The 56,603-nt window shown below is 54.4% G+C and carries 57 protein-coding genes and 2 tRNA genes (1 of these 59 running past the window's edge); 35 read left to right on the forward strand and 24 right to left on the reverse strand.

Features of this window, described 5'->3' with window-relative positions; genetic code table 11:
• Window positions 1–55 precede the first annotated feature (55 nt).
• Both ABOC97_RS13515 and ABOC97_RS13520 read right to left on the reverse strand, forming a co-directional pair.
• A tRNA-Ser gene (locus ABOC97_RS13515) sits at window positions 56–143 on the reverse strand.
• A 176-nt stretch (window positions 144–319) separates the two neighbouring features.
• The gene (locus ABOC97_RS13520) at window positions 320–1,180 is read right to left on the reverse strand and encodes a pirin family protein (protein ID WP_349598454.1); all 861 of its coding nucleotides are present in this window, start codon (window positions 1,178–1,180) and stop codon (window positions 320–322) included.
• Between the two features lie 113 nt (window positions 1,181–1,293).
• Here ABOC97_RS13520 and ABOC97_RS13525 point away from each other — a divergent pair, with 113 nt between their 5' ends.
• On the forward strand, window positions 1,294–2,199 hold the full coding sequence (locus ABOC97_RS13525; protein ID WP_349598457.1) for a LysR family transcriptional regulator: 906 nt from the start codon (window positions 1,294–1,296) through the stop codon (window positions 2,197–2,199).
• A 277-nt stretch (window positions 2,200–2,476) separates the two neighbouring features.
• On the opposite strand, the gene ABOC97_RS13530 is transcribed toward ABOC97_RS13525, so the two are convergent.
• Window positions 2,477–2,564, reverse strand: a tRNA-Ser gene (locus ABOC97_RS13530).
• 260 nt (window positions 2,565–2,824) lie between these two features.
• On the opposite strand from ABOC97_RS13530, the gene ghrA reads away from it, so the two are divergent.
• From ghrA to ABOC97_RS13550, 4 genes are all read left to right on the forward strand, one after another.
• A complete protein-coding gene (gene ghrA / locus ABOC97_RS13535) occupies window positions 2,825–3,763 on the forward strand; it encodes a glyoxylate/hydroxypyruvate reductase GhrA (RefSeq protein ID WP_349598460.1) in 939 nt (312 codons plus the stop codon).
• Between the two features lie 66 nt (window positions 3,764–3,829).
• Window positions 3,830–4,567, forward strand: a complete 738-nt coding sequence (locus ABOC97_RS13540) for a phosphatase (protein WP_349598463.1) — start codon at window positions 3,830–3,832, stop codon at window positions 4,565–4,567.
• A 20-nt stretch (window positions 4,568–4,587) separates the two neighbouring features.
• Entirely contained in the window at window positions 4,588–5,142 is a 555-nt protein-coding gene (locus tag ABOC97_RS13545) for a TorD/DmsD family molecular chaperone (RefSeq protein WP_349598466.1), read from the forward strand.
• Window positions 5,143–5,238: 96 nt separating this feature from the next.
• The gene (locus tag ABOC97_RS13550) at window positions 5,239–5,721 is read left to right on the forward strand and encodes a DUF1097 domain-containing protein (RefSeq protein ID WP_349598469.1); all 483 of its coding nucleotides are present in this window, start codon (window positions 5,239–5,241) and stop codon (window positions 5,719–5,721) included.
• Between the two features lie 64 nt (window positions 5,722–5,785).
• On the opposite strand, the gene csgD is transcribed toward ABOC97_RS13550, so the two are convergent.
• From csgD to ABOC97_RS13565, 3 genes are all read right to left on the reverse strand, one after another.
• A complete protein-coding gene (gene csgD / locus ABOC97_RS13555; protein ID WP_349598471.1) occupies window positions 5,786–6,433 on the reverse strand; it encodes a biofilm master transcriptional regulator CsgD in 648 nt (215 codons plus the stop codon).
• A gap of 1,098 nt (window positions 6,434–7,531) precedes the next feature.
• Window positions 7,532–8,491, reverse strand: coding sequence for a hypothetical protein (locus ABOC97_RS13560; RefSeq protein WP_349598474.1), 960 nt, complete (start codon window positions 8,489–8,491; stop codon window positions 7,532–7,534).
• Between the two features lie 9 nt (window positions 8,492–8,500).
• The gene (locus ABOC97_RS13565) at window positions 8,501–9,289 is read right to left on the reverse strand and encodes a hypothetical protein (protein WP_349598477.1); all 789 of its coding nucleotides are present in this window, start codon (window positions 9,287–9,289) and stop codon (window positions 8,501–8,503) included.
• A gap of 308 nt (window positions 9,290–9,597) precedes the next feature.
• Here ABOC97_RS13565 and ABOC97_RS13570 point away from each other — a divergent pair, with 308 nt between their 5' ends.
• Complete coding sequence (locus ABOC97_RS13570) at window positions 9,598–9,909, forward strand: hypothetical protein (RefSeq protein WP_349598480.1); 312 nt, start codon at window positions 9,598–9,600, stop codon at window positions 9,907–9,909.
• 71 nt (window positions 9,910–9,980) lie between these two features.
• On the forward strand, window positions 9,981–10,538 hold the full coding sequence (gene ymdB, locus ABOC97_RS13575) for an O-acetyl-ADP-ribose deacetylase (protein ID WP_234503906.1): 558 nt from the start codon (window positions 9,981–9,983) through the stop codon (window positions 10,536–10,538).
• On the opposite strand, the gene mdoC is transcribed toward ymdB, so the two are convergent.
• Entirely contained in the window at window positions 10,528–11,694 is a 1,167-nt protein-coding gene (gene mdoC / locus ABOC97_RS13580) for a glucans biosynthesis protein MdoC (RefSeq protein ID WP_234503910.1), read from the reverse strand. The two genes, ymdB and mdoC, sit on opposite strands and share 11 nt — an antisense overlap.
• Before the next feature lie 254 nt (window positions 11,695–11,948).
• On the opposite strand from mdoC, the gene mdoG reads away from it, so the two are divergent.
• The 3 genes from mdoG to ABOC97_RS13595 all read left to right on the forward strand — a co-directional run bounded on the left by mdoG (window position 11,949) and on the right by ABOC97_RS13595 (window position 16,372).
• The gene (gene mdoG, locus ABOC97_RS13585; RefSeq protein ID WP_349598483.1) at window positions 11,949–13,502 is read left to right on the forward strand and encodes a glucans biosynthesis protein MdoG; all 1,554 of its coding nucleotides are present in this window, start codon (window positions 11,949–11,951) and stop codon (window positions 13,500–13,502) included.
• Window positions 13,495–16,023, forward strand: coding sequence for a glucans biosynthesis glucosyltransferase MdoH (gene mdoH / locus ABOC97_RS13590; RefSeq protein ID WP_349598486.1), 2,529 nt, complete (start codon window positions 13,495–13,497; stop codon window positions 16,021–16,023). The genes mdoG and mdoH overlap by 8 nt, the downstream gene beginning before the upstream one ends.
• A 121-nt stretch (window positions 16,024–16,144) precedes the next feature.
• Entirely contained in the window at window positions 16,145–16,372 is a 228-nt protein-coding gene (locus tag ABOC97_RS13595) for a YceK/YidQ family lipoprotein (RefSeq protein ID WP_349598776.1), read from the forward strand.
• Here the strand turns inward: ABOC97_RS13595 and ABOC97_RS13600 are convergent, their stop codons facing one another.
• From ABOC97_RS13600 to ABOC97_RS13610, 3 genes are all read right to left on the reverse strand, one after another.
• Window positions 16,373–16,747 carry a MysB family protein gene (locus ABOC97_RS13600; RefSeq protein WP_234503913.1) on the reverse strand — a complete coding sequence of 125 codons (375 nt, stop codon included), beginning with the start codon at window positions 16,745–16,747 and terminating at the stop codon, window positions 16,373–16,375.
• A 104-nt stretch (window positions 16,748–16,851) separates the two neighbouring features.
• Entirely contained in the window at window positions 16,852–18,069 is a 1,218-nt protein-coding gene (gene mdtG, locus ABOC97_RS13605) for a multidrug efflux MFS transporter MdtG (protein WP_349598490.1), read from the reverse strand.
• Window positions 18,070–18,208: 139 nt separating this feature from the next.
• The gene (locus ABOC97_RS13610; protein ID WP_349598493.1) at window positions 18,209–19,129 is read right to left on the reverse strand and encodes a Kdo(2)-lipid IV(A) acyltransferase; all 921 of its coding nucleotides are present in this window, start codon (window positions 19,127–19,129) and stop codon (window positions 18,209–18,211) included.
• Between the two features lie 233 nt (window positions 19,130–19,362).
• On the opposite strand from ABOC97_RS13610, the gene trhO reads away from it, so the two are divergent.
• Window positions 19,363–20,424: an oxygen-dependent tRNA uridine(34) hydroxylase TrhO gene (trhO, locus tag ABOC97_RS13615; RefSeq protein ID WP_349598496.1), complete on the forward strand. Its 1,062-nt coding sequence runs from the start codon at window positions 19,363–19,365 to the stop codon at window positions 20,422–20,424.
• Here the strand turns inward: trhO and ABOC97_RS13620 are convergent.
• The 6 genes from ABOC97_RS13620 to ABOC97_RS13645 all read right to left on the reverse strand — a co-directional run bounded on the left by ABOC97_RS13620 (window position 20,421) and on the right by ABOC97_RS13645 (window position 24,423).
• Window positions 20,421–20,534, reverse strand: coding sequence for a DUF2770 family protein (locus ABOC97_RS13620; RefSeq protein ID WP_072277087.1), 114 nt, complete (start codon window positions 20,532–20,534; stop codon window positions 20,421–20,423). The two genes, trhO and ABOC97_RS13620, sit on opposite strands and share 4 nt — an antisense overlap.
• A 45-nt stretch (window positions 20,535–20,579) precedes the next feature.
• The gene (gene solA / locus ABOC97_RS13625; protein ID WP_349598500.1) at window positions 20,580–21,698 is read right to left on the reverse strand and encodes an N-methyl-L-tryptophan oxidase; all 1,119 of its coding nucleotides are present in this window, start codon (window positions 21,696–21,698) and stop codon (window positions 20,580–20,582) included.
• Window positions 21,699–21,834: 136 nt separating this feature from the next.
• Window positions 21,835–22,089, reverse strand: a complete 255-nt coding sequence (gene bssS, locus ABOC97_RS13630; protein WP_349598779.1) for a biofilm formation regulator BssS — start codon at window positions 22,087–22,089, stop codon at window positions 21,835–21,837.
• Window positions 22,090–22,370: 281 nt separating this feature from the next.
• Window positions 22,371–22,616, reverse strand: a complete 246-nt coding sequence (gene dinI, locus ABOC97_RS13635) for a DNA damage-inducible protein I (protein ID WP_061280109.1) — start codon at window positions 22,614–22,616, stop codon at window positions 22,371–22,373.
• Between the two features lie 71 nt (window positions 22,617–22,687).
• A complete protein-coding gene (gene pyrC / locus ABOC97_RS13640; RefSeq protein ID WP_349598503.1) occupies window positions 22,688–23,734 on the reverse strand; it encodes a dihydroorotase in 1,047 nt (348 codons plus the stop codon).
• Window positions 23,735–23,862: 128 nt separating this feature from the next.
• Window positions 23,863–24,423: a lipoprotein gene (locus tag ABOC97_RS13645; protein WP_234503931.1), complete on the reverse strand. Its 561-nt coding sequence runs from the start codon at window positions 24,421–24,423 to the stop codon at window positions 23,863–23,865.
• Window positions 24,424–24,551: 128 nt separating this feature from the next.
• On the opposite strand from ABOC97_RS13645, the gene ABOC97_RS13650 reads away from it, so the two are divergent.
• From ABOC97_RS13650 to murJ, 5 genes are all read left to right on the forward strand, one after another.
• Window positions 24,552–24,740, forward strand: a complete 189-nt coding sequence (locus ABOC97_RS13650; RefSeq protein WP_349598507.1) for a hypothetical protein — start codon at window positions 24,552–24,554, stop codon at window positions 24,738–24,740.
• Window positions 24,741–25,055: 315 nt separating this feature from the next.
• A complete protein-coding gene (rimJ, locus tag ABOC97_RS13655; RefSeq protein WP_349598510.1) occupies window positions 25,056–25,640 on the forward strand; it encodes a ribosomal protein S5-alanine N-acetyltransferase in 585 nt (194 codons plus the stop codon).
• Window positions 25,641–25,650: 10 nt separating this feature from the next.
• Entirely contained in the window at window positions 25,651–26,304 is a 654-nt protein-coding gene (locus tag ABOC97_RS13660; RefSeq protein WP_349598513.1) for a YceH family protein, read from the forward strand.
• A gap of 14 nt (window positions 26,305–26,318) precedes the next feature.
• A complete protein-coding gene (locus tag ABOC97_RS13665; protein WP_349598782.1) occupies window positions 26,319–27,233 on the forward strand; it encodes a Gfo/Idh/MocA family protein in 915 nt (304 codons plus the stop codon).
• An 824-nt stretch (window positions 27,234–28,057) separates the two neighbouring features.
• On the forward strand, window positions 28,058–29,593 hold the full coding sequence (gene murJ, locus ABOC97_RS13670) for a murein biosynthesis integral membrane protein MurJ (RefSeq protein WP_349598515.1): 1,536 nt from the start codon (window positions 28,058–28,060) through the stop codon (window positions 29,591–29,593).
• A 43-nt stretch (window positions 29,594–29,636) separates the two neighbouring features.
• On the opposite strand, the gene flgN is transcribed toward murJ, so the two are convergent.
• The 3 genes from flgN to flgA form a co-directional block, all read right to left on the reverse strand.
• Window positions 29,637–30,065 (reverse strand): flagella biosynthesis chaperone FlgN, encoded by a 429-nt coding sequence (gene flgN, locus ABOC97_RS13675; RefSeq protein ID WP_234503944.1) that lies wholly within the window; start codon window positions 30,063–30,065, stop codon window positions 29,637–29,639.
• A gap of 5 nt (window positions 30,066–30,070) precedes the next feature.
• Window positions 30,071–30,364 carry a flagellar biosynthesis anti-sigma factor FlgM gene (flgM, locus tag ABOC97_RS13680; protein ID WP_234503946.1) on the reverse strand — a complete coding sequence of 98 codons (294 nt, stop codon included), beginning with the start codon at window positions 30,362–30,364 and terminating at the stop codon, window positions 30,071–30,073.
• Window positions 30,365–30,460: 96 nt separating this feature from the next.
• A complete protein-coding gene (gene flgA, locus ABOC97_RS13685; protein ID WP_349598519.1) occupies window positions 30,461–31,120 on the reverse strand; it encodes a flagellar basal body P-ring formation chaperone FlgA in 660 nt (219 codons plus the stop codon).
• 156 nt (window positions 31,121–31,276) lie between these two features.
• Between flgA and flgB the strand changes: the two genes are divergently transcribed.
• The 11 genes from flgB (at window position 31,277) to flgL (ending at window position 41,481) form a co-directional block, all read left to right on the forward strand.
• Entirely contained in the window at window positions 31,277–31,693 is a 417-nt protein-coding gene (gene flgB, locus ABOC97_RS13690) for a flagellar basal body rod protein FlgB (protein ID WP_234503951.1), read from the forward strand.
• Between the two features lie 3 nt (window positions 31,694–31,696).
• Entirely contained in the window at window positions 31,697–32,101 is a 405-nt protein-coding gene (flgC, locus tag ABOC97_RS13695; RefSeq protein WP_035894207.1) for a flagellar basal body rod protein FlgC, read from the forward strand.
• Between the two features lie 11 nt (window positions 32,102–32,112).
• On the forward strand, window positions 32,113–32,811 hold the full coding sequence (gene flgD / locus ABOC97_RS13700) for a flagellar hook assembly protein FlgD (RefSeq protein WP_349598523.1): 699 nt from the start codon (window positions 32,113–32,115) through the stop codon (window positions 32,809–32,811).
• Between the two features lie 111 nt (window positions 32,812–32,922).
• Entirely contained in the window at window positions 32,923–34,200 is a 1,278-nt protein-coding gene (gene flgE / locus ABOC97_RS13705) for a flagellar hook protein FlgE (RefSeq protein ID WP_349598526.1), read from the forward strand.
• A 20-nt stretch (window positions 34,201–34,220) separates the two neighbouring features.
• Window positions 34,221–34,976 (forward strand): flagellar basal body rod protein FlgF, encoded by a 756-nt coding sequence (locus tag ABOC97_RS13710; protein ID WP_234503955.1) that lies wholly within the window; start codon window positions 34,221–34,223, stop codon window positions 34,974–34,976.
• An 8-nt stretch (window positions 34,977–34,984) separates the two neighbouring features.
• Complete coding sequence (gene flgG, locus ABOC97_RS13715; RefSeq protein ID WP_052285574.1) at window positions 34,985–35,767, forward strand: flagellar basal-body rod protein FlgG; 783 nt, start codon at window positions 34,985–34,987, stop codon at window positions 35,765–35,767.
• Between the two features lie 260 nt (window positions 35,768–36,027).
• Window positions 36,028–36,726, forward strand: coding sequence for a flagellar basal body L-ring protein FlgH (locus ABOC97_RS13720; protein WP_349598530.1), 699 nt, complete (start codon window positions 36,028–36,030; stop codon window positions 36,724–36,726).
• A gap of 11 nt (window positions 36,727–36,737) precedes the next feature.
• Window positions 36,738–37,835 carry a flagellar basal body P-ring protein FlgI gene (locus ABOC97_RS13725; RefSeq protein WP_234503957.1) on the forward strand — a complete coding sequence of 366 codons (1,098 nt, stop codon included), beginning with the start codon at window positions 36,738–36,740 and terminating at the stop codon, window positions 37,833–37,835.
• On the forward strand, window positions 37,835–38,785 hold the full coding sequence (flgJ, locus tag ABOC97_RS13730; protein WP_349598533.1) for a flagellar assembly peptidoglycan hydrolase FlgJ: 951 nt from the start codon (window positions 37,835–37,837) through the stop codon (window positions 38,783–38,785). The genes ABOC97_RS13725 and flgJ overlap by 1 nt, the downstream gene beginning before the upstream one ends.
• A gap of 63 nt (window positions 38,786–38,848) precedes the next feature.
• Entirely contained in the window at window positions 38,849–40,528 is a 1,680-nt protein-coding gene (gene flgK, locus ABOC97_RS13735; protein ID WP_349598536.1) for a flagellar hook-associated protein FlgK, read from the forward strand.
• A 14-nt stretch (window positions 40,529–40,542) separates the two neighbouring features.
• A complete protein-coding gene (flgL, locus tag ABOC97_RS13740; protein WP_349598539.1) occupies window positions 40,543–41,481 on the forward strand; it encodes a flagellar hook-associated protein FlgL in 939 nt (312 codons plus the stop codon).
• 84 nt (window positions 41,482–41,565) lie between these two features.
• On the opposite strand, the gene ABOC97_RS13745 is transcribed toward flgL, so the two are convergent.
• Window positions 41,566–43,008 carry an MFS transporter gene (locus ABOC97_RS13745; protein WP_416016885.1) on the reverse strand — a complete coding sequence of 481 codons (1,443 nt, stop codon included), beginning with the start codon at window positions 43,006–43,008 and terminating at the stop codon, window positions 41,566–41,568.
• On the opposite strand from ABOC97_RS13745, the gene ABOC97_RS13750 reads away from it, so the two are divergent.
• Window positions 42,890–43,825, forward strand: a complete 936-nt coding sequence (locus ABOC97_RS13750; protein ID WP_349598545.1) for a LysR family transcriptional regulator — start codon at window positions 42,890–42,892, stop codon at window positions 43,823–43,825. The two genes, ABOC97_RS13745 and ABOC97_RS13750, sit on opposite strands and share 119 nt — an antisense overlap.
• Window positions 43,826–43,905: 80 nt before the next feature.
• Here ABOC97_RS13750 and rne read toward each other — a convergent pair whose 3' ends face one another.
• On the reverse strand, window positions 43,906–47,148 hold the full coding sequence (gene rne / locus ABOC97_RS13755) for a ribonuclease E (protein WP_349598548.1): 3,243 nt from the start codon (window positions 47,146–47,148) through the stop codon (window positions 43,906–43,908).
• Window positions 47,149–47,824: 676 nt separating this feature from the next.
• Here rne and rluC point away from each other — a divergent pair.
• The gene (rluC, locus tag ABOC97_RS13760; protein ID WP_349598550.1) at window positions 47,825–48,778 is read left to right on the forward strand and encodes a 23S rRNA pseudouridine(955/2504/2580) synthase RluC; all 954 of its coding nucleotides are present in this window, start codon (window positions 47,825–47,827) and stop codon (window positions 48,776–48,778) included.
• A gap of 40 nt (window positions 48,779–48,818) precedes the next feature.
• Here rluC and ABOC97_RS13765 read toward each other — a convergent pair whose 3' ends face one another.
• The 3 genes from ABOC97_RS13765 to ABOC97_RS13775 all read right to left on the reverse strand — a co-directional run bounded on the left by ABOC97_RS13765 (window position 48,819) and on the right by ABOC97_RS13775 (window position 52,048).
• The gene (locus ABOC97_RS13765) at window positions 48,819–50,051 is read right to left on the reverse strand and encodes an MFS transporter (protein WP_349598553.1); all 1,233 of its coding nucleotides are present in this window, start codon (window positions 50,049–50,051) and stop codon (window positions 48,819–48,821) included.
• 105 nt (window positions 50,052–50,156) lie between these two features.
• Window positions 50,157–51,272, reverse strand: a complete 1,116-nt coding sequence (locus ABOC97_RS13770) for a dienelactone hydrolase family protein (RefSeq protein ID WP_459253825.1) — start codon at window positions 51,270–51,272, stop codon at window positions 50,157–50,159.
• Window positions 51,273–51,463: 191 nt separating this feature from the next.
• Window positions 51,464–52,048, reverse strand: coding sequence for a Maf family protein (locus ABOC97_RS13775; protein WP_349598559.1), 585 nt, complete (start codon window positions 52,046–52,048; stop codon window positions 51,464–51,466).
• Between the two features lie 142 nt (window positions 52,049–52,190).
• On the opposite strand from ABOC97_RS13775, the gene yceD reads away from it, so the two are divergent.
• The 6 genes from yceD to fabG form a co-directional block, all read left to right on the forward strand.
• Complete coding sequence (gene yceD, locus ABOC97_RS13780; RefSeq protein ID WP_234503984.1) at window positions 52,191–52,712, forward strand: 23S rRNA accumulation protein YceD; 522 nt, start codon at window positions 52,191–52,193, stop codon at window positions 52,710–52,712.
• 16 nt (window positions 52,713–52,728) lie between these two features.
• The gene (gene rpmF / locus ABOC97_RS13785) at window positions 52,729–52,899 is read left to right on the forward strand and encodes a 50S ribosomal protein L32 (protein WP_052284447.1); all 171 of its coding nucleotides are present in this window, start codon (window positions 52,729–52,731) and stop codon (window positions 52,897–52,899) included.
• A gap of 121 nt (window positions 52,900–53,020) precedes the next feature.
• Window positions 53,021–54,079: a phosphate acyltransferase PlsX gene (gene plsX, locus ABOC97_RS13790; protein WP_234503985.1), complete on the forward strand. Its 1,059-nt coding sequence runs from the start codon at window positions 53,021–53,023 to the stop codon at window positions 54,077–54,079.
• A 59-nt stretch (window positions 54,080–54,138) separates the two neighbouring features.
• Window positions 54,139–55,092 carry a beta-ketoacyl-ACP synthase III gene (locus ABOC97_RS13795; RefSeq protein WP_349598564.1) on the forward strand — a complete coding sequence of 318 codons (954 nt, stop codon included), beginning with the start codon at window positions 54,139–54,141 and terminating at the stop codon, window positions 55,090–55,092.
• 16 nt (window positions 55,093–55,108) lie between these two features.
• Entirely contained in the window at window positions 55,109–56,038 is a 930-nt protein-coding gene (fabD, locus tag ABOC97_RS13800) for an ACP S-malonyltransferase (RefSeq protein WP_349598567.1), read from the forward strand.
• 11 nt (window positions 56,039–56,049) lie between these two features.
• On the forward strand, window positions 56,050–56,603 hold the 5' portion of the coding sequence (gene fabG / locus ABOC97_RS13805; RefSeq protein ID WP_052284451.1) for a 3-oxoacyl-ACP reductase FabG. 181 nt of this gene lie beyond the right edge of the window; 554 of the gene's 735 nt are visible here — the first part of the coding sequence; it begins with the start codon at window positions 56,050–56,052; its stop codon lies beyond the right edge, outside the window.

Below are 56,603 nucleotides of genomic sequence, written 5' to 3' on the forward strand. Positions count from 1 at the left end.
GCGTGCAATATGCGAAAAAAAAGCCCGTACTTGCGTACGAGCTCTTCTTAAAATATGGCGGTGAGGCGGGGATTCGAACCCCGGATACGTTGCCGTATACACACTTTCCAGGCGTGCTCCTTCAGCCACTCGGACACCTCACCATATTGTTTTGCTGCTCACCTTAGGTGGGCAACGGGGCGCTACTATAGGGAGTTGGACTAAAACGGTCAAGCATAATTTATGCATTATGTATTGTTCGGTTAATCAATGAACACTGCCCCGTCGGTCGATAACAGGGCAGGTGGATTAACGCTGGGAATGATGGCGTTGATGACGGTTAAATCTGACCAAAATGGCCGGAGTTAAAATCACGAACGGCTTCGGCAATTTCGGCTTTACTGTTCATCACGAAGGGGCCATAGCCCACAATCGGTTCATCTATCGGCTCACCGGCCAGGACCAGTACTTTCGCGTCGCTGCTGGCGTGAAGATGCACGCGTTTGCCCTGCTGACTTAGCACCACTAGCTGCGCCTCCTCGGCGACGGTGTCACTGTTCACCGTCACGCTGCCTTCCAGCACAATAATCGCAGTGCTCCAGTCTTCAGGTTGCTCAAATGAGACCTCTTTATCCCGCGGGATCTGCATGTCCCACACGTTCATCGGCGAGAAGGTGCTGGCAGGGCCGGTCACATTCCCGTAGCGGCCTGCAATCACCCGCAGCGAACCCCTCTCGTCAGATAGCGTGACTGTCGGGATCGTGGCGGCTTCAATGCCCTGGTAGCCCGGTGCGGTCATTTTGTCTTTCGCTGGCAGGTTGACCCACAGCTGAATCATCTTCAGCTCGCCGCCCTGGCGGGCAAACTCAGCCGAATGAAACTCCTGATGAAGAATGCCTGCACCCGCCGTCATCCACTGCACGTCTCCTGGACCAATCACGCCCCCTTTGCCGGTGGAATCGCGGTGTTCTACTTCACCGGCGTAGACGATAGTCACCGTCTCGAACCCGCGATGGGGATGTTCACCTACGCCGCGTTTGGCACCGTCAGCGGGAAAGTGGTGTGGCCCGGCATAGTCAAGCAACAGAAATGGGCTCAGGCTTTCGCCATGCGACTGATAAGAAAATAACGAACGAACCGGGAAGCCATCGCCCACCCAGTGTGGACGTGGTGCGGTATAGACACCCGTAATCTGTTTCATTTGTTTCTCCTGCGTAGTGAGCGTTGATGGTTATTAGCTTATATTCGAGGTTAATTTCTCGGTAGATAGTAAAATTGACCTACACTGTTGCGAAAATGGAACGATGAGGTGCGATGCAGGATCTCAATGCATTAGCGTGGTTTGTGCACGTGGTGGATAACGGTGGCTTTGCCGCTGCGGGACGGGCGCTGGATGTCCCAAAATCGAAACTCAGCCGACGGATTGCCCAACTGGAAGAACAGCTTGGCGTAAGTTTGATCTATCGGACGACCCGGCAGTTTACGGTGACTGAGGTGGGGCAAACGGTCTATCAGCACTGCAAAGCGATGCTAATAGAAGCGGAAGCAGCGCAAGAGGCTATTGCGGTATTACAGGCTGAACCGCGCGGATGCGTGAAGTTGGCTTGCCCGGTAACGTTATTACATGTGCATGTGGGGCCGATGCTGGCGCGTTTTATGGCGCGTTATCCTGGCGTACAGATCCAACTGGAGGCCACTAACCGGAGGGTTGATCTGGTGGCGGAGGGCGTTGATGTAGCGATTCGTGTCAGACCGCGCCCATTTGAAGATAGCGATCTGGTAATGCGCGTGTTGGCTGACCGTGGGCATTGTCTGGTGGCAAGCCCGTCGCTGGTGGCTTTGTTGGGTAAACCGAACTCGCCGGACGATCTCAGCCGCTGGCCGGGGTTGAGTATGTCGGCCGGAAAACACATTCATAGGTGGTTGCTGGATGGGCCAAAGGGCGCCAGAGCTGAAGTTCATTTCACACCACGTTTAATAACCGGCGATATGCTGACGCTGCGTGATGCCGCTATTGCAGGCATTGGCGTAGTTCAACTGCCGCTCTTAATGGCGAGAGAACAGTTGGCCGAGGGATCTTTGGTCCGGATCCTCGATGGGTGGGAACCGAAACGTGAAGTGATCCACGCCGTATTCCCATCGCGCCGTGGATTGCTACCGGCAGTGAGAGCGCTGGTGGATTTCCTGAGCGAGGAATATGCGCAGATGAGCGAAGATTGATTTTACATTTTCCCGGGCCCGGGCTTCTCACCCCTTTGGTGCGTGCAACATGCGAAAAAAAAAGCCCGTACTTGCGTACGAGCTCTTCTTAAAATATGGCGGTGAGGCGGGGATTGACTCGCTTTGCTCGCCCTGACGGGCAGCCAGCTCACTGCGTTCGCCGTCTGTCCAACTGGCTGCGCCAGTTGTCGACCCCGGGTCCGGGCTTCTCACCCCGCCGGAGCGTGCAATATGCGAAAAAAAAGCCCGTACTTGCGTACGAGCTCTTCTTAAAATATGGCGGTGAGGCGGGGATTCGAACCCCGGATACGTTGCCGTATACACACTTTCCAGGCGTGCTCCTTCAGCCACTCGGACACCTCACCATATTGTTGTCCCGTGTTGCTGGGACGAGCGCTAATGTAGGGAAAAGGCCTGCCAGCGTCAATAAACTTTTTAAAAAAATCGTGCGTTTAGACAAACTTCGCTCAACTTGTTCCTTAAATACGCATAAATCGTCTTTTTTGCGATCAGCCCCGCATTTCGCGGGACAGGTAAACGAAATTTGTTATGCTGTGAAATCACAAAAATAATCAAAAATGCGCCGGGCGAGCTCTCGTCGAGGTGCTTTAAAACAGGAGTCGCAATGGAGATCATCTTTTACCATCCCACGTTTGATACCCCTTACTGGATTGCCGAGCTGAGCAAGAAATTGCCGGGCGCTAATGTCCGCGCGTGGCAGCGCGGTGACAACCAACCGGCAGATTACGCTCTGGTGTGGCATCCGCCGGTGGAAATGTTGCAGGGGCGCGAGCTGAAAGCGGTGTTTGCACTAGGCGCCGGCGTCGATTCTATCCTCAGCAAACTCAAGGCTCACCCTGAAATGTTGCCGGAATCGACCCCGCTGTACCGCCTGGAAGATACCGGGATGGGAAGCCAGATGCAGGAGTATGCCGTAAGTCAGGTGCTGCATTGGTTCCGCCGTTTTGATGACTATCAGGCGTTACAACGTGAAGGCACCTGGCAGCCGCTGCCCGATTATCACCATGAGGAATTCACCATTGGCATTATGGGGGCGGGCGTGCTGGGTTCGAAAGTGGCGCAAAGTCTTTTGGCGTGGGGATTCCCGGTACGTTGCTGGAGCCGCAGCCGTAAAGATTGGCCGCAGGTGACAAGTTTTGCCGGTGAGGCTGAATTTGGGGAATTCCTGCGTGAAACCCGGGTGCTAATCAATCTTCTGCCCAACACCGCCGAAACCATTGGCATCATCAATCAGTCGCTGCTGGCCCAACTGCCTGATAATAGCTACGTTCTCAATCTGGCGCGCGGTGTTCATGTGGTGGAAGACGAACTGCTGGTAGCTCTCGATAGCGGCAAGCTGAAAGCCGCGATGCTGGATGTTTTTAGTCGTGAACCATTACCCAAAGAAAGCCCTTTATGGCGCCACCCGCGGGTGACGATGACTCCGCACGTAGCTGCCGTTACCCGTCCTCAGGAAGCCATTAGCTACATTGCGCACACAATTAGCCAGCTGGAGCGCGGTGAGCAGGTCGATGGACAGGTCGATCGTCAACGCGGCTACTGATATGCCAGGCTAATAAACGTGGGGCTTTCCTGCTATCCTTGAGTAATCACAAAAGAGGAGAATGTGATGTATCCTGTTGACTTACATATGCACACTGTCGCCAGTACACATGCCTACAGTACGCTGCATGACTATATCGCCGAAGCGAAACGCAAAGGGATCAAGCTATTCGCGATTACCGATCACGGCCCCGATATGGCCGACGCTCCGCATTACTGGCACTTTGTGAATATGCGTATCTGGCCACGTATTGTCGATGGCGTTGGGATCCTGCGCGGTATTGAAGCGAATATCAAAAATATCGACGGTGAGATTGACTGCACCGGACCAATGCTGACCTCGCTGGACTTTATTATTGCTGGCTTCCATGAGCCAGTTTTCGCCCCCAAGGATAAAGAGACGCACACCGAGGCGATGATTGCCGCCATGGCGAGTGGTAACGTTCATATGATTAGCCATCCGGGAAATCCGAAATTTCCTGTAGATATTCCGGCAATTGCCGCCGCAGCGGCGAAGTATCATGTGGCGTTGGAGATTAATAACTCTTCTTTTGTCAGTTCACGCGTAGGTAGCGAGCAAAACTGCCAGGCTATTGCCGCCGCAGTACGTGACGCAGGGGGCTGGTTGGCGCTGGGGTCGGACTCGCATACCGCATTCACGCTGGGTGAGTTTACCGAGTGCCAGAAGATCCTTGATGCTGTGGATTTTCCTCAGGAGAGGATCCTCAACGTGACTCCACGCCGTTTCCTGAATTATCTTGAATCGCGCGGCATGCCGTCGATTCCCGAATTTGCTGAATTTTAATGACTAACTGGATTAACTGAATGAACGAGTTTTCAATCATCTGTCGTGCGCTTGGCTCACTGTATTACCGTCAACCGCAAGATCCTCTGCTGGTTCCGCTGTTTACCCTGATTCGCGAAGGCAAGCTGGCAGCAAACTGGCCGCTGGAGCAGGATGAACTACTAGCTCGTCTGCAAAAGAGCTGCGATATCCAGCAGATTGCTGCTGATTATAATGCACTGTTTGTTGGCGAAGAGTGTAGCGTGCCGCCGGTACGTAGCGCTTGGGTGGAAGGGGCGACGGAAGCTGAAGTCCGTGCCTTTTTAACCATGCATGGTATGCCATTGGGTGATAACCCTGCGGATCAACTGGGTACGCTGTTGCTGGCCGCTTCGTGGCTGGAAGATAACGTTACCGAAGATGATAACGAGGCGCTGGAAACCCTGTTTGACGATTATATTCTGCCTTGGGTGGGGACTTTCCTTGGGAAAGTTGAAGCCCATGCGACGACGACGTTCTGGCGTGCGATGGCAACGCTGACTCGCGAAGCGATTTCGGCGATGTTTGACGATCTGCAGGAAGAACAAGAAGAGTGATTTTAATCACAAAATTAATGTAATTGAAATGAGCACCATTAGAATTGTGTGCTCATGATCTCATCAAATGGGAGAGTATCTGCTAAGATGCTCGCCATGAACGTTATCTTAGCTATTGCAATCACAACAGGCATTCTCTCCGGTATCTGGGGATGGGTTGCCGTATCCCTCGGGTTACTCAGCTGGGCCGGATTCTTAGGCTGTACGGCCTATTTTGCCTGTCCGACGGGTGGGTTAAAGGGCCTGGCGATTTCCGCCTGCACAACCATGAGTGGCGTTATTTGGGCGCTGGTGATCATCTACGGCAGCGCATTGGCTCCCCATCTGGAGATCGTCGGCTATGTTATGACCGGCATTGTGGCGTTCCTGATGTGTATTCAGGCGAAACAGCTGCTGCTCTCATTTGTGCCCGGTACTTTTATCGGTGCCTGTGCGACTTTCGCTGGGCAGGGCAATTGGAAGCTGGTGGTCCCCTCTTTAGTGGTGGGATTAGCGTTTGGTTATGCGATGAAAAATAGCGGTCTGTGGCTCGCTAATCGGAAAGCCAGAACGCAATCTGCGAAAGAACCAGTGCTCTGATAGCAGCACATAAATCAAAACGGCGGCAGATGATGAATCTGCCGCCGTTTTTTTATCTCTTGATTTAATGCTTAAAATTGTCGTTTGCCCACGATACGGCCTGAGTGCGATTCTTAACGGCAATTTTCTTGAACAGATGGTAAAGGTGGGTTTTAACCGTACTTTCACTAATAAACAGTGAGCGGGCGATTTCAATGTTTGACGCGCCGATACGCAGCTTGTTCAGGATCTCTTTTTCTCTGTAAGTCAGGATCGTGCTTTCTAAATTATCGTAACGATAGTTACCTGAATGCATGATCAGATAACTGGCTAACTTACGGGAAAAATAGCATTCTCCCTCCATTACTTTCTGTAACCCTTTGATCAGAAAATGTTCTTCATCATGAGAGTAAAATATGCCGCAGATATGTGGCCAGGTTTCGATATCAGAATAGGCATAATCTTCAGGTGCATTAAAGAGGAGTAGCTTGACGCCACTTTTAATTTTACACAGTTCTTCTTGCCATCCTTTTATTAACCGCTTGTCAGTCTCTATCAAATCAAAAAGAATGATGCCATTAGCAATGCTATCTATGTTAACTATGTGAATATTAATGATTTTCACATCCATCTTGAGTAACTTTTTCAGATTTTGTGCAAGGGCGCACGACTGAAGTGACGGCCTTGTAATCAAGAAAAGAGTCTGGTTAGAAAAGGTGAGCTCTTTTGTCATGATGAGTCCCCAATTTTATATTAACAACAGTCACATATTATAGAATCATCTATTTAAGCACTGCTGAAAAGTGGTTGCTGTGTGGTTTAAGTATTACGAATATAGAAATAATAGCCAATGCTTCTTAATTTAAAATTTAGTCGTTGCATACCTTAAAGCAAGAAATAATCATGAAACATAATGTAAAAATAAATTACAAAATGTAAATTAATTATATTGATTAAGTTTTTAACGCAATATCTTAATGATCATACATATACATTAATTTAGTTTAAATATTATTATAATCAATGTAATGTGTAATCATCGTGTTGCCATAATATGATTGCATCATACTATTTGTATGATGATTTTATGTGCTGTTTATCGTTCTTCAAACTTTAGTAGAAGCATCATGCTTATAACGTGTTGTTTTCATTTTGCGTTGGCTAATTGTATTAACAAGGTGATTGGTAATACTAAAGTTTGACTTTTTTAAAATAAATCATTCTTTGTAATGAGAACATCATACCTTGCCAATATGCATACTCATCCGTATAGCATCGAGTCACTGAGTATTTCGGTGTGGTAAAACTTACATATCTTTCTTTCGATATCTCTGGCACGGTAAGGTGGTAAATTTTTAAAGATTAATATGATTTTAGATACCAATTAACATCGAGCAATAAGCACTATGATTTTTATTTTAAAATCTGTAGTGGAAGCGTCTCGGTCATTATTTTAAACACAATACTTTTTCTGATTGTGTGGGATCTCTATCATCAAATCTTTAGTCGCTGTGCCTTCTCATTATTAATTGGCTTCATAACTTATTGAAATTTATATTTTTGTCTCTCCTTATTAATTACGTACTTATCGTTAGGGTGTTATGTAATTTCCGGAAGGGTGTCGTGATTATCTCTGGTTATATTTGTTTTTATTACAAAATGATCGGTTTTTACGGCAATAGCACACAGCAACTAATAACGTGTGAAAGGGTTCATCATGAAAATGAAGCAACTCGCCATCATAGTGGCGCTCACCGTTTTATACCCTGCGGCGACTATATATGCCGTAGCTGCAGGTGGTAACGGTAATAATGGCAACAGCGGCCAGAATTCAAATAACGGTAACGGTAGTGGAGGCGGTGGTAACGGTAACGGCAATAATGGCAACGGCAATGGAAATGGCGGCGGTAGCGACCACGGCGGCAATGGAGGCGGTGGCGGTAATGGAGGCGGTGGCGGTAATGGAGGCGGTGGCGGTAATGGAGGCGGTGGTGGTAACGGAGGCGGTGGTGGTAACGGAGGCGGTGGTGGTAACGGAGGCGGTGGTGGTAACGGAGGCGGTGGCGGTAACGGAGGCGGTGGTGGTAATGGAGGCGGTGGTGGTAACGGAGGCGGTGGTGGTAACGGAGGCGGTGGCGGTAACGGAGGCGGTGGTGGCAATGGAGGCGGTGGTGATCACGGTGGTGGTCAGGGTGGCGGCAACGGCGGCGGTCAGGGCGGCGGTAATGGCGGCGGCAACGGTGGCGGTCAGGGAGGTGGTAATGGCGGCGGCAACGGTGGCGGTCAGGGCGGCGGCAACGGCGGCGGTCAGGGCGGTGGCAACGGCGGCGGCAACGATGGCGGTCAGGGCGGCGGCAACGGCGGCGGTCAGGGCGGAGGCAACGGCGGTGGTCAGGGCGGCGGCAACGATGGCGGTCAGGGCGGCGGTAATGGCGGCGGTAATGGCGGCGGTCAGGGTGGCGGCAACGGCGGTGGTCAGGGCGGCGGCAACGGCGGTGGTCAGGGCGGCGGCAACGATGGCGGCATTGGTGGTGGCATCGGCGGCGGTATCGGCGGCGGCCATGGTGGTGGCATCGGCGGCGGCATCGACGGTGGTATCGGCGGAGGCCATGGCGGTGGTATCGGTGGCGGCCATGGTGGTGGTATTGGTGGCGGTATCGGCGGAGGCCATGATGGTGGCATCGGCGGAGGCCATGGCGGTGGTATCGGCGGAGGCCATGGCGGTGGTATCGGCGGAGGCCATGGTGGCGGCATCGGCGGAGGCCATGGTGGCGGCATCGGCGGAGGCCATGGTGGTGGTTTAGGCGGCGGCTGGGGCAACGGCAACGGTTGGGGTAACGGCGGCGGCTGGGGTAATGGCGGCGGTTGGGGTAACGGTGGCGGTCACAACGGTGGCGGTCACAACGGTGGCGGCGACAACGGTGGCGGTCACAACGGTGGCGGTCACAACGGTGGCGGTCACAACGGTGGCGGCGACAACGGTGGCGGCAACAACGGCGGCGGCAACAACGGTGGCGGCAACAACGGCGGCGGTCACAACGGCGGCGGCAACAACGGCGGCGGTCACAACGGCGGCGGTCATAACGGCGGCGGTCATAACGGCGGCGGTCATAACGGCGGCGGTCATAACGGCGGCGGCGACAACGGCGGCGGTCACAACGGTGGCGGTCATAACGGCGGCGGCGACAACGGTGGCGGTCACAACGGCGGCGGTCACAACGGCGGCGGTCACAACGGCGGCGGTCACAACGGCGGCGGTCACAACGGCGGCGGTCACAACGGCGGCGGTCACAACGGCGGTGGTCACAACGGCGGCGGCAACAACGGCGGCGGTCACAACGGCGGCGGTCACAACGGCGGTGGTCACAACGGCGGCGGCAACAACGGCGGCGGTAACAACGGCGGCGGCAATAACGGTGGCGGTAACAATGGTGGCGGTAACAATGGTGGCGGCAATAACGGTGGCGGAGATGGTGGTGGCGTCGATCCGGTCGGCGGTACCCCAAGCGTGACTGCAACCACAGTTCGTGGTGGCTTCTTCACCAGTAGCCCGGTTTCTGGCACGGCTGATGGGGCAAAATGTAATCAACCGGGTGCTGCTGGCTGTAACTTCCGTTAATGGTTCAGATGTATAGGTAATGTAGTCACAATGAGTTTAAAAAGATGAGAAGGCCGTGATCTGAGCATTACGGCCTTTTTCTTTTACGAAATGAATCAAGAGATCGCTAAGGCTGCCGAGAATAGAAAGTAGATGGCTTATCGATAGGCTCCGTATGCAGGAAACATAAAAGCCGTCTAACGTCATTAATGTAAATGCAATGTTTACAGAATGTGAGCCAGAGATGCACTACGGAACCGTGCGCTATTCCAGACACTTAAAATTCACTGGGAGTTGCCATGCAAACAATCATCCGCAGTTTGATTTCTATCGTTTCTTTCCTTGCGTTGAGTTCGACATCTGCCCTTGCAGCAAGCGGTGGCGTTATCCACTTTGTTGGGCAGATTGTTGAAACTCCTTGCGCATATCAAGCCTCTCCAAAACAAGTTCATGTTAAATGCTATAACGATAAAATCGGCACTACTGAGCAGGCTATCCCCATCAGTGCGTTGGTTCAGGGTAATGTTATTTCTAATGACATGAGCACAGCCCGTCTACAGTGGGTGGACCGGGCGAAAAAACTGGCAATACTGAAAGTCGAATACAAATAGTCCGAAACGAAATTGCGGTCAGCGTTGTCTATGGTAGACAATATGTTCTTCTTAGACAGAGGATAGTAAGCATGACCGAACGAATTCAGCTGCTGCAAGGCGATATCACACGCCTTGACGTGGATGTTATTGTCAATGCCGCCAACCCTTCACTGATGGGTGGTGGCGGTGTTGATGGCGCCATCCACCGTGCAGCAGGCCCCTCGCTACAGGAGGCTTGCGCGGTTGTACGTCAGCAGCAGGGTACCTGCCCACCGGGACATGCTGTGATTACTCATGCAGGGGATTTGAAAGCGAAGGCGGTTATTCATACCGTCGGGCCGGTCTGGCAGGGCGGGGATGCACATGAAGCTTCTCTATTAGAGCAAGCGTACCGCAACAGCCTGCAGCTGGCGTTAGACAATGGTTATCGCACGCTTGCGTTTCCAGCCATTTCAACCGGGGCATACGGCTACCCGCATGCCCCAGCAGCAGAGATTGCGGTCAGCACCGTGGCCGCCTTTCTTACTCGGCGTAGTTTGCCAGAGATCGTCTACTTTGTTTGCTTCGACGAGGAGACGTTGGCGCTGTATCAGCAGCAGCTCAGCCAGACCAGGATGCCTTTTCTGGCGAATGATGCTAACACTTAGTACCGCTGGTCGGAGCCTTGGCTATTTTTTGCTGGGGCTTACCGGAGAAAAGAAAACGCAGCAACGGAATGCGCAGATGAATCTCATAGAGCAATATTGCGCAGCCGACGACAAACAGCAGGCCAGTCAGGAAACCCAGCGCATTTGAACTAATACCTGGCATTATCCATGCGCCAAAAAACAGCGTTAATGGATGATGCACCAGGTAGATAAATAAAGACGCGTTCACGAAATAGGTCACTCGTGCTGACTGGAAGTTCAGCAGGCGGTGACCAAACGAAAAGACCACGTTGACCATCCACAGACCTAGCACCATCGTAACGACGTACTCAGTCTCATACATCCACGCATCGCCAGAACCATAATGCTGGTTTGCGAGATAAGCGATGAACCCGAGCAGTGCGGCAAAAATGCACCAGGGCGACGGCGTGATAAACAGCGTCTTCAGCCGCGGGTGAATAAACGCCAGCGCGCCAAGAATAAAGAACGGAATGTAGAAGAGCGTCTGCATGACGACAAAGTTAAATAAGCCGTCGCTCAGGATCGGTGGATAGAGTAAGAAAATTGTGCGGCGAATGGCTGCGTAGACGATACCCAGCAGCAAGAACATCAGCGTCAACTTACCCATCGACATATTATCGAAAAGATCGGCGCGTCTGCGCATCTGGCGGCGACGCATCAGACGAAACGCCAGAATACCGAGGGTGGTGAGGACCACCAGCACCAGCAAGAACCACAGATGCGACACCAGTTCCCAGGCCAGCGTATTATATTTTTGATAGAAAGTGAGCGTATGCCAGCTTTCCGTCTTACCCTTTACATATTGCAGCATCAGGAATTGCGGTAGCGTCAGAAGCGGGATGGCGGTAAGCAGCGGAATACCGACTCGCTCCACGCGGACTTTCCACCATTTTTTGAGCGGATAGCGCAAAAAAAGCATATAGGAAAAGTAGCCCGAGATAACAAAAAATACCTGCATGCGAAAAGCGTGAATGAAATCGTTGAACAGCGTTAACCACCATGACGGCGTTTCACTGTTCATATGCCAGGTGTGGCTGGAGTAGAGTAGTGAGATGTGAAAAGGAATCCCCAGGAGCATCAGCCAGGCCCGAATGGAGTCGAGGAAGTATTCACGCTGTGCGGGTTTGTTATTCATAGGGTTAGGTATGATTCTCGGACTAATCGCCTTACGCAAGCTGACGATGAAGTTTACATTCGTTGGCAACCCTACACTAACTCTGGCTACCTGTCTCCAGGATAAGCACACAAAGTGCAAAGTGCGGTTAACAGTTGTTTATTCCATAAGCCACCGCGCTGAACAATATGGGGATTATGTTGTCGGATCGCTTGAATTTCCAGTAATATGGATCGGATCGATTTAAGCACACAAAGGGGGAAGTGCTTAGTTATATGAAACATACACCACAGATGATGAAACTGCGTTGGTTAGGCGCAGCCGTAATGTTGTCCCTGTGTACTTCATCTGCATGGGCATTCAGTATTGATGACGTTGCGAAGCAGGCTAAATCGCTAGCTGATAAGAGCTATGAAGCGCCGAAAAGCAATCTGCCATCCGTGTTCCGTGACATGAAATACGCGGACTACCAACAAATCCAGTTCAACCACGATAAGGCATACTGGAGCAAAATAAAGACCCCATTTAAGCTTGAGTTTTACCATCAGGGTATGTATTTCGACACGCCGGTGACGATTAATGAAGTCACGGCGACTTCCGTGCGTAAAATTAAATATAGCCCGGACTATTTTACTTTTGGTGATGTGCAGCATGACAAAGACACCGTGAAGGATCTTGGCTTCGCGGGCTTTAAAGTGCTTTACCCACTGAATAGCAAAGATAAAAACGACGAAATCGTCAGCATGCTTGGCGCGAGCTATTTCCGCGTGCTGGGTCAGGGGCAGGTTTACGGGTTGTCAGCACGTGGCCTGGCCATTGACACCGCGCTGCCGTCTGGCGAAGAGTTCCCTCGCTTTCGCGAATACTGGATCGAACGTCCGAAAGCCAACGACAAGCGTTTGACTATCTATGCACTGCTGGACTCCCCACGTGCAACCGGCGCCTACCGTTTTGTGGTGATGCCTGGCCGCGATACCGTGGTTGATGTACAAACCAAAATCTACCTGCGCGATAAAGTGGGCAAACTGGGCGTTGCACCGCTGACCAGTATGTTCCTGTTTGGGCCGAGCCAGCCGTCGCCGACGACTAACTTCCGTCCTGAACTCCATGACTCAAACGGCCTGTCTATTCATGCCGGTAACGATGAGTGGATCTGGCGTCCGCTGAACAACCCTAAACATCTGGCCGTCAGCAGCTTTGCGACCGAAAATCCACAAGGTTTCGGTCTGTTGCAGCGTGGCCGTCAGTTCTCTCACTTTGAGGATCTTGACGACCGCTACGATCTGCGTCCTAGCGCCTGGATCACGCCAAAAGGTGATTGGGGCAAAGGGACCATCGAGCTGGTAGAAATCCCAACTAACGACGAAACTAACGACAACATCGTTGCTTACTGGACGCCGGACAAGCTGCCGGATGCCGGTAAAGAGATGAACTATAAGTACACCATCACCTTTACCCGTGACGAAGAGAAACTGCACGACGCGGACAGCGCGTATGTCATGCAGACTCGCCGTTCTACCGGCGATGTGAAACAGTCCAACCTGATTCGCCAGCCAGACGGTACGGTAGCATTCGTGGTTGATTTCACCGGTGCTGAAATGCGCAAACTGCCGCAGGATACGGCGGTAACGGCCCAGGCCAGCATTGGTGATAACGGTGAAATCGTCGAAAACAGCGTTCGCTACAACCCGGTCACTAAAGGTTGGCGTTTAACGCTGCGCGTGAAAGTGAAAGATCCGAAGAAAACCACTGAAATGCGTGCAGCCCTGGTCAATGCCGATCAGTCGCTGAGTGAAACCTGGAGCTATCAGCTGCCTGCAAATGAATAACACTACGAAGTATATCGACGCACTGTCGCTTACGGATACTGAAAAAGCAGCGCTTCCCGGCACGGATCTCCGTGCCGTTCACGAAGCACTGGATGACGAACATCAATCTTTTTCCCGTGATGACGATACTCCCCTGGCGTCCGTTAAGGCCCGGCTCGAACAGAGCTGGCCTGACTCTTTGGCTGGCGATCAGCTAACCAAAGATGACGAAGGGCGTACCCAGCTTAAGGCGATGCCGAAGGCAACGCGTTCCTCCATGTTCCCCGATCCATGGCGGACGAACCCGGTTGGCCGTTTTTGGGATCGCCTGCGCGGTCGCGACGTCACTCCTCGTTATCTTTCCCGCTTGACCAAAGAAGAGCAGGAGCATGAGACAAAATGGCGTACGGTGGGCTCTTTGCGCCGCTATACCCTGCTTATCCTTACTCTGGCTCAGACCGTGGTGGCGACCTGGTACATGAAAACCATCCTGCCGTATCAGGGATGGGCGCTGATTAATCCAGCGGACATGATTGGGCAGAACGTCTGGCTTTCCTTTATGCAACTGCTGCCGTATCTGTTGCAAACCGGGATCCTGATTCTGTTCGCCGTGTTGTTCTGCTGGGTTTCAGCCGGTTTCTGGACCGCGCTGATGGGCTTCCTGCAGCTACTGATAGGCCGCGATAAGTACAGTATTTCTGCCTCGACGGTAGGCGATGAGCCGCTGAATCCGGAACACCGGACGGCGCTGATTATGCCTATCTGCAACGAAGATGTGTCCCGCGTGTTCGCTGGTCTGCGTGCGACCTGGGAGTCGGTGAAGGCTACCGGTCAGGAAAAACACTTCGATGTGTATATCCTGAGCGACAGCTACAACCCGGACATCTGCGTCGCAGAACAGAAAGCGTGGATGGAGCTTATCGCCGAAGTGCAGGGCGAAGGGCAGATCTTCTACCGTCGTCGTCGTCGTCGCGTGAAGCGTAAAAGCGGTAACATCGATGACTTCTGTCGTCGTTGGGGTAATCAGTACAGCTACATGGTGGTACTGGATGCCGACTCCGTAATGTCCGGCGATTGTCTGACTAACCTGGTGCGTCTGATGGAAGCGAATCCGAATGCGGGGATTATCCAGTCTTCGCCACGCGCTTCCGGGATGGACACGCTGTATGCGCGCTGCCAGCAGTTTGCGACGCGCGTCTACGGGCCGCTGTTTACCGCGGGTCTGCACTTCTGGCAGTTGGGGGAATCCCACTACTGGGGGCACAATGCGATTATCCGCGTGAAGCCGTTTATCGAGCACTGTGCGCTGGCACCGTTGCCGGGTGACGGTAACTTTGCCGGGTCGATTCTGTCGCATGACTTTGTCGAAGCCGCGCTGATGCGCCGTGCCGGCTGGGGCGTGTGGATTGCCTATGATCTGCCGGGTTCCTATGAAGAGCTGCCGCCAAACCTGCTGGATGAACTCAAGCGTGACCGTCGCTGGTGTCAGGGGAACCTGATGAACTTCCGCCTGTTCCTGGTGAAAGGCATGCACCCGGTACACCGCGCGGTGTTCCTGACCGGCGTAATGTCCTACCTCTCTGCGCCGCTGTGGTTTATGTTCCTGGCCCTGTCGACTGCGCTACAGGTGGTACATGCGTTGACCGAGCCGCAGTACTTCCTGCAGCCGCGTCAGCTGTTCCCGGTATGGCCGCAGTGGCGTCCTGAGCTGGCCATTGCCCTGTTCGCCTCAACGATGGTTCTGCTTTTCCTGCCGAAGCTGCTGAGCATTATTCTGGTGTGGTGCAAAGGCTCGAAAGAGTACGGCGGCTTTATCCGCGTGACGATTTCCCTGCTGCTGGAAGTGCTGTTCTCAGTGCTGCTGGCGCCAGTGCGTATGCTGTTCCACACCGTGTTTGTGGTCAGCGCGTTCCTGGGCTGGGAAGTGGTCTGGAATTCTCCGCAACGTGACGATGACTCGACGCCGTGGAGCGAAGCGTTTATGCGTCATGGCTCGCAGATGCTGCTGGGTCTGGTGTGGGCTGTTGGCATGGCGTGGCTGGATCTGCGCTTCCTGTTCTGGCTGTCACCGATTGTCTTCTCGCTGATCCTGTCGCCGTTTGTGTCAGTGGTGTCGAGTCGGGCAACCAACGGTCTGCGCACCAAACGCTGGAAGCTGTTCCTGATCCCGGAAGAGTACAGTACGCCGAAGGTGCTGGCGGATACCGAAAGTTATCTGAAGCTTAACCGCGAACGGATCCTCGACGATGGCTTTATGCATGCGGTGTTTAACCCATCATTCAACGCCCTGGCGACGGCGATGGCAACCGCCCGTCACCGTAGCAGCAAGGTGCTGGAAATCGCCCGTGACCGTCACGTTGAGCAGGCTCTAAACGATATGCCGGACAAACTTAACCGCGATCGTCGCCTGGTTCTGCTGAGCGACCCGGTCACGCTGTCGCGCATGCACTATCGCGTTTGGGCGGCACCGGAGAAATACTCTTCGTGGGTGGGCGAGTACAACAAACTCACGCTGAATCCATTGGCGTTGAAAACAAAATAGCGATAATAGGCCTGTTCCCGGCCTTCAGGCTGGGAACGCGTGGAGCTTAGATTCGCCGTAGGGAAATACCGGCAATGATTGCCGGTATTTTTTTGTCTGTTTAATGAGGAAGATTGACGTGATACGAATCATTCTGGTGGCGGCCATGGTGACGGTGCTGAGCGGATGCGGCAGCATTATCAGCCGGACAATCCCGGGGCAAGGCCACGGAAACCAGTACTACCCGGGCGTGCAATGGGATCTGCGTGATTCCGCCTGGCGTTATGTCACCATTCTTGATCTGCCATTCTCGCTGGTCTTCGATACCCTGTTGCTGCCTATCGATGCCAGCCACGGGCCTTACGAGTAACTAGCGCTCATCCCACTCATCGGCAGCGGTCTGGCCCTCTTCGGTATCCAGCGAGGGCTCAAGCTGATACTCGCCCTCATCCCATTCGTGCAACGTATTCTCTTCTATCCATTCCTGACGCAGTTCAACTTCATCGAAGTCGCCGTCAAATACGCTCTGGGCCGCTTCGCCAGTGAGCATCGGTAGGCATTCACCGTCTTCATCCTCGTCGGCAAAGAACTCGGCCTGCCACATAATGTCGCCGTCTTGTTGAACGTACTTTTGCATATTGAACTGCTGTACGTCCGCGTCACCTTCCTCAAGACCGGGGTTATCGGCGAGGAACGTTTCGCGTGCCGCATCAATAGCTTCTTCGAGGGTGGCATATAAAGTCATCTCAACTCCCTGCAATATGATGGGTATTCAGGAAAATAATAGCTGAACTTTTTGGTTGTACACGCCCGCGGCTTTGAATTTACGCAAACCGCCGGGCGAGTACTTCAGGTACGGGATGGGGCAGGGCGACGACGCAGGCTAAGCCCGGTATAAACGGCGTTAATTAATACCACCAGGGCGGTAACGAAAAACACGGCGCGGAAGCCATAGTTTGCTGAGACGGCGGCGCCAATCAGCGGGCCGGTGACGTTACCGATATCGCGAAAGGATTGGTTATAGCTGAAAATTCGCCCGGCAATTTGGTTGCTGGAGTTGTAGACCAGCAGCGTTTGCACTGCGGGTAGCAGCGCGCCATCGGCAGCGCCGAGCAGAAACCGCAGGATTCCTAGCTGCAATGGCGTTTGTACAAACGACATGGGGATCAGTAACAGCACTGAAATGATGAGGGCGGCGATCAGGATCTTTTCGGGGCCGATGCGATCGCCCAGTTTGCCCAGTCGCGGCGCGCACAGCAGCGCGGCCACGCCGGGTACCGACGCAATCATGCCGCTGATAAATGCAATATCGCTGATATTACCCGCGAGATCGCGCACATAAAGCGTCAATATAGGGGCAATCGAGCCGGTGGCGACCTGAATGATTAAGGTGGTGACAAACAGGCTTAAGACCAGCTCGCGGTTTTTCAGTGAGCCAAACACCTCTTTGACGTGCAGCATCTCCTTTTTGGAGACCGGGGTGAAGTTCTCGCGGATAAAAAAGAGCGTCAGAATAAAGCAAATAAACAAGACCGCTGCGGTAATAAAGAAGACCGGACGCAGGCCATAGTTGTCCGCGAGGAAGCCGCCTGCCAGTGGTCCTAATAACGCGCCGCTGACCCCGCCCGTGGATAATGTCCCCAGCGCCCAGCCGCTTTTGTGGCGCGGGATCTGCGTTGCAATCAGGGCGTTGGCGTTAGGAATAAACCCACCTAATAGCCCCAGCAGCGCGCGCAGCACCAGGAATTGCCAGATATTCTGTGCCAGCCCCATTAACAGCATCACGACTCCCATGCCCAGCGCCGAGCGCAGCAGCATGATTTTACGGCCTTTACGGTCTGCGAGCCCGCCCCACAGCGGCGAAGCAATGGCGGAAAACAGGAAAGTGATACTGAACACCAGCCCGGACCACATATTGAGTTCGCTATGACCGGTTATGCCAAGTTGTTCCACATAGAGGGGGAGAAAAGGCATCACCAGGCTGAATGCGGCACCGGTTAAAAAACAGCCGAGCCAAACGACGGTGAGGTTACGCTTCCAGTTTATGGGGGCATCTGAGGGTTGCATAGGATTCCGCAGGCGATATGTCGCCAAAAAAGACTGTATATATAAGCCTGCTAATTATGCGCCTGTGTTCATATCGTCGCAATGCGGGAAGCTTTAAAGCTAAAACAAAAACGCGCAGCCGGGGCTGCGCGTGGAAGAGCTAGTACAGGGAGGGCATGCCCTCGGGGCGCGTTTTAAAGCGGCGGTGTAACCACATGTACTGCTCGGGAGCCATCATGATGCACTGCTCGATAACTTTGTTCATCCACGTGGCGGTGGTTTCGGCATCATCCAGCGGCGGGGTGCACTCAGGCGGCAGGATGATCAGCTCATAGCCTTTGCCATCCGGTTTACGGCGCGGTACGAACGGCACGATGCAGGCTTTAGACATCTTCGCCAGCATCCAGGTACCGGAGGTGGTCGCCGCATCTTTCACCGCGAACAACGGAGCAAACACGCTGGCGCGTGGGCCGTAGTCGTGATCCGGCGCATACCAGATGATTTCGCCGTTTTTCAGCGCTCTGACCATCCCTTTAAGGTCTTTACGATCGATCATGTCTTTATTGGAACGCATGCGGCCCCAGGTCTGGAGCAGGTCGATGACCGGGTTGTCATTCGGGCGGTAGACGCCGATACCGGGATTATGAATGCCGAACATCCGCGCGCCCATTTCGAGGGTCAGGAAATGAATCCCGATCAGCAATACGCCGCGCCCGGAATCCTGTACTGCGCGAATATGCTCAAGACCACTTGCATCCATCCAGCGATTTATGCGGGCGGTAGGCCAGAACCAGGCGATGCCGGTTTCAATGACGCCCATGCCCACCGATTCAAAATTCTTCACCGCCAATTGCTGGCGTTCCGCTTCGCTCATCTCGGGGAAACAGAGTTCAAGATTACGGTAAGCAATTTTGGCGCGTCGTTTCATTAAGCGCATAGCCAATCGGCCCATTGCATGGCCCAGACGATAAAGAACCGGATAGGGCAACTGAACGACTAGCCAGAGCAGGCCAACGGCTAACCATAACAGCCAATAACGGGGGTGCAGCAGTGCGGCAGTAAATTTGGGTAACTGGGTCATGTCTTTCCTGTTGTTATAAGCAACTGGCTCTATTGTTGCACTTTTTCTCTGTCATCCAAAATGACCAGCATTCGACTGGTGTTAATTTAAACGATTGTTTTAAGGTACCTAATGGATGGTGATAAAAATGTAGCGCAAAATATGGAGATGTAAATTGGCGATGATTGCTATATCATGCGCCCCGTTTATCAATAAACCGAATCATCCATTCAATTTTGCAGGATAAGAACACCATGCCAGTGTTGCATAACCGCATTTCGAATGAGACGCTGAAAGCGCAGATGCTGGCGGAAACTGAGCCACGCACCACCATCTCATTCTATAAATATTTTACCATTGTCGATCCGAAAGCAACGCGAGATGCGCTCTACGTCGCGTTGTCGGCGCTAAACGTCTTTGGCCGCGTCTACCTTGCCCGCGAAGGGATTAATGCGCAGATTAGCGTGCCTGCAAGCCAGGTTGATGCGCTGCGTGAGTACCTGGACGGCTTCGACCCGGCGTTGAAAAACCTGCGCCTTAATATTGCGCTGGACGATGACGGTAAGTCGTTCTGGGTACTGCGTATGAAGGTGCGCGAGCGTATTGTCGCCGATGGTATTGAAGACTCAACCTTTGATGCCAGCGATGTGGGCGAGTACCTGAAGGCTGCCGAAGTTAACGCCATGCTCGACGACCCGGATGCGGTGTTTATCGATATGCGCAACCACTACGAATATGAAGTGGGTCATTTCGACCAGGCGCTGGAAATCCCGGCAGATACCTTCCGCGAGCAGTTGCCGAAGGCGGTCGAGATGATGCAGGAGCATAAAGATAAAAAGATCGTGATGTACTGCACCGGTGGCATTCGCTGTGAGAAAGCCAGCGCGTGGATGAAGCACAACGGCTTTAAGCAGGTCTGGCACATCGAAGGCGGGATCATTGAGTATGCGCGTCGTGCACGTGAGCAGGGGTTGCCGGTGCGCTTTATTGGCAAGAACTTTGTCTTTGACGAACGTATGGGCGAGCGTATTTCCGATGAGATCATTGCTCATTGCCACCAGTGCGGCACGCTATGCGACAGCCACACTAATTGCTTAAACGACGGTTGCCATCTGTTGTTTATCCAATGCCCGGCCTGTGCGGCGAAATATGATGGCTGTTGCAGCGAAGCCTGTCAGGAAGAGCATAAACTGCCGGAAGAAGAGCAGCGTCTACGTCGCGCTGGGCGGGAAAATGGCAATAAAATCTTCAATAAGTCCCGCGGTCGTCTGAACACCAAGCTGGGTATTCCGGACCCGGAAAGCGCCGGTAACTAGCTGAAATAGAGATAGGCGATGTCAATCACTGCCAGCAGCAGCCAGAGCATCAGATAAAGCATTAGGTGTTCACGGATATTGTTGATGAGATAGTTGAACAGGCGACGCATAGCATTCTCGAGTGAACGGCCCCGAAAATTCGGGGCCGTTTTGTTTTATTGATTAAAGCGGTTAAGCGTGAAGGGGCTCAGGTCAAACGCTGGGGTTTGCTGTTGTGCAAACTGGGCGGCAATTTCGCCCAGCACGGTAGCAAACTTAAATCCATGGCCGCTCAGACCACCGATAAACAGGACATCCGGTTGGCCGGGCAGGGTGTCGATAATAAAATCTTCATCCGGCGAATTATCATAGGTGCAGGATGCGCCGTGCAGACAACCGCCAATTCCCGGCAGGATCTGGCGCAGGAAGCTGAAGGCTTCTGAGCCATCAGTCGCAACTGCCGCAAACGCTTTTCGTTCCTCGGGGCTGTTTATCAGCTGGCCGCCATTATGCTTACCGATTTTTAGCTCATTCTCCACCGCTGGGAAGCCGTAGAACTGGTCGCCATTCGGTAACTCACCGGTGAAGGCCGGGAAATTATTCTTTTTACTGTAGCGGCCATCGGCCTGATACCAGGCAAACACTTTGCGTACTGGCTGAATAGGCAACTCAGGGTAGAACTGTTTCACCCAGGTGCCCGCGCTCAGCAGTAACTTCTTGCCGCGCCAGCTGCCTTCGGAGGTTTCAATCGTCACGCCGTCAGCATCGCTATGTATTGCGGTAACAGGGCAGTTAAATAGCTGCGCGCAGCCAGCGTCTTTGGCCATTGCAATCAGCGTTTTGACAGCCAGTTCGCTTTTCAGTACTCCAGCGTTAGGTTCAAAAACAGCGTGATAATCGCTCGGTACGATAATCTCCGGCCAGCGTTTCATCACCGCGGCGGCGTCGAGATGCTCTACCGGAAGCTCGAACTGCGCAGCGCTTTGCGCTGCGGTCTGGAGAAAGCTGGAGTGGGCAGGGCCAAGGTTAACCACGCCGCTGCGTTCAAACAGCTCTTCACCGCTGGTGGCGGCAAGTTCATCCCATAACTTCTGGGCGCGCAGTACCAGCGGCACGTATTTTTCGCCTTCGCCGTAGGCATGACGCATCAGGCGCGTGTCTCCGTGGTGGCTACCCTGCTGGTGTGGCGGCATATGGGCGTCGGTCATCAGGACGTTTAATCCTGCTTTTCGGGCGTAATAACCTGCCGCAGCGCCAACGGAGCCGCTGCCAATAATAATAAGATCGTATTGCATAGTCTTTCCTGACACGATGTTTAGGCGCGAAACACAGACCGGTAGAGTAATTAACCCATAGAGGTTATACAAGCGTGGAAATAATTAAGGCACCCGCAGGTGCCTGTTGGCTCTTAACTCGAGGAAAGTATCGGCATTAATGCCTGCGATACTCGTTGACCTGATAATCGCCAGACTCAATTTTGGCAATCCCGGCTTCAAGAATAGAAATAAACTGACGTGCGACGTCCGTCGTTAGCCACAGGGTCTGGCCAACTTCTGCTTCTTTGTTGCTCGATTCATTGGGGTCTTGGTAGTGCAGGCGCAACATCAGCGCATCATAGCTATCTACGGTGCTGATGTCCCATCCGACGAGGGGATGGGTCTGGATGACTTCATTATTCTTTTCCATCATAACCCCTTATATACGTGTTAAAAGGCAACAACTCTCGAGGTTTAATGCAATTTTTTGTGAAGCTTTATCAGTATACAACAATTCAATAAATACTCGAGAATTGAAATCAAAAGCAACATAAATTCCTGAGTAGGTTGTTGTTTGCGCAATAAACAACCATTTTGCTCATTGTTTTTGCGGCTAATCTAAAATATGGCGATGAAAGGCGGGGAAAACAAGCGGATAAAGATGAAAAAAAGCCGGGGCGACCCGGCAAAAACACAATGTTGGAACAAGGGTTAATCGGTAATAAACCAGTCGTCCGCACTTTCCCACGTTTCTTGCAGGATCTCGGTGATACGGTCTTTATCTTCTTTAATTCCACCAATGACGGAGAGGTTGTTGCTGGCGGCATAACGCACGCTGACGCTGCCTCCGCTGTCGGGAAACTGGTTGTTAATACGGCGGGATAGTTCGTCTGCCAGCGCGTCTAAGGCACCGGCGGGCAGCACGGTGGTTTTTGCAACAGTGACTTCAATACGCATAATTGCCCCCTGTGTAATATACTGTATATTTATACAGTTACATTCGAGCTTTTACAACAGGGGGCGCGATTTTATTTTTTCACCGTCCAGCGCAGCGTTTCGCCGGCGAGGAATGGCACCAGGGTATCGTCGCTCAGCGCGATGCTTTCGGCCACCCGGCTCTCTTCACGTACCAGCTCGACAAAGCCTTCGTTGACCGGCAGGCCGTAGAAGCGTGGTCCATTCAGCGAACAGAAGGCTTCCAGGTGCTGTAGTGCATTCATCTCTTCGAATACCGTGGCGTAGCTGCTCAGTGCGGTTGGGGCGTTGAAGCATCCGGCGCAGCCGCAGCTCGCTTCTTTACGGTGACGGGCATGTGGTGCCGAATCGGTGCCGAGGAACGCGCGGGTAAAGCCGCTGGCAACCAGTTCACGCAGCGCCTGCTGGTGAATATTACGTTTAAGGATAGGCAGGCAGTAAAGATGCGGACGTACGCCGCCGACCAGCATGTGGTTGCGGTTAAACATCAGGTGCTGCGGGGTTATCGTGGCAGCGATAAGCTCGTTACCGTCGCGGACGTATTCCGCCGCGTCTTTGGTGGTGATGTGCTCAAATACCACCTTCAGACCCGGCAAGCGTTGGCGCAGCGGTTCCATGACGGTGTCGATAAAGCGTGCTTCGCGGTCGAAAATATCGATATCCGCGTGGGTGACTTCGCCGTGTACCAACAGCGGCATGCCCAGCTTTTCCATACGCTCAAGTACCGGCATGATGGCATCGGTGCTGGTGACACCGTGGCTGGAGTTGGTGGTCGCGTTAGCCGGATACAGCTTGGCGGCGGTAAACACACCTTCATTAAAGCCGCGCTCAAGCTCGTTAGGGTCCAACGTATCGGTTAAATAACAGGTCATCAACGGAGTGAAATCATGCCCGGCAGGCACGGCGTCAAGAATACGCTGGCGGTAGGCGATAGCCGCATCCACGGTGGTGATTGGCGGAACCAGATTCGGCATGATAATCGCGCGGCCATACAGTTCACTGGTATACGGAACAACCGTTTTCAGCATCTCGCCATCGCGAAGATGAATATGCCAGTCGTCTGGGCGGCGAATTTTCACAACTTGAGGTAATGCGGTCATTTGAGGCTCCGGCTGGTGGGATTGCAGTCATTTTTGCCGGGCACTAAGGATAAGCGTAAACGTTTTCCTTTGCATCTCTTTTAGATAAAAAAATGCCCGGTCATCGCCGGGCATTTTTTATGGATGAATCAATTAGTGAACGGGATGATGATCTCACCAGGCTTCACTTCGATACCTTTGGCATATTTTTTCGCCAGCGCTTCGCCCTGGCTGGCATCTTCTTTCAGCACGTAGGCGGGCTGTTTATTGAAGTAGGTGCGCAGAGACTGGTTCAGGTACGGGATAAGCGTTTGTACCACCGACTGCATTTTTTCCGGCGTCACTTTCGCGTCCTGGACTTCCATCTCCTGTAGATAGATAGCGCCTTGCTCCTGGTTAAAGACCGGCAGCGCTTTAAGCGTCAGAACAATGTTAGCTTTCTGGCTGCCAAACAGTGAATTCAGGTCCAGCTTCGCATCGCCACTGAGCGTGATTTTATTCGGTTCTTCACGGCCAATCGCGCTGGTGAGATTGCTGAGGACGATGTGCGCGTCAGCGACGCCAGGGAGCCCGATATCTTTGGAGAAATTATTGCGTTTCTGTAGCGCCTGATTAATCTCCTGCTCGCTGACGGAATACTGCGTAAGCTGGTTACAACCAACGACCAGACCGCTGACAATCAGGGCGGCAATGACTAACAATTTATTCATGGGGTTCCTCAACGAGATGCATCATGTTCATCCTGACTAAGAGCAGCATACGCTGTCAGTAGGTCTGTGACAGCGGAAAACACTGAAAGTGCCGTGGTGAGGTTCAACCGTTACCGGAAACAGACCTCATGCTGCGTGCAAAATCCGGTGTCGACAGATTCAAAACAGATAAATACCGTGCTAAACGATCCTATTTATCGTGGCGGTCGGCAGACTTTTTATCATTGAAAAAGCCGGCATCGCAGTTTGGTAATGCTAATTTCACCCATCATGGAGCCTTTAAAGAAATAAATATTGATACCGCAGGGGCGCCTTAGAATACACGATAGCGGCATGTCGAAATCTTAGGCAGCGAATTCTCGCAAAGTTGGCACTGCTTTATTTGTCTCTAAATGGCAAAAACGGGTTATTCAGCTGAATAAATAACCGTTTTGGTCTTTTCCTCATTTCTCAAGCGGTTAGAAAATACCAGTAACATCTTCATTTTGCTGGACTGTCTCACCTTTTCACGTATTGCCAGTCGCGGGGCTTTTTTATCACAATGCAAAATAATAGATTGTTGTTTTCATTGGCTGCCGTGGTGCAGGTATAGTTAAACGACCAGGGTATAGGTTTGGTACGGGAGTAGTGAGATGTTTGGCTATCGCAGTAATGTGCCGAAAGTTAGGTTAACCACGGACCGGCTGGTCGTGCGTCTGGTTCATGACCGGGACGCCTGGCGTCTGGCTGATTATTACGCCGAGAATCGGCAGTTTTTAAAACCCTGGGAACCTGTCCGCGATGACAGCCATTGCTATCCTTCGGGCTGGCAGGCGCGGTTGTCGATGATTAATGAGTTTCATAAGCAGGGAACGGCTTTTTATTTCGTGTTGCTCGACCCGGAAGAGAAAGAGATTATCGGGGTGGCAAACTTTTCTAACGTGGTGCGCGGCTCATTCCATTCCTGCTACCTCGGCTACTCCATCGGCCAGAAATGGCAGGGGCAGGGGATGATGTACGAAGCGCTCACCAGCGCTATCCGCTATATGCAACGAACGCAACACATTCACCGTATTATGGCCAACTATATGCCGCACAATCAGCGCAGCGGTGGACTGCTGGCGCGATTGGGTTTCGAAAAAGAAGGCTACGCCAAAGACTATTTGCTGATTGACGGCGAGTGGCGCGATCACGTGCTCACGGCGTTGACTACCCCACAATGGACTGCTGGTCGCTAAGGAGACAACCATGAAATACCAACTGAGTCCGCTCGAGGCCCGCGTTATCGGCTGCCTGCTGGAAAAACAGGTTACTACCCCCGAGCAGTATCCGCTGTCGATTAACGGCGTGGTTACGGCCTGCAACCAGAAAACCAACCGGGAACCGGTGATGACGCTCAGCGAAGCGGAAGTGCAGAATCAGCTAGATATGCTGGTCAAACGCCACTACCTGCGCACGGTCAGCGGTTTTGGCAACCGGGTGACAAAATACGAACAGCGTTTTTGTAATTCTGAGTTTGGCGATCTTAAGCTCTCCAGTGCGGAAGTGGCGCTGGTTACTACGCTGCTGCTGCGCGGTGCGCAAACGCCTGGCGAACTGCGCGGTCGCGCGCAGCGTATGCATGAATTTGGCGATATGGCGGAAGTTGAGAGCACCCTCGAGCGCCTGGCGAATCGTGAAGATGGCCCGTTTGTCGTTCGTCTGCCGCGCGAGCCGGGTAAACGCGAAAGCCGCTATATGCATCTGTTCAGCGGTGAGGTGGACCTGCAGGCGATGGCCGCCAGTCAGCCAGATTCCCCGCTGATTGATGATGATCTGCGCTCCCGCGTCGAAGCGCTGGAAGGCGAAGTCGCCGAGTTGAAACAGCGCCTGGACTCACTGCTGGCGCACCTTGGAGAGTAATCAGGATGGCTAAAATTCGCATTGGCGTGGTGGGGCTGGGCGGTATTGCCCAAAAAGCGTGGCTGCCGGTGTTAAGTGCCGCGACCGACTGGACGCTACAGGCAGCCTGGTCGCCGGGGAAAGAAAAGGCGCTGCGGGTGTGTGAAAACTACCGTATGCCCTATGCCGACTCGCTCACGGCACTTGCCGCCCAGTGTGATGCGGTCTTCGTTCATAGCTCTACGGCTTCGCATTACGCCGTGGTGAGCGAACTGCTCAATGCCGGTGTCCATGTCTGCGTCGATAAACCGTTGGCCGATAAACTCGACGACGCCGAGCGGCTGGTGGCGCTGGCGGCGCGTAAAAACCTGACCCTGATGGTTGGCTTTAACCGCCGTTTTTCGCCGCTGTACCGACAGTTGAAACAGCGGGCTGGTGAGATGTCTTCGCTGCGCATGGACAAGCACCGCGCTGACAGCGTGGGCCCGCACGACCTGCGTTTTACGCTGCTGGATGACTATCTGCACGTGGTGGATACCGCGCTGTGGCTGGCCGACGGTAAGGCGAAACTCAGCGGCGGTATGCTGCAAACCACTGACCAAGGCTGTATGTTCTACGCGGAGCATCACTTCAGCCAGCCAGGGCTACAGATTACCACCAGCATGCACCGCCGCGCGGGCAGCCAACGCGAATGGGTGCAGGCGGTAACGGATGGCGGGCTGTACGAGGTGACGGATATGCGTGAGTGGCGAGAAGAACGCGGTGCCGGTGTCGTCACGCAGCCGATTCCGGGCTGGCAAACGACCCTCGAACAGCGCGGTTTTAGCGGCTGCGCGCGTCACTTTATTGAGTGTGTGCAAAATCAGACTGTTCCTGATACGGCGGGTGAGCAGGCGATTTATGCCCAGCGTATTGTGGAAGGGTTATGGCGTGAGGCGATCCGCGAATAGACCGAGATTACATTCAACGGACAATACGATTGAAAAGGGAGCTCTGTTGCGCTCCCTTTCTACTCTTGCCATATAAAAAGTGCGACGCAAGGAGCGCGCAGGGGGCGGCCAATCGCCGCCGCCCCCTGCACCCCCAGGCTCTAGCGGCAGAATCGCCGCTTCGCGGTTCCCTCAGCTTATGCCTTCCGGCTTTCGGGTCGGGCGCGAGGTAACATCCCTGTAAAGCCGCGCCCTCAGCCCACATCCCTGTGGGCTGCCCCGGCCTGCAGGCAACGCTTCTGCGATTCAGACGCCACCTATGCCGCTGTAGTCTTTTCGCTAAAAGCAAAAATCGAAGTCGCTGGAACCGATGAGTCCCCGCTTGAAATCGGTGAGCCGGAGAATGGAAGACAAGGTCAGTCCGCCAGGACGGCGGACTGAGGCGAACCGAGACACGACAAAATTGCCGGGAGCAATTTTGAACAACGCTTGCGTTGGCCCGAAGGGCGAGTCCCAGGGATGGGACGAGTAGCGTCGAGTTTCGCCGTGCCGCAGGCTGGAGTTCGCAGGCGAACGCAGTGCGAAGCACCGATTTCGCCGCGGGGCCGCGGGGATTGCAAAGGGGGCGCGGCGCCCCCCTTAGCCCGTTCACGGGAAACGAGGCTTCATATATCGCTTGACGAAAGGTGAACGGAACCCCGCACTCAGCCGGCAAGTTCCACTGTAAACCCACATCAGCTGTAACAACTGGCAGTGGCAATTCACCCCGAACCCGGTAGACTAACGCCACTTTTTCAGCGCTCATCTAGCGGGCGCTCTGATCCAGGTTGTGGAATCACAGATTAATGAACCTACTTAAATCGCTGGCAGCCGTCAGCTCGATGACTATGTTTTCGCGCGTACTGGGATTTGCGCGTGACGCGATTGTAGCGAGGGTATTCGGTGCCGGTATGGCCACTGACGCCTTTTTCGTGGCGTTTAAGCTGCCAAATCTACTGCGGCGTATTTTTGCCGAAGGCGCATTTTCTCAGGCGTTCGTGCCTATTCTGGCGGAATATAAAAGCAAGCAGGGTGAAGATGCGACCCGCGTCTTTGTCTCCTATGTCTCGGGCCTGCTGACGCTGGCGCTGGCGCTGGTGACGGTGCTGGGGATGATTGCCGCACCGTGGGTAATTACCATTACCGCCCCCGGTTTTGCTGATACCGCAGATAAATTCGCCTTAACTACGCAGCTGCTGCGCATTACTTTCCCCTATATTCTGCTGATCTCGCTGGCCTCGCTGGTCGGGGCCATCCTGAATACCTGGAACCGTTTCTCCGTGCCGGCGTTTGCGCCGACGTTCCTGAACGTCAGCATGATAGGCTTCGCGCTGTTTGCCGCGCCGCACTTCCATCCACCGGTGCTGGCGCTGGCGTGGGCGGTCACGGTCGGCGGCGTGCTACAGCTGGCCTATCAACTGCCGCACTTGAAGAAAATCGGCATGCTGGTGTTGCCGCGCTTTAGCCTGAAAGATGCGGGCGCGGTGCGGGTGGTGAAACAGATGGGGCCGGCAATTCTTGGCGTTTCCGTCAGCCAGATTTCGCTTATTATCAACACCATTTTTGCCTCCTTCCTCGTCTCCGGGTCTGTCTCGTGGATGTACTATGCTGACCGCCTGATGGAGTTCCCCTCCGGCGTGCTGGGCGTGGCGTTGGGGACTATCCTGCTGCCATCGCTGTCGAAAAGCTTCGCCAGCGGCAACCATGATGAATACTGTCGCCTGATGGACTGGGGCTTGCGTCTGTGCTTCCTGCTGGCGCTGCCAAGCGCGGTGGCATTGGGGATTCTGGCTAAACCGCTGACCGTGGCGCTGTTCCAGTACGGCAAATTCACCGCATTCGATGCGGCAATGACCCAACGCGCGCTGGTAGCCTACTCGGTCGGCCTGATGGGGCTGATTGTCGTGAAGGTGCTGGCACCGGGCTTCTACTCACGCCAGGATATTAAAACCCCGGTCAAAATTGCTATTGTGACGCTGATTATGACCCAGGTGATGAACCTGGCGTTTATCGGCCCGCTTAAGCATGCGGGGCTGTCGCTGTCGATTGGTCTGGCGGCCTGTCTTAACGCGGCGCTGCTTTACTGGCAGCTGCGTAAACAGAAAATCTTTACCCCGCAGCCGGGCTGGCGCATGTTCCTGGTACGTCTGGTGGTCTCGGTTCTGGTGATGGCGGCGGCGCTGCTGGGTATGATGTATGTGATGCCAGAGTGGTCGCTGGGGACAATGCCATTCCGCCTGCTGCGCCTGACGGGCGTGGTGCTGGTGGGGATCGTCGCTTACTTTGCAACGCTGGCGATTCTGGGATTCAAGATTAAAGAGTTTGCCCGCCGGACGGCGTAAAAGAGATGCACTTCGCGGGGCACATCATGTTGCCCCGCACGTTTTACACTGAGAATTTCTTCGCGCTACGCGCCAGACTACTTCCTGCCGTCTGACCATCTTTACCGTAAAGCCCCGTTTCCTGGAACGGTTTGAGAACGTCAATCGCCTGTTGATTGCGTTCAATCTGACCTTCAAGTAACCAGCCGTTGTGCTGGTTTACGCGGCGTAGATGCTGCGTGGTATCGGTGATAGCCTGCCAGCGGTCGCCAACCTCTTCTTCGGCGTTACGTTGCGCCGTTTGTTCGACCCGGCGCTGTTTCTCCAGATAGTCTAACGTTGCCAACAGAGAGCTTTTCTCTTCCGTTATGCTGGCAAGTTGCAGGCCGTTGACGTTGCCTGCGGAGAGCTGTTGCTGCTCAGCATCCATCACCTCTTTTAGCGAGTTGAGGATGCTGATCATTTGGTCGAGTATCGCTGACAAACCGCTCATCTTTTTTATTTACTCTGTAGATAGTCTTGGGTGTCCTGAATTAACGCGTCGGCAATCTTGCCGGTATCCATTTTTAATTCGCCGTTACGGATTGCGGTTTTCAGTTCTTCGACGCGAGCCATATTAATATCGCTGCTGCCGGAGCGGGTTAACGCCGTCTGCGCATTGCTTAAAGTCACACTCGCGCTGGTGGCGGTGGTGGTCTTTTCCGCACGCGTTTTTTGCGCGCTGGTTTCTGGGGTTTCGCGCGGCTGTACGGTGGTGACAGCTTTCAGAGGTGATGTACGATCGATGCTCATGGTTCTTTCCTCATGGAGGCTCTGGTATGGCGCAGGCGCCGACTCTCATTAATTGTTAATTATCTATCGGCAAGCGATACAGTTTCTTTATGACGTTTATAGATTAATCAGAATATTCCCATCAGTATTGACCTGTCCGCTCACCACCTGCCCGGACGGCATTCGCACCCGCGCACTTTGCGCCACGGCGGCATTGTTTAATGCCTGGCCTTCACTGTTGATACTGAATCCATCTCCTTGCGCAATCACCATCACCTTTTGCCCGGCTTTCACCCGCCATGATTGGCGCACCATTGACAGCTGAATGGGCTGCCCAATAGCCACGTCGCGCAGGCTGATAGCATCTTCGGCCTGCGCCAGCGTCAGCATGGTGCGAGGCGGTAATTGATCGAGCCGGCCGCGCATCAACGTCACGCTCTGCGCTTCAATCGGCGTTCCGCGCACAATCGGCGCGGCGGCAACAACGTACTCACCCATCGCCTGCACGCTGACCTGCAAATACTGCTTCGCATTCCCGCACTGCGCCAGCACCGTTAAATTTCCCCACAGGCGCGAATTCCCCGGCGTCGTAAACGCGGGCTCATCGCAGGCAAGCTTCAGATTTTGCGCATTGCGCAGGCTGACGCTGACTTCAGTGCTAAAACCGGTAAGCCGCTGGGTAAAAAAATCGGTCAACTGAGTCTGGATATCAGCCGCGTGAGCCAACGGGCCGAAGGCCAGCAGCGCTGCGGTAAATGGGGCAATGAGCTGACGCATTGAACGCTCCAGTGGATGGCGAATGTACGCATTTTACCCAACTTACGCCGACATCAACGCAATAAATAGCGACGCATATTGCGCTTATTCCGACGATGACGCGCAGGTGCGGAGAATTAAGCTTATAGCTGAAACTTTGTCATTAGCGGAGGAGACATGCTCGATAAACTCGATGCCGCATTACGTTTTCAGCAAGAAGCTCTAAACCTGCGCGCTGAGCGTCAGGAAATTCTGGCTGCCAATATTGCCAACGCCGATACCCCGGGGTATCAGGCGCGCGATATGGATTTTGCCAGCGAACTTAAAAAAGTGATGGCGCGCGGGCGCGCGGAAAACAGCGGCGTTTCGCTGACGCTGACCTCTTCACGCCACATTCCCGCCCAGACAATCTCGACACCTGAAGCCGACCTTCTGTACCGCATTCCCGACCAGCCAGCGATGGATGGCAACACCGTCGATATGGACCGGGAACGTACGCAGTTTGCCGATAACAGCCTCCAGTACCAGACCGGGCTTACGGTTCTGGGCGGACAAATCAAGGGCATGATGAGTGTCCTGCAGCAGGGGAACTAACCCATGGCATTACTCAATATCTTCGACGTCGCGGGTTCTGCGCTCACCGCGCAGTCCAAACGTCTGAACGTGGCCGCCAGTAACCTGGCGAACGCCGACAGCGTGGCCGGGCCGGACGGGCAACCGTATCGCGCCAAGCAGGTTGTTTTCCAGGTGGATGCGCCGATTGGTGCCGCTACCGGCGGCGTGAAGGTGGCTGATGTCGTGGAAAGTCAGGAGCCCGACAAGCTGGTTTATCAGCCGGGCAACCCTCTGGCGGATGCCAAAGGTTATGTCCGGATGCCTAACGTGGACGTGGTTGGCGAGATGGTCAACACCATGTCCGCGTCGCGCAGCTATCAGGCCAACGTCGAAGTGCTGAACACCGTGAAAAGCATGATGCTCAAAACGCTGACGCTTGGACAATAAGGAGATAACCGATGTCTGTCGTAGCCAATATTACCGATACCGCGAGCAGCAAGGCGGCGTCCTCATCGTCGTCGGTCAGCAGCACCGGGACCAACAACTCCTCCGATCTGCAAGGCAGCTTTCTGACGCTGCTGGTGGCACAGCTGAAAAACCAGGACCCGACCAACCCGCTGCAGAACAACGAACTGACTTCGCAACTGGCGCAGATAAGTACTCTGAGCGGCATTGAGAAGCTCAACACCACCCTGGGTTCCATCTCCGGACAAATCAATAGCGGCCAGTCTTTGCAGGCCGGCGCTTTGGTTGGGCGCGGCGTGATGGTCCCTGGCTCAACCATTCTTGCGGGAAAAAACAGCAGCAGCGAGAGCGTGGATACCACGCCGTTTGGCATTGAGCTGACGCAACCGGCTGAGAAGGTCACCGCCACCATCACCGATGGCAACGGCAAAGTGATCCGCACGCTGAACATGGGCGCGCAAACGGCAGGCGTTCATACCTATACCTGGGACGGCAAGCAGGATGATGGCTCGGCGGCGCCGGATGGCGCTTACAACATCACTTTTGCAGCCAGCCAGGGAACCACGCAGATGGTGGTTCAGCCGCTGCAATTTGCTCTGGTTCAGGGCGTAACTTTGGGCAAAGACGGAAACAAACTGGATTTGGGAACCTACGGCACCACCACGCTGGATCAGGTTCGCCAGATTATTTAAGCCTTGATGCACGTCATCCTTTAAGCCACCTCGGCGTGGGCTGCGTTCATTCACCCGCCGCCTTGATGCAACTTGAAGGGATTTGCGTATCACTATTTCAGGAGAGACGTTATGGCCTTTTCACAAGCAGTCAGTGGTTTAAACGCGGCTGCCACCAACCTCGATGTTATCGGCAACAACATCGCCAACTCCGCCACCTATGGTTTTAAATCCGGGTCGGCGTCGTTTGCGGATATGTTCGCCGGCTCTAAAGTCGGTCTGGGCGTTAAAGTTGCGGGGATCACGCAAGACTTTACCGACGGTACCACTACCAGCACCGGACGCGCGCTGGACGTGGCTATCAGCCAGAACGGTTTCTTCCGTCTGGTCGATAACAACGGTGCGGTGTACTACAGCCGTAACGGCCAGTTCTCACTCGATGAGAACCGTAATCTGGTGAACTCCCAGGGGCTGAATCTGACCGGCTACCCGGCCAACGGTACGCCGCCAACCATCCAGCAGGGTGCTAACCCGGTCGCGCTGTCGATTCCGAACACGCTGATGTCGGCAAAAGCGTCGACCACCGGCACCATGCAGATGAACCTGAACTCCACCGATAACGCTATCACCAAAACCTTCAACCCAAGTGACCCGGATACCTATAACAAAAAAGGTACCGTGACCGTCTATGACAGCCTGGGTAACTCTCACGATCTGAACGTTTATTACGTGAAAACGACAGGGAGCAATACCTGGGACGTTTGGACGCAGGATACCAGCGTGGCCGGTGCGACTCCGGTAAAAGCGGCTCAAATGGGGTTCAGTAGCAGCGGTACGCTGGAAACGGTAAAGAATTATACCGAAAACACATCTAACGTGCCGAGCACCTGGGATCTTAGCGGGACGGCAAATGCCACGCCGTCAATCAATATTGCCGTTGCTCCATTGAACGGTTCTGCTCCAAATCAAACCTTCAACCTCAGCTTCCTCAATTCCATGCAGCAGAACACCGGCTCCAGCGATGTGGTCGCGACCACTCAGAACGGCTACGCGCCGGGCAGCCTGGTGAGCTATCAGGTCAACGACGATGGTTCGGTGGTGGGGAACTACTCCAACCGCCAAAGCCAGCTGCTGGGCCAGATTGTGCTGGCGAACTTCTCCAACACCGGCGGTCTGCAATCAGAAGGCGATAACGTCTGGTCAGCCACTCAGTCTTCCGGCGTGGCGCTGCTGGGTACCGCGGGGACCGGTAACTTTGGTTCACTGACCAACGGTGCGCTGGAAGCTTCCAACGTCGATCTGAGCAAAGAACTGGTGAACATGATTGTGGCGCAGCGTAACTATCAGTCGAATGCGCAGACTATCAAAACCCAGGACCAGATCCTCAACACGCTGGTTAACCTGCGTTAATTCTCTAACAGGGTGACGTCATGGATCACGCGATATACACAGCAATGGGTGCCGCCAGCCAGACCATGCAGCAGCAGTCGGTCACGGCGAGCAACCTTGCTAACACCTCCACGCCGGGCTTTCGCGCACAGTTAACCGCCATGCGCGCGGTGCCGGTTGTGGGGCCGTCCGTGGAAACACGTACGCTGGTCGCCGCTACCACGCCGGGGGCGGATATGACGCCAGGGCAGTTGGACTATACCGCGCGTCCGCTGGACGTGGCGATTCAACAGGATGGTTGGCTGGCGGTGCAATCGGCGGACGGTAGCGAAGGCTATACCCGTAACGGCAACATCCAGGTCAGCCCGACGGGCCAACTGACTATCCAGGGCAACCCGGTTATCGGTGAAGCCGGGCCGCTTAGCGTACCGGAAGGCTCGCAGGTGACTATCGCCTCGGACGGCACTATTTCGGCGCTGACGCCGGGCGACCCACCGAATACGGTGTCGCCGGTTGGCAAGCTGAAAGTGGTCAAGGCAAACGCCACGGAAGTGGCGCGGGGTGACGACGGGCTTTTCCATCTTACGCCGTCGGCGATCGCCACGCGCGGGCAGACCTTACAGGCTGACCCTACGCTGCGTTTACAGTCAGGCGTGCTGGAGGGGAGTAACGTCAAACCGGTGGCGGCAATGGCGGACATGATTGCCAGCTCTCGCCGATTTGAAATGCAGATGAAGGTTATCAGCAGCGTGGATGAAAACACGCAGAAAGCTAACCAGTTGCTGTCAATGAGCTAAGGAAAAATATGATCAGTTCATTATGGATCGCGAAAACCGGTCTCGACGCGCAGCAAACCAATATGGACGTTATCGCCAACAACCTGGCGAACGTCAGTACTAATGGTTTTAAGCGCCAGCGCGCGGTATTTGAAGACTTGCTCTATCAAACCGTTCGCCAGCCGGGTGCGCAATCATCCGAACAAACGACGCTGCCTTCTGGTCTGCAGATTGGTACCGGCGTGCGCCCCGTGGCGACCGAACGTCTGCATAGCCAGGGCAACCTGTCGCAGACCAACAACAGTAAAGACGTGGCGATCAAAGGCGACGGGTTCTTCCAGATCCTGCTGCCTGACGGATCGTCGGGCTATACCCGCGACGGTTCGTTCCAGGTGGATCAGAACGGCCAGTTGGTGACCGCCAGCGGTTATCAGGTGCAGCCTGCGATCACCATCCCGGCCAACGCCATCAGCATTACCATTGGGCGCGATGGCATCGTCAGCGTGACCCAACAGGGGCAGGCGAACCCGGTACAGGTGGGGCAGTTGAACCTGTCGACCTTTATGAACGACACCGGTCTCGAAAGTATTGGTGAGAACCTGTACATCGAAACTCAGGCGTCGGGCGCGCCGAACGATACCACGCCGGGCTTAAACGGTGCGGGCCTGTTGTATCAGGGATATGTCGAGACCTCTAACGTCAACGTGGCGGAAGAGCTGGTCAATATGATCCAGGTACAACGCGCGTATGAGATCAACAGTAAAGCGGTGTCGACGACCGACCAGATGCTGCAAAAACTGACGCAGCTGTAACACACTGGCGTCGGATGGCGCTGTGCTTATCCGACCTACGGTGTGTGCACTTGTTGGTGTCGGATGGCGCTGCGTTTATCCGACTTACGGGTGTGTGCACTGTTGGCGTCGGATGGCGCTGTGCTTATCCGGCCTACGGTGTGTGCACTTGTTGGCGTCGGATGGCGTTGCGCTTGTCCGGCCTACGGTGTGCGAACTTGTTGGCTGGATGGCGTAGGGCCATCCAGCTAAACGCTTTAATGATTCAGAAGAAGAAAGCAATGCATAATTCTGCCGCGTTTCGTTTTCCGCTTTTAACCCTCGTCGCCATAAGCGTCGCGGGATGCGCCTTGATACCGTCTAAACCGCTGGTGGAAGGGGCGACTTCGGCTCAACCGATCCCCGGCCCGGTACCGGTGGTGAACGGTTCAATTTTCCAGACCGCGCAGCCGATTAACTACGGCTATCAGCCGCTGTTTGAAGACCGTCGTCCGCGCAATATCGGCGATACGCTGACAATTGTTCTGCAGGAAAACGTCAGCGCGAGCAAAAGCTCGTCGGCTAATGCCAGCCGTGATGGCAAAACTAACTTTGGCTTTGACACCGTACCACGCTATCTACAGGGCCTGTTTGGCAATGAGCGTGCCGATGTGGAAGCGTCCGGTGGCAACACCTTTAATGGCAAGGGCGGCGCGAATGCCAGCAACACCTTCAGCGGCACGCTAACCGTGACGGTCGATCAGGTGCTGGTCAACGGCAACCTGCACGTGGTGGGTGAAAAACAGATTGCGATTAACCAGGGCACCGAATTTATTCGCTTCTCCGGGGTCGTCAACCCGCGCACCATCAGCGGCAGCAACACCGTACCTTCAACGCAGGTGGCAGATGCACGCATCGAATATGTGGGCAATGGCTACATCAACGAAGCACAGAATATGGGCTGGCTGCAGCGTTTCTTCCTTAACCTATCGCCGATGTAACGAGGTGAATTATGTTTAAAACTCTGCTAACCCTGGCGCTGGTGCTCGTCACCGGTCTGGCGCACGCTGAACGCATCCGCGATCTTACCAGCGTGCAAGGGGTCAGGGAAAACTCACTGATAGGCTACGGTCTGGTGGTGGGTCTTGACGGAACGGGTGACCAGACGACACAAACGCCGTTTACCACCCAGAGCCTTAACAACATGCTGTCGCAGCTGGGAATTACCGTTCCGGCGGGCACCAACATGCAGCTGAAAAACGTGGCGGCAGTCATGGTCACCGCCCAGCTTCCGGCATTTGGTCGCCAGGGGCAGACTATCGATGTCGTGGTTTCTTCAATGGGTAATGCCAAAAGCCTGCGCGGCGGCACGCTGCTGATGACCCCGATGAAGGGCGTCGACAGCCAGGTTTATGCGCTGGCGCAGGGCAACATTCTGGTCGGCGGTGCGGGTGCGGCGGCGGGCGGCAGCAGCGTTCAGGTTAACCAGCTCAACGGTGGCCGTATCACCGGCGGCGCCACCATTGAACGTGAACTGCCAACCCAGTTCGGGGCCAGCAACACTATCAATTTGCAGCTCAACGATGATGACTTCACGATGGCGCAGCAGATTGCCGACACCATCAACCGCCGTAGCAGCCTTGGCAATGCCACAGCGCTGGATGCGCGTACCGTACAGGTTCGTGCGCCAACCGGCGGCAGCGGGCAGGTGCGTCTGTTGGCAGATATCCAGAACCTGGAAGTCGGCCTGGCGCCGCAGGATGCGAAAATCATTATTAACTCGCGTACCGGTTCAGTGGTCATGAACCGCGAAGTGTCGCTGGATAGCTGCGCGGTGGCGCAGGGCAACCTGTCCGTAACCGTTAACCGTTCCGCGCAGGTTAACCAGCCGGATACGCCGTTTGCCGGTGGGCGAACCGTGGTGACACCGCAAACGCAGATTGATTTACGTCAGAGCGGCGGTTCATTACAGAGCATTCGCGCCAGCGCCAATCTTAACAACGTCGTTCGGGCGCTGAACGCGCTGGGTGCAACGCCTATCGATCTGATGTCGATAATCCAGGCGATGCAGAGCGCCGGTTGTCTGCGGGCGAAAGTGGAGATTGTCTAATGCTGACTGACAGCAAATTACTGGCGAGCGCCGCCTGGGATTCACAGTCGTTAAACGAGCTGAAGACCAAAGCCGGGCAAGATCCGCAGGCTAACCTGCGGCCGGTGGCGCGTCAGGTCGAAGGGATGTTCGTGCAGATGATGCTGAAAAGCATGCGCGAAACGCTACCGAAAGATGGCCTTTTCAACAGCGATCAGACCCGGCTCTACACCAGTATGTATGACCAGCAAATCGCCCAGCAGATGACCGCTGGCAAGGGCCTTGGCCTGGCGGAGGAGATGGTTAAACAGCTGTCAGCCCAGCAGCAGGAGCCCGCGGAAAACGTGGGCCAGATACCGATGAAGTTCGATATGCAGACCATCACCAGCTACCAGAATGCGGCGTTAACGCAGATGGTTCGCAAAGCGCTGCCAAAAGCGCCGGACAGCAGCGATACGCCGCTGTCCGGCGATTCGAAGGACTTCCTAGCCCAGCTTTCTCTGCCCGCGCGTCTGGCGAGCGAGCAGAGCGGGATACCGCACCACCTGATTCTGGCGCAGGCAGCGCTGGAGTCCGGATGGGGGCAGCGGCAGATCCGCCGGGAAAACGGCGAGCCGAGCTTCAACCTGTTTGGCGTTAAAGCCTCCGGTGACTGGAAGGGCAAAGTCACCGAAATCACCACTACCGAATTTGAAAATGGTGAGTCGAAAAAGGTCAAAGCCAAATTCCGCGTCTACAGCTCGTATCTGGAGGCGCTGTCCGATTATGTCGGTCTGCTGACGCGTAATCCGCGCTATGCGGCGGTGACGTCGGCCTCGACGGCGGAGCAGGGGGCGCAGGCGTTGCAGAACGCCGGGTACGCCACCGATCCGCAGTATGCGCGCAAATTAACCAGCATGATTCAGCAGCTAAAATCGATGAGCGAAAAGGTCAGTAACACTTACCGCAACGATCTCGAAAATCTGTTCTGATTTGCCTCAAGTTTGTAGTTCGCCATCCGATAAGTAATACCATGGCCTTAAGAAGGAGCGTTCATGTCCAGTTTAATTAACAGCGCGATGAGCGGGCTGAGTGCCGCCCAGTCAGCGCTGAACACCACCAGTAACAACATTGCTAGCTACAACGTAGCCGGATACACCCGCCAGACGACGGTGCTGGCTTCAGCCAACAGTACGCTTGGCGCAGGCGGTTGGGTGGGGAATGGCGTCAACGTTTCCGGCGTACAGCGTGAATACAATGCCTTTATCACTAACCAGCTGCGGACGGCGCAAAACCAGAGCAGCGGTTTGACCACGCGTTACGAACAAGTGTCGAAAATCGACAGCATGATCTCCAGCTCGACCAATAACCTGTCGACGACGCTGCAGGGCTTTTTCAGCAGCTTGCAAACGCTGGTCAGTAACGCGGAAGACCCGGCGGCACGTCAGACCGTTCTGGGCAAAGCGGATGGAGTGGTAAACCAGTTTAAAGTCGTCGACCAGTATCTGCGCGATCAGGATAAGCAGGTCAATCTGTCGGTCTCCTCTACGGTTGCTCTGGTCAATAACTACTCTTCACAGATTGCCAGCCTGAACGACAAAATCGCGCGTTTAACCGGTGTGGGTGCAGGCGCATCGCCGAACGATTTACTCGACCAGCGCGATCAGCTGGTAAGCGAATTAAACAAGCTGGTGGGCGTTGAAGTTAACGTCCAGGATGGCAGCACCTACAACATCACCATGGCCAACGGCTACACCCTCGTGGCCGGCAGTAAAGCGAGCCAGCTGGCGGCGGTGCCGAGCAGCGCGGATCCAAACCGCACCACCGTGGCCTATGTCGATAACGTCGCAGGTAACGTTGAGATCCCGGAGAAATTGCTGACCACCGGTTCGCTGGGCGGTTTGCTGACCTTCCGTTCACAGGATCTTGACCAGACGCGCAATACCCTGAACCAGATGGCGCTGGCCTTTGCCGATGCGTTTAACACCGTACATAAGCAGGGCGTTGATGCTAACGGTAAAACCGGCGTTGATTTCTTTGATTTCGGTAAACCGTCCTCTATCGCCAACAGTAAAAATACCGGTGATGTTGAGTTGGCGGTGGCAATGGATAAGTCCTCTGCTGTACAGGCAACGGACTACAAGATTGTGAAAACCGACAGCGGCTGGGATGTGACCCGGCTGTCTGACAATACCAGCGTTAAACTGGATACAGGTAGTGACCCAGCCACCGGCGTGCTGAAATTCGACGGCTTGACGGTGACAGCCCAATTGAAATCGGGCGGCTCTAAACCTGTTGCAACGGGTGACAGCTTTATCGTTAAACCGGTTAGCGACACCATCGTTAATATGGATGTGGCTATCAGCAGCGAATCCGAGATTGCGATGGGGCTGGCTGATACCACCGGCGCGAGCGTTGGCGAAAGCGATAACCGTAACGGTCAGGCGCTGCTGAATCTGCAAAACAGCAAAATTGTCGGCGGCTCAAAAAGCTTTAACGATGCCTACGCGGCGATGGTGAGTACTATCGGCACCAAAACGGCGACCCTCAAAAGCAGCAGCACGACTCAGGCAAACGTGGTGACGCAGTTGAGCAACCAGCAGCAGTCGATCTCCGGCGTCAACCTTGACGAAGAGTACGGCAACCTGCAGCTGTTCCAACAATACTATCTGGCCAATGCGCAGGTGCTGCAAACCGCAAGCACTCTCTTTGACGCATTAATTAACATCCGCTAAGGAGAGGGAATAGCATGCGCGTCAGTACCTTAATGATGTACCAGCAGAATATGGGGGGTATCACTAACTCTCAGTCTGAATGGTTAAAGTACGGTGAGCAGATGTCGACCGGCAAGCGGGTGAACCGCGCCTCGGACGACCCGGTTGCGGCTTCTCAGGCGGTTGTGCTGTCGCAGGCGCAGGCGCAAAACGCCCAGTTCGCCACAGCCCGTACCTTCGCCACCCAACGCGTCTCGACGGAAGAGAGCACCTTAAAGCAGGTCACTACCGCAATTCAATCGGCGCAAGAGAAGATTGTCTATGCCGCTAACGGCACGCTCAGCGATGACGACCGCGCATCGCTGGCCACCGATCTACAGGGGATTCGCGATCAGCTGTTGAACCTGGCGAACAGCACCGATGGCAATGGCCGCTATATCTTTGCGGGCTATAAGACGGATACGCCACCTTTTGATTCTAAAGGGCAATATGTGGGCGGTGATATCAACGTTGAGCAGCAGGTCGACTCTTCGCGTTCCATGGTGATTGGCCATACGGGGGACCTGATCTTTGATAGCGTTACCAGCAATGCCAAACCAGATGCCGATAAGAATATTTTTACAGCCCTGGATACTGCCATTGCGGCGCTGAACACGCCGGTGGCTGATGCTGATGATACAGTGAAAGATACGACTGCGGCGGCGATTGACCGCACCAACCGTAGCCTGAGCAACTCATTGAATAACGTACTGACCGTACGTGCCGAACTGGGGACCCAGCTTAACGAGTTGGATAAACTGGATGCTTTGGGCGATGACCGTGCGCTGGCGCAAACGCAGCAGATGAGTAACCTGGTGGATGTGGACTGGAACTCGACGATTTCCAACTACACCATGCAGCAAACTGCGCTGCAGGCGGCTTATAAAGCGTTTACCGATATGCAAGGTATGTCGCTGTTCCAACTGAATAAATAATAACATAAGGTTTGAACATATCTGGAAACTGGATATGTTTTTATCGCCCGCGTCATTACCCCGTCGCGGGCTTTTTTTCATCGTTTAACGCACGCTCAGCGCGGCGTTACGAAGACGATACGTCTCGCTTACCCGAATGGCGAAAGCCACCAGACCCGCCACCGTCGCCAGTGCGACAACGCCTTCCCAACCTGCCTGCGAGTACACCTGCGTCCCGAGGACCGATCCTAGCGACATACCGATAAATACTCCGGTAAACAGCAGCGCATTCAGGCGACCACGAGCCTGTGGTTCAAGGCTATACACCAGGTTCTGGTGGGCGACCAGGCTTGACTGCAAGCCGAGATCAAAACCTACGGCTGAGACGGCAATCAACACCAGCTGAGCCATCGGCGGCAGGACCGGGAGCAGGAACATCAGGGCAAATGAGACGCTTACCAGAGCGGCACCGAGCTGTGTGACTTTTTCCGCCCCGACTTTATCCGCCAGACCGCCAGCCAGCGGTGCGGCTAATGCCCCTGCGGCACCGGCGATGCCAAAACCACCGGCTACCGCGCTGCCCATGTGGTAATGCTCAGCTAGCATCACTGCCAGCGTAGACCAGAAGGCGCTAAAGGCGATAGAGAGAAACCCCTGTGCCATTGCGGCGCGACGCAGCGTCGGATAGCGACGCCACAGATGCGCCATCGACACCATCAGCGCCGGGTAACGCAGCTCTGAGTGGGCGGTAAAGTGCGGCAGTACGCGCCACATTAGCCCCCCAATTAAGGCAATACTGACGGCTGCAGCCTGGTACATCACGCGCCAGCCAAACAGCTCTCCAACCACGCCGCTCACGGTACGTGATAGCAAGATCCCCAGCAGCAGACCGGTCATCACCGTACCCACCATTTTCCCCTGCTTACCCGCCGGGGCCAGAATGGCGGCTGCGGGCACGATATCCTGCGCCATGGTCGCCGCCATACCAATCAGCAGGCTCACCGCCAGCAGAGAGTGAAATTGTTGGGTCAGGCTGTAAATCAGCAGTAATACCGCCAGCGCCAGGCTTTTGAATAAAATCAGCGAGCGACGATCGTAGCGGTCGCCAAGCGGCAAAAGGAACAAAATACCTAATGCATAACCGGCCTGCGTCAGCGTTGGAATTAAGCCCATGCCCTCGACGCTCAGGTTTAATGTCGCGCCCATCAGCGGTAGCAGGGGCTGGGCGTAGTAAATGGCGGCGACGCTAAACCCAGCGCCGAGTGCCAGGATAAAAATCAGCAGACCGGCGGTCTGTGACGAAGTAGTGGGTGTTGTCATTTGTTCATCCTCAACGGTATATGGGACGCATTTTCCGTCTCTTCGGACTGGAGCGGTAGCCGTCGTGGTGGTAAAACAGTTATACGTTTGGCGTATAGGCAGTAAGTTAATGAAAAGAAATGAGCGTATAGATCGCGTTGAGCTGATGCGCACCTTCATTCGCATCGTGGAGTCGGGATCGCTGTCTGCTGCCGCCCGGCAGATGGAAACCACGCAGGCGACTATCAGCCGCCGGTTACAATCGCTGGAAGAAATGCTGGGCGCAAAGCTGCTGCTGCGCTCAACGCATGCGATGAAGCTCACCGACGATGGTGAGCGCTGCTATCAGCATGCCCGACAGGTGGTTGAGTCGTGGCTGGCGCTGGAAGATGCCCTGCAGTTAACCGATGAGCAACCGGTGGGGACGCTGCGGGTGCGAGCGCCTCATGCCTTCGGTCAGCAGCAGTTGCTGATACCGCTGGTGGGCTTCCTGGCGCGCTATCCGCAGCTTTCCGTAGAATGGATGCTGCACGATAAGGCCGTTGATTTTATCAGTGACAATGTCGACTGCGCGATTCGCGTGGGGGCTGAAGTTGACCCGGCAACCGTCACGGTGCTGCTGGCTGAGGTCCCTCGCTGTATCGTCGCGTCACCTGAATTGCTGAGTCGTTTTCCACAGGTGACGCAGCCGGAGTCATTGTCGGCACTGCCGTGGATTGCCATCAGGACGTTTTACCAACATGAGGTCGTGTTGCGCCATGCGGACAGCGACCAAGCGGCAAGCGTGGCAATAGCCTCGCGGTTGAGTACGGATAGCCTGTACGTGGCAAAAAACGCAGCGCTCGCAGGTGTTGGGGTAGCGGTAGTCTCGAGCTGGACGGTCGAGGAGGAGATAGCCAACGGAACGTTGATTGAGCTATTACCGCAATGGCAGGCGGCACCGCTGCCGGTACATCTGGTCTATCCGTGGGCGCGCTACTATCCGGTGCGGCTACGTAAATTTCTCGACCTGATGCGTGAGGCGATGCCGCAAATAGCAGGGATGAGGCTGCCGGAAAATAGGTGATTACCGCCTGAATAGCGGTGCGGTTTCGGGCATAAAAAAATCGGCCACTGAGGGCCGATTTTTATCACGCTAAGTTCGGATTATTCAGCCGATTGCGGGCGCGTTGGTTCAGCCGTTGCTGAATGCGTTGCGCTATGACCGCCTGCGGAGCCTTTACCTTCGAAGCCGAAGGACGGGCGAACCCATTCGCTGTGACGCGGCGCTTCTGGCACGTAGTCTGGCGCTGGGGCACGAGTCATTGGCGCTGTCGCATGGCTAACAGCAACGGTAGCCACTACCGGCTCAGCAACCACTGGTTTTGGCGCAGCAGGCGCTGCAACCACTGGAGCCTGGGCCACAGGTTCTTCAACCACTGGCGCTTCAACGACAGGAGCTGGCGCAACCGGCGCTTCAACCACCGGAGCGGCTGCAACGACTGGCTCGATGGCGACAGGAGCTTCAACGTTGGTTTCTGCAACCTCTGCTTTCGCTTCGACAGCTTCAACGGCCTGCTCTGGCGCTTCAACCGGAGCTGGAGCTTCTACCTGAGCGACTGGCGCAGTTTGTTCAACAACAGCAGCGACAGGCTCTGCAGCCACTTCTGGCGCAACGATTTCCGCTGGCTGTACTGGCGCTTCAACGGCTACCGGCTCGGCGGCAACAATCGGTGCAACAGTTTGCTCAACGTTCTCAACCGCGACTGGCTGTTCAATCACTTCCTGCTCAACCGGCGCATCAACAACTGCTTGATCATGCACTGGTGCAATCGGATAGCGGATCCACACTTTACCGGAAGCCATTTCTGGCGACGCACAGGCGACGGTCAGCGGCATCGGAGATTGGGTCGGATAACGCTCATCGCGGTAACGACGACGACGCTGGCCGCTTACACGCAGATGGCGCGGAGAACGACGTGAACGACGAGGCATACCGTTGTTGTCACGCGCTTCACCGTTGTCATCTTGCTCAGCATGAGCTGGCGCATCAACTACGGCTGGCAGGTCAACTTTCGCCAGTGCAGTACGCGGTGCTTCCTGCTGCGGTTCATCTTCAGCGATGAATTCACGAGCAGCGGTCTGCTCTGCGGTTTCAATACGCACTTTCTGCGACAGCTGACGCGGTTTGCGGCGCGGCATATTTTGCACGCGATCTTCCGGCGCAACTTCCTGAGCAACAACGGCTTCTTCGCGATTCAGCGGTTTCGCTTCCTGCTGCGCCTGACGTTTATCATCATTGCGGCGACGATTACGTTCGCGGCGTGGCTGCTGCTCGTCACGGGACTTCGCTTTGTCGCTGTCATCAACAACGGCAGCGGCCTGCTGGCGGTTTTCACGCGCTTCGGACGACTGCTGTGGCTTCTCACGGCGATTACGACGGTTGTCTTCACGGCTTTCGCGATTTTCACGCGGCTCACGGCCTTCAGCATTCTCGTTACGATCGCTGCGGTCGTTACGATCATTGCGGTCGTTACGACGGTCATTACGGTCGTTGCGATCATTACGGTCGCGACGGTTGTTCTGACGCGGCTTACGACGATCCTGCTGGCGATCCGTTTTCGTTTCCTGCTGTTTTTCCGGCTGAGCTTCAACCGGCGCCTCTGGAGCACCTGCAAACAGGTTTTTCAGCGCAGCAAAGAAGCGGGAAATCAGACCTGGTGCGGCAGGGGCAGCAGCAACGGCGGCTTTCGCTTTCGGTGCAGCAGCGGCTGAACTTTCCGCAGCCGGAGCCGGTGGAATTTCCGGCATGACGAAGGTTGCCAGTGCAGGCTGTTCAGGCATTTTACGCTCGGCGACTTCTTCATCGACCGGCAGTGCCATCTCTTCTTCATGCAGTTTAGGCAGCAGATAGCTCAGCGTGGTGGTCTCTTCGCCTTTACGCACGCGCAGTACGGAGTAGTGCGGCGTTTCCATCTGATCGTTTGGCACGATGATGCAGCGCACGTCGGTCTGACGGGATTCAATGGCGGTTACCGCTGCACGTTTTTCGTTCAACAGGTAAGAGGCGATTGGTACTGGAACAATCGCGTGAACCTCTTTGGTGTTCTCTTTCAGCGCTTCTTCTTCAATCAGACGCAGAATGGAGAGCGACAGCGATTCGTTGTCACGCACGGTACCGGTGCCGGAGCAACGCGGGCAGACGTGGTGGCTGGATTCACCCAGCGATGGGCTCAGACGCTGACGTGACATCTCCAGCAGGCCAAATCGGGAGATATGGCTAATCTGGATACGCGCACGGTCCTGGCGTACCGCTTCACGCAGACGGTTTTCAACCGCGCGCTGGTGGCGTACCGGGGTCATGTCGATGAAGTCGATAACGATCAGGCCACCGAGGTCACGCAGACGCAGCTGACGGGCGATTTCATCGGCCGCTTCAAGGTTGGTGTTGAACGCTGTTTCTTCGATGTCGCCGCCGCGGGTTGCGCGAGCGGAGTTGATATCGATGGCGGTCAGGGCTTCGGTGCTGTCGATAACGATAGAACCACCGGACGGCAGGCGAACTTCACGCTGGAAGGCGGATTCGATCTGCGATTCAATCTGGTAGTGGCTGAACAGCGGGATTTCACCGGTGTACAGTTTGATTTTGCTGCTGAAATCCGGACGACCCAGCGCAGAAATGTGCTGACGCGCCATTTCCATCACTTTCGGATTATCAATCAGGATTTCGCCAATGTCCTGGCGCAGGTAGTCGCGGAAGGCGCGAACGATAACGTTGCTTTCCTGGTGAATCAGGAACGGTGCAGGGCGGCTTTCAGCGGCTTTCTGGATAGCTTCCCAGTGCTTCATGCGGAAGCTTAAATCCCACTGTAACGCTTCGGCGGATTTACCCACGCCTGCGGTACGTACGATTAAGCCCATGCCGTCCGGCAGTTCAAGACTGGCCAGAGCTTCTTTCAGTTCGGTACGGTCGTCACCTTCGATACGACGAGAGATACCGCCCGCACGCGGGTTGTTTGGCATCAGTACCAGGTAACTGCCCGCGAGGCTGATAAAGGTGGTCAGCGCAGCGCCTTTATTGCCGCGCTCTTCTTTATCAATCTGGACGATAACTTCCTGACCTTCGCGCAGCACGTCTTTGATGTTTGGACGGCCATGCGAGTTGTAATTAGCTGGGAAGTATTCGCGAGCGATTTCTTTGAGGGGGAGGAAACCATGACGCTCGGCGCCGTAATCAACAAATGCGGCTTCGAGACTTGGTTCAATACGGGTAATTTTGCCTTTGTAGATGTTCGCTTTTTTCTGTTCGTGTCCTGGGCTTTCAATATCCAGATCGTACAGACGCTGCCCATCAACAAGGGCGACACGCAACTCTTCCTGCTGAGTTGCGTTGATTAACATTCTTTTCATCGTAACTTACTCATTATTCTTACATTGACGACTAAGCTGCGAGCAGAGTATTGCCTTTCCGGGGTAAACCGATGGCCTCGTGACTATTCACGTCGCCAACCTCACGGTTGTCGCTCGTTTAAGAGGCGCAGAGTGTCGGTAGCCTGTGTTTCAAACGGAACCACAGCGCAATTATTTGGGGAACAACCTGGGATAACTCTCCAGAGAAGATTCCATTTATACTCGTCATCTTTTAGAGGCTAGAGGTCTTAGCATCTTACTTGCGTAAGCACGGATGTTTCCCGTTGCGCTTTCTGTCTATCATCTAAAATTCGTACAGTATATGTACCGGTAAGGACTGCAACCCGCAGCCCGCTAACTGTTTGAGCGATCAATACGTCTTACGCCATTGCTGCGTGGATGATCAAACAAACAAAACTGGTCATTCCGTAAATGTCCTTGTTATTCCAGGTTCAACACGGAAAACGACTTCATTATTCCTTGCTAACCTAGTTATAGCAAGATGACTTTCACCTTTTATCACCCGGTTACTCACAGTTTCTTCACCAGTCCGACGAGATTGTTCTAATAACAAACAACTCGCGGCGTAAAGCACCAGAAGAAAACAGGTCATGCTAAATATAAGCATAGAAAAATGAGTGGCGCTATTGAGCGGGGGTATTTAGAATCGCGCACCATGAAAACTGAGACTCCAACCGTAAAAATGATTGCCATCAGCGCTGATGAAGCCGGGCAACGAATTGACAACTTTTTGCGCACCCAGCTGAAGGGCGTGCCGAAGAGTATGATTTACCGCATCCTGCGTAAAGGCGAAGTGCGGGTGAACAAAAAACGCGTCAAGCCAGAATACAAACTGGAAGATGGCGATCAGGTTCGCGTGCCTCCGGTTCGCGTGGCCGAGCGTGAAGAAGAGGCGGTATCGCCGCATCTGCAGAAGGTGGCCGCGCTGAGTGACGTGATCCTCTATGAAGACGATCATATTCTCGTGCTCAACAAGCCATCGGGCACGGCGGTTCACGGTGGCAGCGGGTTAAGCTTCGGCGTGATTGAAGGGCTGCGTGCTCTGCGTCCGGAAGCGCGCTTCCTTGAGCTGGTTCACCGTCTTGACCGCGATACCTCCGGCGTCCTGCTGGTGGCGAAGAAACGCTCTGCGCTGCGTTCGCTGCATGAGCAACTGCGCGAGAAGGGCATGCAGAAAGATTATCTGGCGCTGGTGCGCGGGCAGTGGCAGTCGCACGTGAAAAGCGTCCAGGCACCTCTGCTGAAAAATATTCTGCAGAGCGGCGAACGTATTGTGCGAGTGAGCCAGGAAGGCAAACCGTCGGAAACCCGCTTTAAGGTGGAAGAGCGGTATGAGCACGCCACGCTGGTTCGCTGTAGCCCAGTGACCGGACGTACCCACCAGATCCGCGTGCATACGCTGCATGCCGGTCATCCTATCGCGTTCGACGATCGCTACGGCGACCATGAGTTCGACAAGCAGCTGGCAGGCACTGGGCTCAATCGCCTGTTCCTGCATGCCGCCGCGCTTAAGTTTACCCATCCGGGAACCGGCGAGGTGATGCGTGTCGAAGCGCCAATGGATAACGTTCTCAAACGTTGCTTGCAGGTGCTGCGTAACCAAAAATAAAAAAAGCGGGCTATGCCCGCTTTTTTTACGCCATCGTATTTTATGCCATTTCGCGCAGGCGCACGGCCACGCTTTTCTCTTTGATGGGTAAATTCACCAGCGCGGCCAGCAGCGCCAGCACGATATCTGCATACCACACCCACGTCAGGCTCCCTTCGTATTGCATCGCCACGCCGCCAAGCCATGCCCCGAAGAAGGCACCAATCTGATGGGTAAAGAGCGTAAAGCCAAACAGCGTTGCCAGATAGCGCGTACCAAACAGCTTACCGATGATCCCAGCGGTTGGTGGCACCGTAGCGAGCCAGGTAAAACCAATGGCGCAGGCGAAGATGTAGAAGGCGGTTTCTGATTTTGACGACAGCAGGAATAGGACAATCATCACCGCGCGGGAAGCGTACAGCACCGCCAGGATGTACTTCATCGGATAATGCTTGCCGAGGAAGCCTGCCGCGATACTTCCCGCGATATTGCACAGCCCAATCAGCGACAGGCTGATGGCGGGTACCGTTGCATCATGGCCACACAGTGCGGCTTCCGAGGGCAGGTGAGTTGTCAGAAACGCCACATGAAAACCACAGGTCATAAAACCGGCGTGTAGTAGCAGGTAGCTGGGATTACGAAAGGCAAGGGCAATCTGTTGCTTTAAGCCGCTATCTTCTGCGACGTGTTCAACGGGCGCGTGGGTCTGACGTTTATCGCCCCGGCACAGTAACCATGACGGAAATATCGTTGCCAGCGCCGCTGCCGCCAAAAAAAAGAGGCCTGAGGCCATACCGCGTAGGCCAATAATAATCTGCACCAGCGGAGCAAAGATAAACTGTCCGACGGAACCACCGGCATTGATGAGACCGCTGGCCATTGACCCTTTATCAGTTGGTAACCGGCTAGCGACCACGCCAATCAGCACGGAAAAACTTCCCGCCGCCGCACCTGCGGGGCTAAGCAGCCCCTGCGCCAGGGTTAAAGGTAAAAACGAAGCTGCCCACAAGGTGCCCAATTGACCGAGAGCAATCATCAACGCCCCGAGCACCAGCACGCTGAACGCGCCGCGCTTATCCGCCCATGCGCCAAATAGCGGCTGGAAGGCACCCCACATGAGCTGGCCAATCGCTAGCGCCATACTGATTTCGGCGATGCTCATGGACGTTTCCATTACGATGGGATGAATGAACAGCCCGACGGTCTGGCGAATACCCATGGTGATCATCAGGATAACGCTGGCGAGGGTTATGGGGATCCAAAGTTTTGAAGACGAAGGCGATGAGGTGCTCATGGAGCACTCCTGTGGTCATGATTATTGATGGCAAGAGAGTACTGAGGAAGGCATGAAAAATCTATCGGGGTCAGCCCGCCAGGAGGGCGGGCTGATGCTGAATTGTTAAGGTTTCAGCCATTTATCCAGCCACGGGAACACTTCATCCTGCTGTTGGCGGTAAAACACGTGGCCCAGTTCTGGCCAGCTCTTGGTGACCAGCATATCGTCGGCTTTTTGTGAGGCCCAAACCTTACGCACTTTCGCGAAGGCATCGCTAACCGCCTGTGCGGGGAACAGCTTGTCCTGCCCACCGCTAAAAATCAGCATCGGTTTTGGCGCGGCGATGCTGGCGGTATCCGGGATATCCATCTTCGCGGGCATGCCTGGATGCAGCATGTAGAACGCGGATTGACCGCGCAGGACGTTGTTGCCCGGCGTCATCAGACCTTCATAGGTGCCAAACCACGAAATCACGGCGGTAGCCGCCACCTTATCGGAGAGTGCCGCCAGTTGCCATGCGCGGAAGCCGCCCATTGAGAAACCGAGTACGCCGATACGCAGTGGGTCAACGCCTTTCAATGACGCCATAAAATCGACCGTGCGCATATCTTCGTAGGCCACTTCACCCGCCAGCGAACGCCCAAGGTTGAAGTAGTTACTGGCGAGCGCCTGCTGCTGCTCGTAGACCATCGGCCCACGGTCACCCCAGCCAGGGCTGTCGATCGCGATGACCGTATACCCGCGTTTTGCCAGCTCATCACCAATAAAGCGCCCGCTAAAGAATTTATCCGCCCACGCTTGCGCGCTGGCGAGTTGTTCGGCGTTGCCCCAGGGGCGAATCAGTTTTTCTTTACCAATGTCGAATTTAGAACCGTGATCGTGCAGCAGAACGATTGCCGGATGTGGGCCTGGCGTTTTAGGCGTGAGCATTAAAGCCGCGATACGATTGTCATCAGTAATATTCAGCGCCAGCTTTTCGGCGGTATAGCTACCGCGATCTTCACTGGCGATTATCTGCGTAGCAAACGGTTTGTGGGAGTCTGGCGTGAGCAGCGATTGGCGTAATTGCTGACGTGCATGCTGCTGCCAGGCATGGAAATCGGAATTGTGCCCAGAAAGCCAGGAGTCAGGATAGGTCATTTGGCTTTTCAGCTGTTGCCAGCTTGCCGGGAGATTGCTTTCTACCACGCCCTGATGCTGCCAGCTGTCGGCGGCATAACTTTGTGCCGCGGCTATCATTGCCAGCATAAATAATATCTTACCTTTGCCACGCATTCTCACCCCTTAAATCAAAACAATGTTTCAATATTGAGTAAGGGATTTTAACGGTGATGGAAAAACAAACTGTGATCGCGGAAGGAATAAGCAATATTTTTAAGAATTGCCTGACGCCAGAGCGTTGCATCAGGCAATAAAAGGTGGGACAAAGGCTAATCTAACAGCGGGTTAAACTCCTCGCGTCGCAGCATTTTGCACAGCGCAATTAGCGGCAGCCCAACCAACGTATTCGGGTCACGTCCTTCAAGGCGGTCAAACAGCGCAATGCCTAAGCATTCGCTTTTGAAGCTACCGGCACAGTTCAGCGGGCTCTCTTTGCGGATGTAAACGTTGATTTCCTGCTCGCTCAGATGGCGGAAATGGACGTCAAACGGTTCACATTCCGTCTGTAACTGCCCATTTGCCGAATTATACAGCGCCAGCCCGGTATAAAATGTCACCACATTGCCACTGGCCTTTTTTAATTGCTGGCGGGCATTTTCTGCAGTGTGCGGTTTGCCGGTTATTTCACCATCCAGCACACAAACTTGATCGGAACCAATAATCAGATGGTTTGGATAACGCGCCGCCAGCGTCTGGGCTTTGGCCTGGGCCAGACGCAGCACCAGACTGCGCGGTGTTTCGCCGGGCAACGGCAGTTCGTCAACCTCAGGTGCGGCGCACTCAAACGGCAGGCCAAGCTTGTCTAATAGCATTTTGCGGTAGGGTGAAGTGGAGGCAAGAATCAATTCAGGCATAATTTTTCAAATAGAGTGTAGCGAATTAGATTCCGACATTTTAAACTATAGGCCGCAATGTGTGCGAATAATTGGCGAAAGGCAACCTGAGGCTGCCTTTTTCTTTGACTCTATGACGCTACAAAGTTAATATGCGCGCCCTATGCAAAACGTAAAATTACCCCTGACTCTCGATCCGGTTCGTACGGCTCAAAAACGCCTTGATTATGCAGGTATCTATACCCGCGATCTGGTGGAGCGTATCGCCGCGTCTGTAGTCAGTGTGGACACTGATGTGGAATGCGAGATGTCCTTCGCCATCGACAACCAACGTCTCGCGGTTATTACCGGTGATGCGAAGGTGACGGTGTCGCTGGAATGTCAGCGTTGTGGGAAATCGTTTACCCATCATGTACACACAACGTATTGTTTCAGTCCGGTCAAAAATGATGACCAGGTTGAAGCACTCCCGGAAGCGTATGAACCGATTCAGGTTAACGAATTCGGTGAAATCGATCTGCTGGCGTTGGTTGAAGATGAAATCATCCTCTCCTTGCCGGTAGTTCCGGTGCATGATTCTGAACACTGTGAAGTGTCCGAGGCGGACATGGTCTTTGGTGAATTGCCTGAAGAGGCACAGAAGCCAAATCCATTTGCCGTATTAGCCAGCTTAAAGCAAAAGTAATTGAGGAGTAAGGTCCATGGCCGTACAACAGAATAAACCAACCCGTTCCAAACGTGGCATGCGTCGTTCCCATGACGCTCTGACCGCAGCAAACTTGTCCGTTGACAAAACTTCTGGCGAGAAGCACCTGCGTCACCACATCACTGCCGACGGTTTCTACCGTGGCCGTAAGGTCATCGCTAAGTAATCACGCGACGCTCAAGGCTTTCGCACTGCGTGTGAAGGCCGAAGAGTTCAAGCGTGGTGAAGCTTAGTGAGGAATTTCCCCGGGTAACTGGGGAAACACCAAACCGAGCGGCGACGATACCTTGACACGTCTAACCCTGGCGTTAGATGTCATGGGGGGCGATTTTGGTCCTTCTGTGACAGTGCCTGCAGCATTGCAGGCACTGGATTCTAATTCGCAACTCTCACTTCTTTTAGTCGGCAATCCCGACGACATTACACCATTACTCGCCAAAGCTGACTTTGAACAACGTTCGCGTTTGCAGATAATCCCTGCCCAGTCGGTTATTGCCAGTGATGAACGGCCATCGCATGCTATTCGCCACAGTCGCGGAAGCTCAATGCGCGTGGCGCTAGAAATGGTAAAAGAAGGGCGGGCCGAGGCCTGTGTCAGCGCAGGAAATACCGGCGCGTTGATGGGGCTAGCAAAATTACTGCTCAAACCCATCGCGGGGATTGAGCGTCCGGCGCTGGTGACGGTTCTACCGCATCAGCAAAAGGGCAAAACGGTAGTGCTGGATCTCGGCGCTAACGTGGATTGTGACAGTACCATGCTGGTGCAGTTTGCCGTCATGGGGTCGGTGATGGCAGAGGATGTACTCGGGATTGCAAACCCTCGCGTCGCGCTGCTCAACATCGGCGAAGAAGAGATTAAAGGGCACGATAGTATTCGTGATGCCTCATTAGTGTTAAAAACAATCTCTTCCCTCAACTATATCGGCTATCTTGAAGCCAATGAACTGTTGACGGGTAAGACCGATGTTCTGGTTTGTGATGGCTTTACAGGTAACGTCACCTTAAAGACGATGGAAGGGGTTGTCAGAGTCTTCCTTTCGCTGCTGAAATCACAGAGCGAAGGTAAAAAACGGTCGTGGTGGCTGATTTTATTAAAGCGTTGGTTACAAAAAAGCCTGACAAGGCGATTCAGTCACCTCAACCCCGACCAGTATAATGGCGCCTGTCTGTTAGGATTGCGCGGCACGGTGATAAAGAGTCATGGTGCAGCCAATCAGCGAGCGTTCGCGATCGCGATTGAACAGGCAGTGCAGGCAGTGCAGCGACAAGTTCCGCAGAGAATTGCCGCTCGCCTGGAATCCGTATACCCCGCAGGATTTGACACACTGGAAACCGGCAAACAATAAAGCCGGCTTCGCAGCGGTCGAGTAGTGCGGCTATATTAGCGAAAAGTGACTGAGCGTACATGCATACGAAGATTATTGGTACCGGCAGCTATCTGCCTGAGCAGGTGCGGACTAACGCCGATCTGGAAAAAATGGTTGATACGTCTGACGAATGGATTGTTAGCCGTACAGGTATCCGCGAACGTCGTATCGCTGGCCCTGATGAATCCGTGTCTACGCTGGGTTATGAAGCGGCCAAACGTGCGCTGGAGATGGCTGGCATCGACGCTAGCGAGCTGGGGCTTATCGTGGTGGCAACCACTTCCGCGACCCATGCGTTTCCAAGCGCGGCCTGCCAGATTCAGGACATGCTGGGCGTAAAAGGCGCACCGGCGTTTGATATTGCTGCAGCGTGTGCGGGCTTTACCTACGCGCTGAGCGTTGCCGACCAGTACGTGAAGTCTGGCGCGGTCAAATATGCGCTGGTGATTGGTGCTGATACGCTGGCACGTACCTGCGATCCAACCGATCGCGGCACGATCATTATTTTCGGCGACGGCGCAGGTGCAGTAGTTCTTGGTGCATCTGAAGAGCAGGGAATTATCTCTACCCATCTGCACGCTGACGGTAGCTACGGCAAACTGCTGACGCTGCCAAACGCCGATCGCGTTAACCCGGACAATTCCATCTACCTGACGATGGCCGGTAACGAAGTCTTTAAAGTGGCGGTTACTGAGCTGGCGCACATCGTTGATGAAACGCTGGCGGCCAATAATATGGACCGTTCTGAACTGGACTGGCTGGTGCCACACCAGGCGAACTTACGTATTATCAGCGCGACCGCGAAGAAACTCGGTATGTCGATGGACAACGTGGTGGTGACGCTTGATCGTCACGGTAACACCTCCGCTGCTTCCGTACCGTGCGCCTTTGACGAAGCCGTCCGCGATGGCCGCATTAAACGCGGTCAGCTGGTGCTGCTGGAAGCTTTCGGTGGTGGTTTCACCTGGGGCTCTGCGCTGGTTCGTTTCTAAGTACAAGGATAAAAAAATGACGCAATTCGCTTTTGTGTTCCCGGGACAGGGTTCTCAAGCGGTAGGGATGTTGTCTGAACTGGCAGCGACCTATCCGGTTATTGAAGAAACTTTTCATGAAGCTTCGGCTGCTCTGGGCTACGATCTGTGGGCATTGACCCAGCAGGGCCCGGCGGAAGAACTGAACAAAACCTGGCAAACTCAGCCAGCGCTGCTGACGGCTTCCGTTGCGCTGTTCCGTTTGTGGCAACAGCAGGGTGGCAAAGCGCCAGCGCTGCTGGCTGGCCATAGCCTTGGCGAATACTCTGCGCTGGTTTGCGCAGGCGTGATCCCATTTGCTGACGCGGTACGCCTGGTTGAAATGCGTGGCAAGTTCATGCAGGAAGCGGTACCAGAAGGCACCGGCGGCATGTCCGCAATCATCGGTCTTGACGATGCATCCATCGCCAAAGCTTGCGAAGAGTCTGCCGAAGGGCAGGTTGTTTCTCCGGTTAACTTCAACTCTCCGGGCCAGGTGGTTATCGCCGGTCACAAAGAAGCGGTTGAACGCGCGGGCGCTGCCTGTAAAGCTGCGGGCGCTAAGCGTGCGCTGCCGCTGCCGGTAAGCGTGCCGTCCCACTGTGCGCTGATGAAGCCTGCGGCGGAAAAACTGGCCGCTGAGCTGCAAAAAATCACCTTTAGCGCACCGACTATTTCAGTGGTAAATAACGTCGATGTGAAGTGCGAAACCGACGCAAACGCGATTCGCGATGCGCTGGTTCGTCAGCTGTACAGCCCGGTTCAGTGGACCAAAACCGTTGAGTTTATGGCATCCCAGGGCGTAGAGCACCTGTATGAAGTTGGCCCGGGTAAAGTTCTGACCGGTCTGACCAAACGTATTGTTGATACCCTGACAGCATCGGCGATTAACGAGCCAACTGCGCTGTCAGCGGCACTTGCGCAATAAAAGAGGACAGCATGAGCTTTGAAGGTAAAATTGCACTAGTAACCGGTGCAAGCCGCGGTATTGGCCGCGCAATCGCTGAAACACTGGCCGCTCGCGGCGCAAAAGTTATCGGCACTGCGACCAGCGAAAGCGGCGCGCAGGCAATCAGCGATTATCTGGGTGCGAATGGTAAGGGTCTGATGTTGAATGTGACCGACCCAGCATCTATTGAAACTGTTCTGGAAAAAATTCGTGCGGAATTTGGCGAAGTCGACATTCTGGTCAACAATGCCGGGATTACTCGTGATAACCTGTTAATGCGCATGAAAGATGATGAGTGGAACGATATTATCGAAACCAACCTGTCATCTGTTTTCCGTCTGTCAAAAGCGGTAATGCGCGCTATGATGAAAAAGCGTCATGGGCGTATTATCACTGTCGGTTCTGTGGTTGGTACCATGGGAAATGCGGGTCAGGCTAACTACGCTGCGGCGAAAGCGGGTCTGATCGGCTTCAGTAAATCTCTGGCGCGTGAAATTGCGTCACGCGGTATTACTGTAAACGTTGTTGCTCCGGGCTTTATTGA

It is taken from the genome of Kluyvera huaxiensis (assembly GCF_040149365.1).
GTDB lineage: Bacteria > Pseudomonadota > Gammaproteobacteria > Enterobacterales > Enterobacteriaceae > Kluyvera > Kluyvera intermedia_A.

Bases quoted from the DNA above. Each gene is read 5' to 3' on its own strand.
- ABOC97_RS13765 (WP_349598553.1), bottom strand. From the start codon at position 50,051: ATGAGCACCTCATCGCCTTCGTCTTCAAAACTTTGGATCCCCATAACC.
- trhO (WP_349598496.1), top strand. From the start codon at position 19,363: ATGCCAGTGTTGCATAACCGCATTTCGAATGAGACGCTGAAAGCGCAG.
- ABOC97_RS13645 (WP_234503931.1), bottom strand. From the start codon at position 24,423: ATGAATAAATTGTTAGTCATTGCCGCCCTGATTGTCAGCGGTCTGGTC.
- ABOC97_RS13750 (WP_349598545.1), top strand. From the start codon at position 42,890: ATGAAAAGAAATGAGCGTATAGATCGCGTTGAGCTGATGCGCACCTTC.
- flgM (WP_234503946.1), bottom strand. From the start codon at position 30,364: ATGAGCATCGATCGTACATCACCTCTGAAAGCTGTCACCACCGTACAG.
- flgL (WP_349598539.1), top strand. From the start codon at position 40,543: ATGCGCGTCAGTACCTTAATGATGTACCAGCAGAATATGGGGGGTATC.
- murJ (WP_349598515.1), top strand. From the start codon at position 28,058: ATGAACCTACTTAAATCGCTGGCAGCCGTCAGCTCGATGACTATGTTT.
- ABOC97_RS13545 (WP_349598466.1), top strand. From the start codon at position 4,588: ATGAACGAGTTTTCAATCATCTGTCGTGCGCTTGGCTCACTGTATTAC.
- csgD (WP_349598471.1), bottom strand. From the start codon at position 6,433: ATGACAAAAGAGCTCACCTTTTCTAACCAGACTCTTTTCTTGATTACA.
- ABOC97_RS13775 (WP_349598559.1), bottom strand. From the start codon at position 52,048: ATGCCTGAATTGATTCTTGCCTCCACTTCACCCTACCGCAAAATGCTA.
- rne (WP_349598548.1), bottom strand. From the start codon at position 47,148: ATGAAAAGAATGTTAATCAACGCAACTCAGCAGGAAGAGTTGCGTGTC.
- rpmF (WP_052284447.1), top strand. From the start codon at position 52,729: ATGGCCGTACAACAGAATAAACCAACCCGTTCCAAACGTGGCATGCGT.
- ABOC97_RS13610 (WP_349598493.1), bottom strand. From the start codon at position 19,129: ATGACCCAGTTACCCAAATTTACTGCCGCACTGCTGCACCCCCGTTAT.
- ABOC97_RS13620 (WP_072277087.1), bottom strand. From the start codon at position 20,534: ATGCGTCGCCTGTTCAACTATCTCATCAACAATATCCGTGAACACCTA.
- ABOC97_RS13525 (WP_349598457.1), top strand. From the start codon at position 1,294: ATGCAGGATCTCAATGCATTAGCGTGGTTTGTGCACGTGGTGGATAAC.
- ABOC97_RS13540 (WP_349598463.1), top strand. From the start codon at position 3,830: ATGTATCCTGTTGACTTACATATGCACACTGTCGCCAGTACACATGCC.
- mdtG (WP_349598490.1), bottom strand. From the start codon at position 18,069: ATGCAACCCTCAGATGCCCCCATAAACTGGAAGCGTAACCTCACCGTC.
- ABOC97_RS13520 (WP_349598454.1), bottom strand. From the start codon at position 1,180: ATGAAACAGATTACGGGTGTCTATACCGCACCACGTCCACACTGGGTG.
- ABOC97_RS13770 (WP_459253825.1), bottom strand. From the start codon at position 51,272: ATGATAGCCGCGGCACAAAGTTATGCCGCCGACAGCTGGCAGCATCAG.
- ABOC97_RS13710 (WP_234503955.1), top strand. From the start codon at position 34,221: ATGGATCACGCGATATACACAGCAATGGGTGCCGCCAGCCAGACCATG.
- flgB (WP_234503951.1), top strand. From the start codon at position 31,277: ATGCTCGATAAACTCGATGCCGCATTACGTTTTCAGCAAGAAGCTCTA.
- mdoC (WP_234503910.1), bottom strand. From the start codon at position 11,694: ATGAATAACAAACCCGCACAGCGTGAATACTTCCTCGACTCCATTCGG.
- ymdB (WP_234503906.1), top strand. From the start codon at position 9,981: ATGACCGAACGAATTCAGCTGCTGCAAGGCGATATCACACGCCTTGAC.
- flgJ (WP_349598533.1), top strand. From the start codon at position 37,835: ATGCTGACTGACAGCAAATTACTGGCGAGCGCCGCCTGGGATTCACAG.
- rluC (WP_349598550.1), top strand. From the start codon at position 47,825: ATGAAAACTGAGACTCCAACCGTAAAAATGATTGCCATCAGCGCTGAT.
- fabD (WP_349598567.1), top strand. From the start codon at position 55,109: ATGACGCAATTCGCTTTTGTGTTCCCGGGACAGGGTTCTCAAGCGGTA.
- ABOC97_RS13550 (WP_349598469.1), top strand. From the start codon at position 5,239: ATGAACGTTATCTTAGCTATTGCAATCACAACAGGCATTCTCTCCGGT.
- flgA (WP_349598519.1), bottom strand. From the start codon at position 31,120: ATGCGTCAGCTCATTGCCCCATTTACCGCAGCGCTGCTGGCCTTCGGC.
- flgG (WP_052285574.1), top strand. From the start codon at position 34,985: ATGATCAGTTCATTATGGATCGCGAAAACCGGTCTCGACGCGCAGCAA.
- ABOC97_RS13650 (WP_349598507.1), top strand. From the start codon at position 24,552: ATGCTGCGTGCAAAATCCGGTGTCGACAGATTCAAAACAGATAAATAC.
- flgC (WP_035894207.1), top strand. From the start codon at position 31,697: ATGGCATTACTCAATATCTTCGACGTCGCGGGTTCTGCGCTCACCGCG.
- flgD (WP_349598523.1), top strand. From the start codon at position 32,113: ATGTCTGTCGTAGCCAATATTACCGATACCGCGAGCAGCAAGGCGGCG.
- bssS (WP_349598779.1), bottom strand. From the start codon at position 22,089: ATGGAAAAGAATAATGAAGTCATCCAGACCCATCCCCTCGTCGGATGG.
- ABOC97_RS13660 (WP_349598513.1), top strand. From the start codon at position 25,651: ATGAAATACCAACTGAGTCCGCTCGAGGCCCGCGTTATCGGCTGCCTG.
- ABOC97_RS13560 (WP_349598474.1), bottom strand. From the start codon at position 8,491: ATGGCCTCCGCCGATGCCGCCACCATGGCCTCCGCCGATGCCGCCACC.
- rimJ (WP_349598510.1), top strand. From the start codon at position 25,056: ATGTTTGGCTATCGCAGTAATGTGCCGAAAGTTAGGTTAACCACGGAC.
- yceD (WP_234503984.1), top strand. From the start codon at position 52,191: ATGCAAAACGTAAAATTACCCCTGACTCTCGATCCGGTTCGTACGGCT.
- ABOC97_RS13600 (WP_234503913.1), bottom strand. From the start codon at position 16,747: ATGACTTTATATGCCACCCTCGAAGAAGCTATTGATGCGGCACGCGAA.
- ABOC97_RS13720 (WP_349598530.1), top strand. From the start codon at position 36,028: ATGCATAATTCTGCCGCGTTTCGTTTTCCGCTTTTAACCCTCGTCGCC.
- pyrC (WP_349598503.1), bottom strand. From the start codon at position 23,734: ATGACCGCATTACCTCAAGTTGTGAAAATTCGCCGCCCAGACGACTGG.
- mdoH (WP_349598486.1), top strand. From the start codon at position 13,495: ATGAATAACACTACGAAGTATATCGACGCACTGTCGCTTACGGATACT.
- ghrA (WP_349598460.1), top strand. From the start codon at position 2,825: ATGGAGATCATCTTTTACCATCCCACGTTTGATACCCCTTACTGGATT.
- ABOC97_RS13725 (WP_234503957.1), top strand. From the start codon at position 36,738: ATGTTTAAAACTCTGCTAACCCTGGCGCTGGTGCTCGTCACCGGTCTG.
- flgN (WP_234503944.1), bottom strand. From the start codon at position 30,065: ATGAGCGGTTTGTCAGCGATACTCGACCAAATGATCAGCATCCTCAAC.
- solA (WP_349598500.1), bottom strand. From the start codon at position 21,698: ATGCAATACGATCTTATTATTATTGGCAGCGGCTCCGTTGGCGCTGCG.
- ABOC97_RS13795 (WP_349598564.1), top strand. From the start codon at position 54,139: ATGCATACGAAGATTATTGGTACCGGCAGCTATCTGCCTGAGCAGGTG.
- ABOC97_RS13570 (WP_349598480.1), top strand. From the start codon at position 9,598: ATGCAAACAATCATCCGCAGTTTGATTTCTATCGTTTCTTTCCTTGCG.
- mdoG (WP_349598483.1), top strand. From the start codon at position 11,949: ATGAAACATACACCACAGATGATGAAACTGCGTTGGTTAGGCGCAGCC.
- dinI (WP_061280109.1), bottom strand. From the start codon at position 22,616: ATGCGTATTGAAGTCACTGTTGCAAAAACCACCGTGCTGCCCGCCGGT.
- flgE (WP_349598526.1), top strand. From the start codon at position 32,923: ATGGCCTTTTCACAAGCAGTCAGTGGTTTAAACGCGGCTGCCACCAAC.
- flgK (WP_349598536.1), top strand. From the start codon at position 38,849: ATGTCCAGTTTAATTAACAGCGCGATGAGCGGGCTGAGTGCCGCCCAG.